Source organism: Rhodopirellula sp. J20-39 (assembly GCF_057365095.1).
This window is the reverse complement of sequence record NZ_CP195123.1, coordinates 2,583,562-2,641,232: the sequence shown is the minus strand read 5'-3', so window position 1 is coordinate 2,641,232 and position 57,671 is coordinate 2,583,562. Positions and strand designations below refer to the sequence as shown.

48 protein-coding genes and 1 pseudogene (2 of these 49 only partly in view) are annotated in these 57,671 nt (G+C 54.8%); 26 read left to right on the top strand and 23 right to left on the bottom strand.

Translation table 11 applies throughout. The annotated features are described in order from the left end of the window. Window positions 1-589, bottom strand: the 5' end (the start) of a protein-coding gene (locus tag ACR3ZL_RS09555; protein WP_486173409.1) for a sulfatase. The gene continues 926 nt to the left of window position 1, outside the view; the window shows 589 of its 1,515 coding nt (coding positions 1-589); it begins with the start codon at window positions 587-589; its stop codon lies beyond the left edge, outside the window. A gap of 635 nt (window positions 590-1,224) precedes the next feature. On the opposite strand from ACR3ZL_RS09555, the gene ACR3ZL_RS09550 reads away from it, so the two are divergent. The 9 genes from ACR3ZL_RS09550 to ACR3ZL_RS09510 all read left to right on the top strand — a co-directional run bounded on the left by ACR3ZL_RS09550 (window position 1,225) and on the right by ACR3ZL_RS09510 (window position 12,652). Continuing rightward, complete coding sequence (locus tag ACR3ZL_RS09550) at window positions 1,225-3,012, top strand: hypothetical protein (protein WP_486173408.1); 1,788 nt, start codon at window positions 1,225-1,227, stop codon at window positions 3,010-3,012. 343 nt (window positions 3,013-3,355) lie between these two features. Further along, window positions 3,356-5,509, top strand: coding sequence for a hypothetical protein (locus tag ACR3ZL_RS09545; protein WP_486173407.1), 2,154 nt, complete (start codon window positions 3,356-3,358; stop codon window positions 5,507-5,509). A 151-nt stretch (window positions 5,510-5,660) separates the two neighbouring features. Further along, window positions 5,661-5,939 (top strand): hypothetical protein, encoded by a 279-nt coding sequence (locus ACR3ZL_RS09540; RefSeq protein ID WP_473653356.1) that lies wholly within the window; start codon window positions 5,661-5,663, stop codon window positions 5,937-5,939. A 477-nt stretch (window positions 5,940-6,416) separates the two neighbouring features. Then, window positions 6,417-8,039 (top strand): aminoglycoside phosphotransferase family protein, encoded by a 1,623-nt coding sequence (locus tag ACR3ZL_RS09535; RefSeq protein WP_473653357.1) that lies wholly within the window; start codon window positions 6,417-6,419, stop codon window positions 8,037-8,039. Further along, the gene (locus tag ACR3ZL_RS09530; protein WP_473653358.1) at window positions 8,036-8,929 is read left to right on the top strand and encodes a GAK system ATP-grasp enzyme; all 894 of its coding nucleotides are present in this window, start codon (window positions 8,036-8,038) and stop codon (window positions 8,927-8,929) included. The genes ACR3ZL_RS09535 and ACR3ZL_RS09530 overlap by 4 nt, the downstream gene beginning before the upstream one ends. Next, complete coding sequence (locus tag ACR3ZL_RS09525; protein ID WP_473653359.1) at window positions 8,926-10,062, top strand: HprK-related kinase B; 1,137 nt, start codon at window positions 8,926-8,928, stop codon at window positions 10,060-10,062. The genes ACR3ZL_RS09530 and ACR3ZL_RS09525 overlap by 4 nt, the downstream gene beginning before the upstream one ends. 151 nt (window positions 10,063-10,213) lie before the next feature. Beyond that, on the top strand, window positions 10,214-10,897 hold the full coding sequence (locus ACR3ZL_RS09520) for a histidine phosphatase family protein (protein ID WP_473653360.1): 684 nt from the start codon (window positions 10,214-10,216) through the stop codon (window positions 10,895-10,897). A gap of 9 nt (window positions 10,898-10,906) precedes the next feature. Next, window positions 10,907-12,274: a metallophosphoesterase family protein gene (locus tag ACR3ZL_RS09515; protein ID WP_473653361.1), complete on the top strand. Its 1,368-nt coding sequence runs from the start codon at window positions 10,907-10,909 to the stop codon at window positions 12,272-12,274. 108 nt (window positions 12,275-12,382) lie between these two features. Beyond that, complete coding sequence (locus ACR3ZL_RS09510; RefSeq protein WP_473653362.1) at window positions 12,383-12,652, top strand: amphi-Trp domain-containing protein; 270 nt, start codon at window positions 12,383-12,385, stop codon at window positions 12,650-12,652. Window positions 12,653-12,762: 110 nt separating this feature from the next. Here the strand turns inward: ACR3ZL_RS09510 and pap are convergent. The 3 genes and pseudogenes from pap to ACR3ZL_RS09495 all read right to left on the bottom strand — a co-directional run bounded on the left by pap (window position 12,763) and on the right by ACR3ZL_RS09495 (window position 16,295). Further along, window positions 12,763-14,303 (bottom strand): annotated as a pseudogene (gene pap, locus ACR3ZL_RS09505) (polyphosphate:AMP phosphotransferase). Window positions 14,304-14,667: 364 nt separating this feature from the next. Further along, entirely contained in the window at window positions 14,668-15,480 is an 813-nt protein-coding gene (locus ACR3ZL_RS09500) for an ATP-grasp domain-containing protein (protein WP_473653363.1), read from the bottom strand. Window positions 15,481-15,539: 59 nt separating this feature from the next. Next, window positions 15,540-16,295 carry a dienelactone hydrolase family protein gene (locus ACR3ZL_RS09495; RefSeq protein ID WP_473653364.1) on the bottom strand — a complete coding sequence of 252 codons (756 nt, stop codon included), beginning with the start codon at window positions 16,293-16,295 and terminating at the stop codon, window positions 15,540-15,542. 378 nt (window positions 16,296-16,673) lie between these two features. On the opposite strand from ACR3ZL_RS09495, the gene ACR3ZL_RS09490 reads away from it, so the two are divergent. Further along, window positions 16,674-16,955, top strand: coding sequence for a peptidylprolyl isomerase (locus tag ACR3ZL_RS09490; protein ID WP_473653365.1), 282 nt, complete (start codon window positions 16,674-16,676; stop codon window positions 16,953-16,955). Window positions 16,956-17,133: 178 nt separating this feature from the next. Here ACR3ZL_RS09490 and ACR3ZL_RS09485 read toward each other — a convergent pair whose 3' ends face one another. Further along, window positions 17,134-18,885: a sulfatase family protein gene (locus ACR3ZL_RS09485; protein ID WP_473653366.1), complete on the bottom strand. Its 1,752-nt coding sequence runs from the start codon at window positions 18,883-18,885 to the stop codon at window positions 17,134-17,136. Window positions 18,886-19,091: 206 nt separating this feature from the next. Then, entirely contained in the window at window positions 19,092-20,015 is a 924-nt protein-coding gene (locus ACR3ZL_RS09480) for a helix-turn-helix transcriptional regulator (RefSeq protein ID WP_486173406.1), read from the bottom strand. 191 nt (window positions 20,016-20,206) lie between these two features. Between ACR3ZL_RS09480 and ACR3ZL_RS09475 the strand changes: the two genes are divergently transcribed. From ACR3ZL_RS09475 to ACR3ZL_RS09460, 4 genes are all read left to right on the top strand, one after another. Continuing rightward, window positions 20,207-21,487, top strand: a complete 1,281-nt coding sequence (locus tag ACR3ZL_RS09475; protein WP_486173405.1) for a tagaturonate epimerase family protein — start codon at window positions 20,207-20,209, stop codon at window positions 21,485-21,487. Further along, window positions 21,487-22,515, top strand: a complete 1,029-nt coding sequence (locus tag ACR3ZL_RS09470) for a zinc-binding alcohol dehydrogenase family protein (protein ID WP_486173404.1) — start codon at window positions 21,487-21,489, stop codon at window positions 22,513-22,515. Before ACR3ZL_RS09475 ends, ACR3ZL_RS09470 begins: the two co-directional genes overlap by 1 nt. A gap of 163 nt (window positions 22,516-22,678) precedes the next feature. Continuing rightward, window positions 22,679-23,722: an aldo/keto reductase gene (locus tag ACR3ZL_RS09465; RefSeq protein ID WP_486173403.1), complete on the top strand. Its 1,044-nt coding sequence runs from the start codon at window positions 22,679-22,681 to the stop codon at window positions 23,720-23,722. 516 nt (window positions 23,723-24,238) lie between these two features. Next, window positions 24,239-25,804, top strand: a complete 1,566-nt coding sequence (locus ACR3ZL_RS09460; RefSeq protein WP_486173402.1) for an MFS transporter — start codon at window positions 24,239-24,241, stop codon at window positions 25,802-25,804. Between the two features lie 103 nt (window positions 25,805-25,907). Here the strand turns inward: ACR3ZL_RS09460 and ACR3ZL_RS09455 are convergent, their stop codons facing one another. Both ACR3ZL_RS09455 and ACR3ZL_RS09450 read right to left on the bottom strand, forming a co-directional pair. After that, window positions 25,908-26,231 (bottom strand): zinc-ribbon domain containing protein, encoded by a 324-nt coding sequence (locus tag ACR3ZL_RS09455; RefSeq protein WP_473648105.1) that lies wholly within the window; start codon window positions 26,229-26,231, stop codon window positions 25,908-25,910. Between the two features lie 43 nt (window positions 26,232-26,274). Next, the gene (locus ACR3ZL_RS09450; protein ID WP_473648106.1) at window positions 26,275-26,448 is read right to left on the bottom strand and encodes a potassium channel family protein; all 174 of its coding nucleotides are present in this window, start codon (window positions 26,446-26,448) and stop codon (window positions 26,275-26,277) included. Between the two features lie 129 nt (window positions 26,449-26,577). On the opposite strand from ACR3ZL_RS09450, the gene ACR3ZL_RS09445 reads away from it, so the two are divergent. From ACR3ZL_RS09445 to ACR3ZL_RS09420, 6 genes are all read left to right on the top strand, one after another. Continuing rightward, complete coding sequence (locus ACR3ZL_RS09445; RefSeq protein ID WP_473648107.1) at window positions 26,578-27,018, top strand: hypothetical protein; 441 nt, start codon at window positions 26,578-26,580, stop codon at window positions 27,016-27,018. Between the two features lie 295 nt (window positions 27,019-27,313). Further along, a complete protein-coding gene (locus ACR3ZL_RS09440) occupies window positions 27,314-28,468 on the top strand; it encodes an ABC transporter permease (protein WP_473648108.1) in 1,155 nt (384 codons plus the stop codon). Window positions 28,469-28,550: 82 nt separating this feature from the next. Beyond that, entirely contained in the window at window positions 28,551-29,066 is a 516-nt protein-coding gene (locus tag ACR3ZL_RS09435; RefSeq protein ID WP_473648109.1) for a hypothetical protein, read from the top strand. 173 nt (window positions 29,067-29,239) lie between these two features. After that, window positions 29,240-30,832, top strand: a complete 1,593-nt coding sequence (locus ACR3ZL_RS09430) for a permuted SH3 domain-containing protein (protein WP_486173401.1) — start codon at window positions 29,240-29,242, stop codon at window positions 30,830-30,832. 85 nt (window positions 30,833-30,917) lie between these two features. Beyond that, window positions 30,918-31,616: an ABC transporter ATP-binding protein gene (locus ACR3ZL_RS09425; protein ID WP_473648111.1), complete on the top strand. Its 699-nt coding sequence runs from the start codon at window positions 30,918-30,920 to the stop codon at window positions 31,614-31,616. Window positions 31,617-31,618: 2 nt separating this feature from the next. Further along, window positions 31,619-32,752, top strand: coding sequence for an ABC transporter permease (locus ACR3ZL_RS09420; RefSeq protein ID WP_473648112.1), 1,134 nt, complete (start codon window positions 31,619-31,621; stop codon window positions 32,750-32,752). A gap of 218 nt (window positions 32,753-32,970) precedes the next feature. Here the strand turns inward: ACR3ZL_RS09420 and ACR3ZL_RS09415 are convergent, their stop codons facing one another. The 3 genes from ACR3ZL_RS09415 to ACR3ZL_RS09405 all read right to left on the bottom strand — a co-directional run bounded on the left by ACR3ZL_RS09415 (window position 32,971) and on the right by ACR3ZL_RS09405 (window position 35,058). Beyond that, entirely contained in the window at window positions 32,971-33,459 is a 489-nt protein-coding gene (locus ACR3ZL_RS09415) for a class I SAM-dependent methyltransferase (RefSeq protein ID WP_473648113.1), read from the bottom strand. A gap of 431 nt (window positions 33,460-33,890) precedes the next feature. Beyond that, window positions 33,891-34,406, bottom strand: coding sequence for a response regulator (locus tag ACR3ZL_RS09410; protein ID WP_473648114.1), 516 nt, complete (start codon window positions 34,404-34,406; stop codon window positions 33,891-33,893). Next, complete coding sequence (locus ACR3ZL_RS09405) at window positions 34,396-35,058, bottom strand: hypothetical protein (protein WP_473648115.1); 663 nt, start codon at window positions 35,056-35,058, stop codon at window positions 34,396-34,398. Before ACR3ZL_RS09405 ends, ACR3ZL_RS09410 begins: the two co-directional genes overlap by 11 nt. A 514-nt stretch (window positions 35,059-35,572) precedes the next feature. Between ACR3ZL_RS09405 and ACR3ZL_RS09400 the strand changes: the two genes are divergently transcribed. Then, complete coding sequence (locus tag ACR3ZL_RS09400; protein ID WP_486173400.1) at window positions 35,573-37,489, top strand: alkaline phosphatase; 1,917 nt, start codon at window positions 35,573-35,575, stop codon at window positions 37,487-37,489. On the opposite strand, the gene nagB is transcribed toward ACR3ZL_RS09400, so the two are convergent. The 3 genes from nagB to ACR3ZL_RS09385 all read right to left on the bottom strand — a co-directional run bounded on the left by nagB (window position 37,435) and on the right by ACR3ZL_RS09385 (window position 40,443). After that, window positions 37,435-38,199 carry a glucosamine-6-phosphate deaminase gene (gene nagB / locus ACR3ZL_RS09395; RefSeq protein ID WP_473648117.1) on the bottom strand — a complete coding sequence of 255 codons (765 nt, stop codon included), beginning with the start codon at window positions 38,197-38,199 and terminating at the stop codon, window positions 37,435-37,437. The two genes, ACR3ZL_RS09400 and nagB, sit on opposite strands and share 55 nt — an antisense overlap. A gap of 80 nt (window positions 38,200-38,279) precedes the next feature. Next, window positions 38,280-39,305, bottom strand: a complete 1,026-nt coding sequence (locus ACR3ZL_RS09390; RefSeq protein ID WP_473648118.1) for a DUF1559 family PulG-like putative transporter — start codon at window positions 39,303-39,305, stop codon at window positions 38,280-38,282. A gap of 430 nt (window positions 39,306-39,735) precedes the next feature. Continuing rightward, window positions 39,736-40,443 carry a hypothetical protein gene (locus tag ACR3ZL_RS09385; RefSeq protein WP_473648119.1) on the bottom strand — a complete coding sequence of 236 codons (708 nt, stop codon included), beginning with the start codon at window positions 40,441-40,443 and terminating at the stop codon, window positions 39,736-39,738. Between the two features lie 260 nt (window positions 40,444-40,703). Between ACR3ZL_RS09385 and ACR3ZL_RS09380 the strand changes: the two genes are divergently transcribed. Next, window positions 40,704-42,383: a hypothetical protein gene (locus ACR3ZL_RS09380; RefSeq protein WP_473648120.1), complete on the top strand. Its 1,680-nt coding sequence runs from the start codon at window positions 40,704-40,706 to the stop codon at window positions 42,381-42,383. Window positions 42,384-42,496: 113 nt separating this feature from the next. Here ACR3ZL_RS09380 and ACR3ZL_RS09375 read toward each other — a convergent pair whose 3' ends face one another. Continuing rightward, a complete protein-coding gene (locus ACR3ZL_RS09375; protein ID WP_473648121.1) occupies window positions 42,497-45,631 on the bottom strand; it encodes an efflux RND transporter permease subunit in 3,135 nt (1,044 codons plus the stop codon). 1 nt (window position 45,632) lies between these two features. Then, window positions 45,633-46,973 (bottom strand): efflux RND transporter periplasmic adaptor subunit, encoded by a 1,341-nt coding sequence (locus ACR3ZL_RS09370; protein ID WP_473648122.1) that lies wholly within the window; start codon window positions 46,971-46,973, stop codon window positions 45,633-45,635. Between the two features lie 262 nt (window positions 46,974-47,235). Between ACR3ZL_RS09370 and ACR3ZL_RS09365 the strand changes: the two genes are divergently transcribed. Beyond that, window positions 47,236-49,167 carry a TolC family protein gene (locus ACR3ZL_RS09365; protein WP_473648123.1) on the top strand — a complete coding sequence of 644 codons (1,932 nt, stop codon included), beginning with the start codon at window positions 47,236-47,238 and terminating at the stop codon, window positions 49,165-49,167. 201 nt (window positions 49,168-49,368) lie between these two features. Here ACR3ZL_RS09365 and ACR3ZL_RS09360 read toward each other — a convergent pair whose 3' ends face one another. The 7 genes from ACR3ZL_RS09360 to ACR3ZL_RS09330 form a co-directional block, all read right to left on the bottom strand. Then, window positions 49,369-50,094: a formylglycine-generating enzyme family protein gene (locus ACR3ZL_RS09360; protein ID WP_486173399.1), complete on the bottom strand. Its 726-nt coding sequence runs from the start codon at window positions 50,092-50,094 to the stop codon at window positions 49,369-49,371. 183 nt (window positions 50,095-50,277) lie between these two features. Then, window positions 50,278-51,183 carry an STM4011 family radical SAM protein gene (locus ACR3ZL_RS09355; protein WP_473648125.1) on the bottom strand — a complete coding sequence of 302 codons (906 nt, stop codon included), beginning with the start codon at window positions 51,181-51,183 and terminating at the stop codon, window positions 50,278-50,280. Next, window positions 51,174-52,511, bottom strand: coding sequence for an STM4012 family radical SAM protein (locus ACR3ZL_RS09350; protein ID WP_473648126.1), 1,338 nt, complete (start codon window positions 52,509-52,511; stop codon window positions 51,174-51,176). Before ACR3ZL_RS09350 ends, ACR3ZL_RS09355 begins: the two co-directional genes overlap by 10 nt. After that, on the bottom strand, window positions 52,508-53,353 hold the full coding sequence (locus ACR3ZL_RS09345) for an STM4013/SEN3800 family hydrolase (RefSeq protein ID WP_473648127.1): 846 nt from the start codon (window positions 53,351-53,353) through the stop codon (window positions 52,508-52,510). The genes ACR3ZL_RS09350 and ACR3ZL_RS09345 overlap by 4 nt, the downstream gene beginning before the upstream one ends. After that, on the bottom strand, window positions 53,350-54,069 hold the full coding sequence (locus tag ACR3ZL_RS09340) for an HAD family hydrolase (protein ID WP_473648128.1): 720 nt from the start codon (window positions 54,067-54,069) through the stop codon (window positions 53,350-53,352). Before ACR3ZL_RS09340 ends, ACR3ZL_RS09345 begins: the two co-directional genes overlap by 4 nt. Further along, complete coding sequence (locus ACR3ZL_RS09335) at window positions 54,066-54,908, bottom strand: DUF6745 domain-containing protein (protein WP_473648129.1); 843 nt, start codon at window positions 54,906-54,908, stop codon at window positions 54,066-54,068. The genes ACR3ZL_RS09340 and ACR3ZL_RS09335 overlap by 4 nt, the downstream gene beginning before the upstream one ends. Before the next feature lie 7 nt (window positions 54,909-54,915). Further along, window positions 54,916-55,212, bottom strand: coding sequence for a hypothetical protein (locus ACR3ZL_RS09330; protein WP_473648130.1), 297 nt, complete (start codon window positions 55,210-55,212; stop codon window positions 54,916-54,918). Window positions 55,213-55,317: 105 nt separating this feature from the next. Between ACR3ZL_RS09330 and ACR3ZL_RS09325 the strand changes: the two genes are divergently transcribed. From ACR3ZL_RS09325 to ACR3ZL_RS09315, 3 genes are all read left to right on the top strand, one after another. Further along, a complete protein-coding gene (locus ACR3ZL_RS09325; protein ID WP_473648131.1) occupies window positions 55,318-56,262 on the top strand; it encodes an STM4015 family protein in 945 nt (314 codons plus the stop codon). A 73-nt stretch (window positions 56,263-56,335) separates the two neighbouring features. Then, window positions 56,336-57,538 carry an STM4014 family protein gene (locus ACR3ZL_RS09320; RefSeq protein ID WP_473648132.1) on the top strand — a complete coding sequence of 401 codons (1,203 nt, stop codon included), beginning with the start codon at window positions 56,336-56,338 and terminating at the stop codon, window positions 57,536-57,538. Window positions 57,539-57,601: 63 nt separating this feature from the next. Continuing rightward, window positions 57,602-57,671, top strand: partial view of an SGNH/GDSL hydrolase family protein gene (locus ACR3ZL_RS09315; RefSeq protein WP_486173398.1) — the start only. The gene runs 656 nt beyond the window's last position; 70 of the gene's 726 nt are visible here — the first part of the coding sequence; its start codon is at window positions 57,602-57,604; its stop codon lies off the right edge, out of view.

Below are 57,671 nucleotides of genomic sequence, written 5' to 3'. Positions count from 1 at the left end.
CGAGCGTCTCGCCCAACCCCGGTGCCTTCCATTCAGGCCCCTGGCTGTTGAAACGTTCGGTCCAGGAAAGAGCGTCATCCGCACCATCGCCGCCCTTTTCGATCTCACCGGGAACTCCCATGTGAAAGATCTTGCTGACTCGCGCGGCATAGTAGCCGTTGTCTTTGAACAACTGCGACCACGTTGGACGGTCGCCTATCTGGGGCCGCGGGTTCGCATATCCTAGAACTCCCGTCGCATGAGGGTAGTAACCCGACATGAACGAAGCACGTGACGGTCCGCAATAGGTCCCCTGACAGAAAGCTCGGGTGTATCGCGTGCCTCGGGCGGCCAAGCGATCGATGTTCGGTGTTTGACAAACCTTGTTGCCGTAACACGACAAAGCGGTGTAGTTCAGGTCATCCGAAACAATCAACAGCACGTTGTAAGCACGAACTGGGTCTCGACCAGAAGCCTGCGGTTCCGATGCATTTTCAACCGCCCCCGAAACATGATCGGACGCAACGATAGTCGAGCCGAGGCAAAGGCAGGCCAATGCAGCAAGCGGTAACGAACTAAGCCGCCCCGAAGTGGATCGTTTTGTTTTCACGGTAGGTACGCGTTTCACAGTTCGAGGAGGGGACAGCGGCTCCGGACATTGTAGTGGCCACCCCCTGCCGCCAAAGCCTCATCTCAACCGCGGCAGGTACCGATCACGGCAAAACTGACGACGTCATTCGGCCGCCCCAAAGCCACCTTTGGCCGGCCTCCACCCTGGATAGAAACCAACCATTCAGGGGCCCGCTTAGCGGAAGGTACCGGCAGCGAATCAACGGGCGGTCTGCGGAGGGGGCCGCAGGGCATCGAGCAATTCTCCCCGGCTGACGCGTTTGGCCTCGGGTACGGGACAGTCCGGCAGGAATGGCTGGGGGGATTGCGTTATGTTGCGAAAATGCAACGTCTGTGGCGGCAACGAAACCGACTCGGCAATTTGGCGAATTTAACGCATCCCAGGTTGGGCAAAAGTGTCGTTTTTAGCAGGTTTTTTCCACAATTTCCTGAAGACTTGCCTAGGCTTGTACAGCGTGGACGTTTTCGTCCACGATTGCAGGCTCGCAGCCGAATTCGGACGACTCGGAGACATTCCGGCCTTTCCTGGAAACGCTTCGATGCAATCATGACCCATCGACGACATGGCGTCGTCACGGGGAAAAGATTGACCTGCCAGTTTCAACAAGGAACATCATGAATCTGACTGTCAGTAAGAACATGCGCCGAACTCATCGCCGATCATTCACTTCCCGCCGCGCCGCTCTGCTTGCTCTTATCGCGAGCATGACCGCCGCCAGTACATCCGCTCAAGCACAAGAAAGCTGCTGTTTCGAGCCTGCGTACCGCTTGGAATGCGAAACCGTCATGCAGCCCGAAACGGTTCAGCGGATGCGGTTGACCTACGAAACCCAAATGGTCGAAGAGGAAGTCACCAGCTATCGTCCGGTCCTGAAGACCCGCACGGAAGAACGTGAGTACCGCGTTGCCAAACCGGTAACCGAAACCAGTTACCGAGAAGAACGCTTCACCGTTTACAAGCCGGTCGTCGAAACGGCGTACCGAGACGAAACGGTTACTCAAACTCGCTACGTCAACGAGACCGCTGAGCGTGAAGAGCAGGTAACGACTTACCGCCCGGTCACCGAAACGCAGATGTACCAACAACAGTACACCGTGCAGCGTCCGGTTACTGAAACGCAAATGGTGCGTCAGCAATACACGGTCCAGCGTCCGGTTGCGGAAACTCAGTACCAAACCGATACGGTCACTTCGTACCGTCCGGTCACGACCATGCGAGCTCAAACCGTGGATGCGGGCGGTTACGTCCCACAAACCACGGTGACGCCAGGACAAGTGGGTGTCGGCTTGGGCTGGAATCCGCGCGCCTATGCGGTCCCTGGACCGCTGGGAATCCTTGCCTGGAATCGAGGTGCTTACACGCCCGTGCCCGTTGCAACGCCGCCCCAGGTCCAAACCCAAATGGTTTATCGACCAAACTTGGTTCAGCAACAAATCGCGCAAACCTCCTACATGCCTGAAGTGCAACAGGTCCAGCGTCCCGTGACGGTCATGCGAATGCAACAAGAAGTGGTTGCGCGAGATGTACCGGTACAGGTGCAAAAGATGCAACAGGAAGTCGTGACCCGGAACGTGCCTGTTCAGCGCACCCGAATGGTTCCTCAAACAACCGTTCGCAAAATTCCCTACACCGTCCAACGCCCCGTCACGGAAACACTGACCCGCAAGGTACCAGTGCAAAAGCGACGTTGGGTTGCGGAAGAACAAGTTCGCAAGGTCCCCGTTCAGTCCACTCGAATGGTCTACGAGACTCGCCGCGAACCGGTCACCGTGAAGTACTACGAGCAAGAAGAAGTGCGTCGTAAGGTAATGCGTCCGGTCACTGTGCCGAAGTACGAACCGTACACGGTCCAGCGAATGGTTCCTCGTCAAGTCGTGCAGCGTATGCCGCTGTCTTACGTTGACCCGTTCAGTCCAGCGATCCGCAGCGGATATTCATCGTTCTCGCCGGTCATCGAATCGTCACCAACCTACTCGTACCCTTCGACGGACTATCCAAGTTCATCTTCGATCGTGACTCAACCGGGTGACTCGATTAGCAGCAACCGCTTTTCGATTGACGACGATGGTGATTCGGTCCTCGAAGCACCCGCACAAAGCGATACGCCGCGTCCGCAGTCTCGGTTGGGCGACGTTGAATTCAGTGCTCCCGAGCGAGAAAACTCGGATTCGGACCTGAACGAACTGAACGATATGTTCGACAACAACAATTCCATCCAAGACCTGCCTGATCCACGGGACGAAAGTCCACTCAATCGCCCTGAATTGGATGAACGAGAGGCCTCTTATCGGACCGGCCGTTCACCTCGGCCGACGTTCCGCCCAATCGGCTATCGCGAAGCCAGTGAGCGTAATACTGCGAATCGAGTGATCTGGAATCCCACGTTTGCTCGCAAAATGTAGTCGAACTGGCTGGAGTAGGCTCCAACTGACAACAATCGCAGTTGGAGCCAAACCACCCTTCCTCACCCCCCGTATCCCGGCGTGGCAAGCGCCGATCATCAACCGAGGACGTCGGACGGGATCTCGCTAACGTGAAATCCGCGTGCAATCGATCGGCTTACGGCTTAGCGAAATTCAGCCGCGTAGGCCGGAAAATCGGCTCATTCGCTGCGTATCCCGGACTCGCCCCCACTTCAACGCCCCACGTCTTCTTTCGGGCGAACAAAACAGCAGACAACCAATTAGAATGGACCGTCGCTCGTCCACTTCTTTTCGCACCTGCCCTTGATGGTTGCCTGGCTCCATGTTCGCCAACGTCGCTAAGCCAAAATCCCTGCTCTTGTTCTGCGGCGTCCTACTGACGCTGTGGTTTGCCCCGCCGACCTGCCACGGCCAGCGACCACTCTTCCAAGCCGACGATCCGGCTGTCGAGCAAACCATGCAGCGAGCCGGTCGCAGCCCGACCGAGTTGGGTAAGGCCATTTCCGCTCTGGCCCGAATGGGTGAGTTCGAGAACGTCGATCAGCTACTCTCGTCGATCGACCAACGCGGCTACGACGCGAAACAGAAAACGCAAGTCGCTTTGCAGATCACCGCCTCGCAGCGATTACAAATCGTGACCCACGAAAAGAGCACGGCTGCCGCGGTGAAGATGATCGACGACCTGTTTGAACTGAAAGCCAAACAGCTTGCTTCGCCGGCCAGAATCTCGCAAGCGATCGGTGCATTGATGGGCGATAACGCGGACCAAACGCTGCCCGCGATGCGAGTGCTCTTCGCCGGTGGCGAGGCTTCCACGGCGGCGCTGGCCGGTGCGATCGCCAACACCGAAGACGCTGACGAACGTGAACGGTGGCTCAACGCACTGTTACGTATCGACCGAGAATCGGGGGTCTCCGCCTTGCAGCGTTTGGCCTTATACGGAACCGAAAAAGTCCGTGACGGTGCCATCGCTGGGCTGCTTCGCTTAGGTGGCGTTGGATTCACCACGGAACTGTTCACGGCGTTGTACCGAACCGATGCCAAGACTTCCCAAACACGTGATCGCGTTGCCGCTGCACTGCAACGACGCGGCGAGACCATTCCATCCAAAGCAGTGGTCGTTCGGAATCTGCGAGACCGTTTGATCGAAGCGGATCGTGTTGCCGCGGAAAGCGTCCGGCAATTCGGCCGGGCTGACGCATGGGTCATGAATGCCGAACTCAACGGCGTGCAATCGCAACGTGTTCCAGCCTGGATGCTTGCTTTCAGAGACGCGGCGGATGCTGCAACTCGGCTGATTGCGGTCGGTGACAACGACCCTCAAAGCGTGCTGATGCAAATCAACTCGCTGCTCGCGAACTACCTTACCAACGACCCCGACTGGGGCGACGACCAACAGATCGCGTCGTTCTATCAACAGAACATCATTCCGGTGCTGGTCAGTACGCCGAGCGAAGCGACATCGAATCCAAACAGTCCTGTCTCCGCCAACCACTCCGCGTCTCGGCAAGTCGCCGATACCGTTCAGCTGGCGTTAAGCCGCGCCGTCGCCACCAACAATGACCCTGCAGCCCTCGGCGCCGTTCGACTGATTCGTTCCGACTACGCCTCCTGGTCTGATTGGCTGGTACAGTCCAACGGTCAAGTTGCACCGATCGTGGCCGCCGTTGATCATCCCAGCAGCACCGTGCGATACGAAGCCGCCGCCGCGATCGCCGCGTTGCAACCTAGCGCGCCGTACGCAGGTTCAAGCCGTGTGGAAGATCGCTTGATCCAGATGAGCCAGCTGAGTGACCGTGGTACTGCGTTGGTCCTTGAAAATCGACCCGAAGTGGTTTTGGTGTGGGAGCGATTGATGAACCAAGCCGGGTTGTCGACGACATTCGCCACCACCGCTCGCCAACTTGAACGGATCGCTGCTACGGGCGAAGACATCCGACTGATCGTTTCCAAACGCGAACCCAAAGACGCGTCGGCGATCGAGGTGATCGACATGGTGCGCCGCATTTCGATGACGCGTGATGTCCCGATCCTGATCGCGATCGACCCGCCTAACGTTCTCGATCCGATCATCGAGGAAAAAAAAGAAATTCAAACAGTGGGCGGCGTCGCATTGTCCGAAAAAGACGCCGCACTCGCAGCCGAATACGCAGCAACTTTGCCGGACAGGTATGGCGTGATCGGCGGTATTGAAAACATCGAAGGCGTGATCGAGAAGGAATTGCTGTACGAGGATCTCGATATCGACTCGACGACTCGCCGCGAACTGGACATGGAAATCATCGGCATGTCCCGCTGGCAAGACCAATCGCTGCGGGCTGGATTGATCCGCCAAATGGTTCGCCCTCGAAGTGTCGCTGGCTTGTACGAAATACTGCTGGACAGCCGACGACGCCAACACCTGCCGCCGCTCAGCCCGGTGGATCGAGTCATGTACCGGCAAATTGCATCGAACGCATTGGCCGCAAGACAATAACCTTCAAGCGGTAAACGGTAGGCTTGATACCGACATATTCATACGTCGTTACTTCGTGCCCTCCGCCACCCAAGATGCGACAACGACCAACGTCGTGTATTCTTTCACGAAGCGACCCGAACCTCTCACCGCAAACGACCTGGGCCTATAAATGACCGACAATCCTGCTGAAGAAGAAGCGACGCCGGAGCCTCAGTTTTCCAAAGAAGAACTTCGGCTGGCAATGAAGGCATTTCGCAAACGCATCAAGCTCATGCGTTTGGACGAAGAGTCTCGCTTGGGATACGGCCCGATGTCATCTGGCGGCAAATCATCTATCGCTGCAATCCGTCCACCGGATCAATACCCAATCGAACTCTGGCGAGCCCTGGCCGACAAAGGCAAGCTGAAGCGAGAAGGCGGCGGGCTGTATTCGTTGGTTGATAACTAGCAAACCGGTCGATCTGGTCGTCGATTCCTCGACACCAAATATGAAGTTTTGATGATTCTCAGCCAGTTTGACATCCGTTCATCGTTGCCCCCTCTTCCACTGCATTCAGCTTTGGCCGACGATTGACCAACAAGCTTCAAGGTTTTTGAATGCAAGACACCTGGGCAAGAAGCCTCTTCGCTTAACGCGTTTTGCAGAAAGACTTACCGAAAAAGCATTGAACGTAAATTCCACGGAACGAAAAGTCCACTGGATGCAAGGTCAGCCGATCGCTAGCCGCTTACTCCCACAAGAGTCCGGGTGTAGCCTGCTGAAATCGGGCCTTGATGCTTGAAAAAGATGCTCTCAAAAGGCAGTAGGAAGCCGAGCGTCGTTTCATTGGCCCCTGCGCGATGACCTCGAGGCTGACTGAGCACGACCATCACTGGCATTCGCTCGGGCAAGAACCCATCAGTTGTTTCACTCTTCAATTTCCCGATGCGACTTCCTCAAACCATCCGCGACAATCTGCAGTTCATGTTGGCAGAGACCAGCACGCAGTTAGGTAACCTAACTACCTTGTTTGCGGAACCTTCCCCGGAACTCACTCAACGAATTTTGGATCGTCGCGGATACGCATACAACCTGAAGATGCGGATCCATGACGCTTGTATTCATGCAGTCCGGAACGCGGACGAAAGCGAGAGACTGGAAACGCATTCGCTAAGAGCGGCGGAGTCCATCGCAACGCAACTGGAACGCTTAACAGGACTTGTCCACGATTGTGCCCGACAGCTCGAAGGCTGCAAACGGCGAGGAATCCTGAAGTCACTCTCGGCAACTGGATTGCTCCAAGACGTGCAAAAAGGCATCGAGCTCATTCGTGTCGGCATCGAAGAGGAGGGCACCAAGACGGCAATGAAGGTCAGCGATTTAGCTGTCGCGATGTCGTCCAAACACGAGAGTTTTTTCGAAGGCCAATCTCGCGACCTGCAAAGTATCGATCACCCTGATCGTGTCCTGACGGCGTTCTTCATCGCAACGCAATTGAACGAGATGAGTGTCGTATTGCGGGACGTGAGCGAATCAATGGTGGGCGCCCGGTTGGGCCAACCGTTGCAGCGAGACCGTTTCCGATTGCTGGAAACCGCGTTCGAAGACCTCGGCATTGATCGCTCCGATGTCGCGAAGGTTGCTGAAACCAACTCAGGCACTAACATCTCGCGAATCGGATGCGAAGAGGAACATGGCTTCGCGGCGATTGTGAAAGATGGCGAAAAACGAAAGCTGAAAGAAGAACGCAAAAGCGTCAACAACTGGCACGAAATCTTTCCTGGCATCGCACCGAAAATTTTGTCGTACCGCAAGAGCGGTGAAATTGCTTCGATGACGATCGAGCATCTTCCCGGTCTGACATTCGACCGAGTGCTGATGTCATCCACTGACGATCAATTGAAGTCAGCCCAGCGTCAATTGTCTAAAACGCTAAGAGCCGTATGGCGAGAAACGAAATCAGATAAACAGCTACCACCTAACCACATTCCGCAATTGCGTAAACGATTCGGCAGCGTGTTAGAGGTCCATCCGGAATTCGGCAACGGCAAAGGCCGCATCGGTCGAGCACGGACTCACTCGTTGAACGAATTGATCGCGATCACGGAAGAACGCGAAGCAGCCGTCAAGCCTCCATTTTCCGTGTACATCCATGGTGATTTTAACTTAGACAACATCATCGTTGATCCCGCCGAAGAATACGTCAACTTCATCGACCTGCATCGGTCGTGCTACGCTGACTACACGCAAGATGTGTCGGTATTTATGGTTTCGAATTATCGGCTTCAAGTCCTCGACCAACGAACTCGCCACCGGATCACCGAGGTTGCCGAAAACATGCACGCGACGGCGAAGAAGTTCGCACGACAACAAGACGATGCGACGTTCGAATTGCGGCTAGCTTACGGATTGGCGAGATCCTTCATCACTTCAACACGATTTATACTGGATCGTGAGCTCGCCAAATCAATGTATCTACGCGGGTGCTACATCTTAGAACGCACCCTTGCCCAACCGATCTCATCCGCCCCCGATTTTCGCTTGCCCATTCGTGAGCTCTTCTCATGACCGAAATGCGAGTTGGGGTGATCGGCATTCCAGGAAAGTGGTCGACCGAAGTACTGGCCGATGCACTGGAACGGCTGACAGGTTTCCGATTGATAGTCAGCATGCAAGACGTGTGTGCAAATCTGTCGACCGGTCAATTGATGGCCGGCGGAACGGCCTTGTGCCAGTTAGACGGCTTGGTCGTCAAGAAAATCAGCCAACAATATTCGCCCGCCACATTGGACCGAATCGAACTATTGCGTCTGGCCGAGCACGCGGGTGTCCGTGTCTTTTCGCCCTCGGAAACGATCATTCGGATGATTGATCGTTTAGGCTGTACGATGACCCTGCGTAATGGCGGGATCCCGATGCCCCCAACCGTCGTTACGGAAAACCGAAACGAAGCGATCCAGGCAATTCAGCAATTCGGCACTGCGGTTTTGAAACCTCTGTATTCAACCAAAGCTCGCGGGATGGAACTGGTTAACGCCGCTTCGCTAAACAACGATGCGGTCGGAGATGTTGTCGATCGTTTCAAAGTCGAAAACCCGATGATGTACATCCAAAAAAAGGTTGAACTTCCCGGCCAAGATATGGGAATGGTTTTCTTGGGTGGGCAATACCTGGGCACCTACGCTCGGGTTAACCAAGGTGAAGCTTGGAACACCACGATTCAAAGTGGTGGTCGATACGCGGCATATACGCCACCGCAAAGCACGATCGATCTCGCGACGCGTGCCCAGTCGCTGTTTGCCATGGATTTCACAACCGTCGATGTCGCCGATACAGACGACGGCCCCATCGTATTTGAAGTGTCCGCGTTTGGCGGTTTTCAAGGTGCGAAAGACGGCATCGGCATCGACGCCGCCGGCCTGTATGCCGATTATGTATTAACGGAACTGGCAAAATGAACAAAGTACAAGACATCGCCCAACAGTTGCTCGATGGCGTCGACCTGTTGCCGAAATCGGTTGTCCTTGAACTCGATCGATTCCGAATTGAAATCCGTTCCAACTCGGCCGGTTTGCTGGACCGATTGCGAAGCTACTTTGCACATGTAGTTGTCGACGGTGCCGCCGAAGTAGTCATCCATGCGATCGAAGCACCGTCGACCGACCTCGGGTTTACCTACCAAAATTGGCGTCGCGAACCGGGCAAGACAGGCCGTAAAGATGCCTACGTGAACCTGTATGAGCAAACCACTGGCGACAACCAGAAATGTATCGGTCGGCTTGTCCGAAAAGTCCGTACGGGAATGCTGTTCCTGCAAAGCGAATCGGTGCGAGTCGCTCACGGTCCGTGCATCGCGAATGACAACCAGATCATCAACTTCGTGAATTGCCAATACATGAACTGGCTACAACATCACGACGCGGTCATATGCCATGCCTCGGGCATCGTTATCGAAGAACGAGCATTGGCCATAGCCGGATTTTCAGGCGGTGGAAAATCATCGCTGATGCTGCGTATGCTCGAATCCGGTGAAAGCCAGTTTCTTACGAACGATCGACTATTCATTGCTCCGGGTAACCACGGTGATGTGCGTGCGTTTGGAATCCCCAAGCTACCCCGCGTGAATCCAGGCACGATTCTAAGCTTGCGATCGCTGCGTTCGATGCTGGATGATCATCAACGAGAATCACTGGAAGCGTTGCCAGCAGACGAGCTCTGGAATTTGGAACAGAAGTTCGATGTCGACATAGCCGAGCGATACGGCGACAATCGAATTGCGTTGCAGTCGCAATTAACCGATCTGTTGATCCTAAACTGGAACCGTGATTCCGAACGAGCCTGCCAGATCGCTCCGATCAACATTCATGAGCGGCCTGACCTATTAAAAGCGGTCATGAAAAATCCGGGGCCTTTCTATTCGGATTCCCAAGGCGCGTTCCAGTCAGATCTGCCCGAGACCAATCCAGGCCCCTACCTGGACTACCTCAATGCCGTCAATGTTTGGGAAGCAAATGGCAAGGTCAATTTCGAAGTGGCCGCAGCACAATGCGAATCGATGCTACGGTCAGCAGCTTGCTTGAAACAATCGTAGACTAAGTACAACGAACTCTTTCCCAAAATAGTCTGTTGCGGTCCCATTTCGTTTCCGTTGTTAAAGGAACGAGGCCAGTCAGCCGCCCGGCGTGCTACGATCCAATTGAATCCGATCATCCTTGAATCCAGTCAACAAGACGAGCACGACCATGAGTGAACCGATTTGCATCCTCGTGCGACACGGCGATTACCACCAACTGGCCAACACACCGAGTGCTCATCAACCATTCGCGCTGACCGAACTTGGTCGGCAACAAGCGACCGAAGCCGCGAATCGCATTCAGGAAATTGTTGACGAACAAGGGTGGTCGTTGCACCACCAAGTTCACACATCGAGCCTATTGCGGGCATGGCAAACGGCACAACTCGCCATGGCCGAATTACCAGAGTGCGATCAACTAACCCAAACCGATCGCCTGACCGAACGTTGTGTTGGCAACGGTGCAAACCTGACTCGCGACCAAATCGAGACGGCACTCGCCCAAGATCCACGACTCGATCCGCTACCCGAAGATTGGAAATCCAATAGTCATTTTCGATTACCGTTCGTCGGTGCTGAGTCACTGCTTGAATCCGGTGAACGAGTGGCTAAATACATCCGAGAAACTATGAACGCCGTCGGGCAATCTGGCCAGGCCGTCTTATTCTTTGGGCACGGCGCATCGCTGCGGCACGGAGCCCACCACCTCGGTGCCATTCCCCTTAAGCGAGTAGGTGAACTCAGTATGTACCACGCTCATCCGGTGGCATTAGCTCAGTCGAGCGACGGGTCGTGGCGTCAGGTTGCTGGACAGTGGAAGAATCGCCTCGCTGAAACAAGCCCGCTGGATTGAGGTCGACATATGCCTACACAACAAATTGCACCCGATGTGATTCCACGGTACCAAGGTCGCAAATGGATCGAGGTAAACCTTCCCAAAACGGCATGCGATTGGTCACAAGGTGGCGATAAATCGATCGTGACCGAAGACGGCAATACAGGCACGCTGATCGAAACGCTACGCAGTATTAATGACAGCGATTCTTGGAAGTGGCCTAAACGCAAACACTACTTCATCTCCGATTTGCATGCAGACCCCGATGCGTTTGCAGCCTCACTGGTAGCGTCGGGTGGGGTCAGACAACTCGGTCCTTTGCCGCGAGAATTTGAGCTGACTAAAGCAGGCCGTAAAGCCGTTTTTGTTATCGGGGGTGACTGTTTCGACAAAGGTCCAAGCAACCTAGAACTCTTACGCGGCGTTCGACATCTGAAGGACCGCGGTGCACGACTACGGATCCTAGCGGGTAACCACGACATTCGGTTGCTGTTTGGCATGCGGGTCGTTGGCGAAAACAAGGATGTTCGAAACGAACACTTCTTCGTTCGAGCGGGACAAAAGATCATTCCGCTACTGAAAGAAATTGTTGATACGTATCTACCTGCCAAGAAGATGTCGACGATTCCAGATACCGCGACGTGCCGCGACCGGCTATTCCCACGCCAATCTTGGTTCGACGAATTTCCTAAGATTCAAGGCGGCGACATCGTGCCCGCCCAAATGGAGCGTGAACTGAACCGGATCGCAAAGAAGGTTGAAAACTTCGAGCGTCATTGCGGCGACCACAATCTAGATCTCCGCCAGGTCTACGCGGCCACCCAACAATGGAAGAAACTCTTCTTGAAACGCGGCGGCGAGTTTCGCTGGTTCTACCAGAATCTTCGGCTTTGTTATCGAAGCGGATCGTTCTTGTTTGTGCATGCGGGCGTTGACGATTGCGTGACCAAGATGCTTTTGAAGCACGGAACCAAGTACATCAACGAACAATTTCACGTTGCCATGAAAGAAGCGCCATTCGACTTTTACTATGGGTCGCTTTGCAACACGATTCGAACAAAGTATCGAGACGTCGATCGACCGTTCACTCGAAAAGGTGCACGCAACGTGCATCGTGCCGGCATCACAGCGATCCTGCACGGCCACCGCAATCTACATCACGGCCAACGATTGTCGCTTCGTCAATCTCAAATCAACTTTGAGTGTGACACCAGCCTTGATCGTCACACACGACGTGTCGAAAACGTCAACGGCCGCGGAGCATCCGTGACGATCATCGAACCCGCGGGACGCATCTTGGGGGTAAGCTCAGACTTTCCCCAAGTCAAAGTGTTCGCCCCGCAACAAACGCTCAATGCCCTGATCAGTCAATGCCCTGGTCAATCAAGAACCTGATTGCGAACAGACCTGATTGCGAACAGACTTGGTTGCTCAGGGGCCTGAGCAGTCTACATGTTCGATAGCCAATGCACTGATCACAGACCCCCAAGCTGAACCCACACGATGAAACAGAGCACACGATTCCGCCATGAATCCTTACAGGACTCCGAATCCGTCAAAACGTTGCTGAATGCGTTGGTCGACGGCATCGCCAAAGGAAAGATTGCCCTCGAAGACGAAGACGGCACGATGGTGATCAAACCAAAAGGACTTTCCAACCTGAAGATTTCGGCGTCTCAAGACGAAAAGAAAAGCAAACTCTCGATCCGGCTGACTTGGTTGGAAAGCACCGATCCGGTTCGCGAAAAAGACATCAAGATCTCGTCGAAATAAATGGCATGTGTGGCTGTACCGCCTCATGCCTTCACGCCGAAACGCCTCCTGCAATACCTTGCGGCATGCACGATGCGGTGCCGCAGCGTCTCGACGATGCCCAAGCAGCCTTAAAAGAAACGTTGGCTGGAACTGGACGAGGTCGAACTGAGCGTCTTCCGAAGATGTTCGCAAACCGTATCAAGGACCTCGATCCGAGCCGTGTATTTGTCGTTCGCCGGGACGATCGTCCAAGGAGCCAGCGAGGTATTAGTCCGCTCGATCATGTCATTGACCGCCTCTTCGTACTCGTCCCATTTTGCACGATTACGCCAATCTTCGTCGGTCAACTTCCATCGCTTGTGCGGCGTTGTCCGGCGTTCTTCAAACCGTCGCAATTGCTCTTCCGGCGTGATATGCAACCAATACTTACAAACCATGATGCCGCTTTCAACGAGCTCTTGTTCAAACTCATTGATCTCATCGTAGGCGCGCTGCCATTCATCCGGCGCACGAATCCTTCGACCCGTTCAACCAAAACGCGTCCGTACCACGAACGGTCGAAGATGGTGATGTCGCCGGCACACGGAAGATGCCGCCAAAATCGCCATAGGTAGTGTTGCGCGTGCTCTTCTTCAGTAGGAGCTGCCGTTGGGATGACGCGATAATTGCGAGGATCGAGAGCCTGCAAGATGCGGCGAATTGCACCACCTTTGCCAGCGGCGTCCCAACCTTCAAAGACCAACAAACTCGATACGTCTTGTTGCTTTGCCTTTCGACAAAGGCGGTTCAGCTCGCCTTGTGATTGAGCCAACCGGCTGCGGTATTCGCATTTCGGTAAGGTCTGATGCAGGTCAACGTCGGCCAACCAATTCACGCGACTGGACTTGAATTGGGTTGCCACGGTTTTCGTCGCTTGATCCGACTTGGGTTCCTGTACTGGCGGGGATGCATCCGGTGCGAGCCGCTCCTTGATCGCACCAAGAATGTGCTCGGCAATCGTAAGTGATCGATATCGGTGGTCGGCTCCATCAACTACACGCCAAGGTGCATGCTCAGTATCCGTCGCATCGATAATCTTATCGCCCGCTAACACGAAGCGGTTGTACATCGCCCAGTGCGCCCAATCGGTGTGCGTGACTCGCCAAGCTGTGGCTGGATTCGCCTCGAGCCGCTTGAGCTGTTTCTTTTGATGCCGCTTGTCCAAATGCATCCAAAATTTCAGGATCAGCGCGTTGTCGGTGGCCAACGTTCTCTCGAAACGACAGATTCGTTCGACGTGCCGAGGAAACTCTTCCGGCGGGACCTGTTGTGCGACCGTACCGAGCAACACTTGCGAATACCAAGCACTCAAGAACAATCCAATTTGCCCACGTGGCGGCAGATCTTGCCAGTACCGGCGAAAAGCGGGACGTTCCTGTTTCGAGTCGGAATCAGATGGCCGGACATAGGCTCGATTGATTAACCAGCGTGGATCCATCCACTCATTAAGTAGATTGACGACTTCGCTCTTCCCAGCTCCATCGACACCCGCAAACAGCACGATTACGGGGAAATCGGCCTTGCGCAATGAGTGCTGGACCTCCAGCAATTCCGCTCGCAGGACCGGCAACCGAGCATCAAACTCGCTTTTGGCCAGCTTATTGGAATGGATAAAATTAGCCAGCTTCATGAGATTTCCCTGGGGTTCCGCGTGGCAAAGTCGCCCCCACTATAAACACTCGATCGATCGGGATGCATCCCTCGAAGAAACCTTGCCGTTACCCCCAAAACCGAACGCCCCGAAACGCTAGTGCTTCATCCATATTCAACTTTGGGGTGTAGTGGGCGAGGCGACGAGCCCGTCTGGTTGGTGAGTGGATGGGATTCGTCGCCTCATCCACTACGATCAACCCTAAAATGAAATGTAGCCGAAGCACTAGCTGCTGGTACGCTTAACTTGCCCGCCAACACAATTGCTGGACTACCAAGCTTCGAACCAGCAAACGCTAGCCCAGCATGTATCGCCCAACATGTATCGCCGGCCACTGGGCTATCTATTCTGCGATAGCAGCTTCATACGCTGGCAACGCGTCGTTGATGAATATCATCATCGTCTCGCCGAATCGCGGGTTAATCTCCATCACCTTCACGCCGCCATCATCGATCTTGTAATCGATGCAGCAGATTCCTTCATAGCCGATCGCTCGCAGCATGCGCTCGAACAGTTCGAGGTGAGGTGAACTGGTTTGCACTTCACGCGTTGCCGGGCGGTAATCACGTCCCTTGACATAAGCGTCGGTCGGAAATCCGTATTTGCAGCTTCCGCTGAATACGATGCGGCCTTTCACAATGATGATATGAGTTGCGTACTCATGATGGCAACGGATCAATTCTTGTTTGAAATACGTCCCTGGATCGAGCGACTCCTGAATCTCACGCTCACGATCCGCGTTCTCGATGATGTAGACACCTTTCCCAAAAGCCGACACCCGCTTTTTCAAGACGTACGGATAACCAACTTGGTCACCGGTCACTGGCATGAAATCACCGAAACCGAGCTGCGTGAGCTGCTCAACCAATGCAAGCTTGTCTTCGCATAGTTCGATGACATCGCTGTTTGGTACGATCGCCTTTTTGCCGTGAAGTTGGCGGTGGTACTGATTGAAGTGTTTTGCGTCGGGGATTGTCAAAGGCAAGACAATATCGAACCGCCGAAGATTTACTTCCGAGAAGCCATAGCAAAACTGCGCATAGTCCGACAACGACCGCGCGATCACCTCGTTCCATTCCACTTTTCGCGAGAACAACACCGCAGGCTTCTGCTGAAGTCGGCATTTGGCTAATCGAAGGGTGTCCGTCCATTTCATTCGCGAACAATATCAACAACATTGCCTCCACGAAAGATCGGGCCCAACACATCTCTTCGCTATTTCAAGCAACTTGTGAATTGCTGGCATGCCATGGAGTTCAGCAATTGTGCGAGCGCTGGGTCATAACGATGCCCTTCATCACGCATGAACGCGTGCTCGCCATTGAATTCGTGCCACGTGAATCGAGTATCAGCCGCGGTCATCGCGTCGTAGATCACTCGCCGACCTTCATTGGGAATATGCGGATCTTGACGCCCCCAAATCATCATCATCTCACCCTGAATCTCCGGAATTCGAGCGAGTGTATCATCGGCCATGCCTTTGCCGAGACTGCCTTTATGAATGTCAGTAGCGTAAAAGCAGACCCCCGTTTCGACTTCTGGATTCATCGCAGCACGGAACGCCAGATGACCTCCCAGACAAATGCCTACCGAGCCCACTCGTCCGGTGCAGCCTGGATCCTTGCCAAAGAAATCGATCACCGCCCGTGCGTCCGTATCGTAGCTGGCTAGCTCTTTGGTTGTTTTCAACGCGTTACCTCGATCTGTCCCCGGTTTGTCGTACGCGAACGCTTCGCCAGGCTCAGTGAACTCGTGATACACATCGGGCACCGCGACCAAGAAACCATGTCCCGCAATCATCGCAGCGGTCCGGGCGATGGGGCCGGTCATCTGATAGATCTCGGCGAACAACACAACGCCAGGATACTTTTCCGGTGCACTCTTCCCCGGACTATCAGGCCGGAAGAGATAGGTGTGCATCGGGCCAGACGGCGTATCAAGATTGACTGACGATACAGGCTGGATTCGCATGCGATTTCCTGGGATTGCCGACGGGATGGGACAAGACCGCGTGAACTGGAAAGCTCGTCTAGGCAGTCGGTTGATCGCCAAGTCTACCGAAATAAAACACGACACGTAACTTAGCTCGCGCAACAACAAACTGAGTGGATGATGTTACGAATCCCAGAATCGACTGGACTCGTTTCCTCGTTTACTACCAAAGCTTTGCTTCTTAATCCGACAACGCTTAAGGGACATAGATTCCCACTGGTCGAAAATTTGGCGTTAGGCTGGTTTTCGGAAATGACTTTGCCAGCCACGATGTTGCCCTTGAAAACATCAACCTGGAACCGGGCGAACAAGCGATTGTGCCCGTTCATCACCACAGCCCCAACAACCGAGACGAACATGGCTACAGCGACCGCCCGACACATCCTTGTGGAACTCGAAGAGGTTTGCCAGGACCTGAAAGAACAAATCGAACGCGGCATGGATTTCGGTGAAGTCGCTGCGGAGTTCTCATCGTGCCCATCCGGCAAGCAAGGCGGAGACCTCGGTTCCTTCAGCCCTGGTCAAATGGTGAAGGAATTCGACGAAGTCGTTTTCAGCGGCGAAGTGAACAAGGTTCACGGTCCCGTCCAAACCGAATTCGGCTATCACCTCATTGAGGTCACCAGCCGAGAAGATTGAACGAACGGCCCCCGCTGGTGCACAGCCTTTAGGCTGCCGAATATGAACTCGACAGCCAAGACACGGCGGGGAAACAGGCTGAAGCCTGGACTCCAACGTTCACCGTTGGTGTTCAGCCTTTAGGCTGCCGAGCATGAACTCGGCAGCCGATACACGGTGAGATACTTCAGCAGGCGGATTACTTTCCGTAGAACGTTCGAACGTTTCGTTTACCGGCTTCCAGTTCGGCCGTCCGTCGCTTCAGGTACTCGTGCGAGATCTCGCGGGCTTTTGCTCGGTCGTCCTCGTCGTAGTCCCAGAATTCCTGAATGACCTCTTCGCAAGCAGGGTAGTGCGAACCATCGTCGCCGACCCGCTCGCGTGTCGCCTTCATTCGCTCTTTCAAATCGGCAACCAAACCAGCGTGTTCAGGATTGCTGTACAGGTTGATGGTTTCTTTAGGATCATTCTGAAGGTCGTATAACTCCCAACCCGGTGGCGTCTGGTAACCACCGTCGTAGTTGCACCCGTAATAGTAGATCAGCTTGTGCGTCTTGGTACGAATTCCAACGTGAGCCGGATTGTCATGGTGCGCCATGTGCATCCAATAACGGTAGTACGCTTCCTCTTTCCAATCACTGGGTGCCTCGCCGGTTTCCAACATCGACTTTATTGATCGACCTTGGACAGTGCTCGGAACCGGAGCCGAAGCGAAATCCAGCATCGTGGGTGCGAAGTCAACATTCTCGACAATCGCGTCAAGCTTTTGGCCAGCCGGGATCGCCTTGGGATAACGCACCAACAGCGGCATCCGTTGTGATTCTTCATACATCCAGCGTTTGTCTTGGTAATCGTGCTCACCAAGCATGAAACCTTGGTCGCCGGTGTAGATGATCACGGTGTTGTCCAATTGCCCCGTCTCTTCCAAATGGGCAAATAATCGACCGAGGTTGTCGTCGATGCCTTTAACACAACGCAGGTACTTTTTCAGATAAGCGTTGTAGGCCAAACGAGTGTTTTCCTCATCGCTGTAGTTAGCCGGGTCGTAGTCAGCGGGGAACTCATTGGGGTAAAGCTTCGGCAAGTCCATCAAATAAGAACGACGCGGATTGCGGTTACCAATCGAAGTACCGATGTGCGGTAGCAATTCGTCGTTATCACCTCGCGTCGCGATTGAACCGAATCGTTCATCGCGTGACCACAACGTTTCGGGCTCTGGAATTGCCACATCGGCAAGATAGGTTTCGTATCGCGGTGCGTTGTCGAAATAATCGTGCGGCGCCTTGTAGTGGTGCATCAAGAAGAACGGCTTGTCTTGGTCCCACCCCTCTTGCAACCAGTCCAATGTCAAATCAGTGATCGCGTCGGTGGAATGCTTGCCAGGGAACTTAATGAGGTTCTTGCCCCAGGGTTTATCGCCTCGAACTCGGAACTCCGGATTGTGGTACTTCCCCTGCCCGGGCAAAACACAGTAGTAATCGAAGTCGGCGGGCTCGGCCTTCAGGTGCCACTTCCCGATCATCGCAGTCTGGTAGCCAGCCTTGCCCATTTCGATCGCCAGCATCTGCTTGCCCGGATCCACACGACCATCGAGGTCAAACGCACCGTTGGTGTGGTCGTACTGCCCCGTCAGGACACAGGCTCGCGACGGTGAGCAGATTGAGTTGGTGCAGAACGCGTTGGAGAACAACGCGCCTTCCTTCGCCAAGCGATCGATATTAGGCGTTGGAGCGATCTCGGCGAACCGACTTCCGTAGGCAGAGATCCCGTGTGCAGCGTGGTCATCCGACATGATGTACAGAATGTTGGGACGTTTCGCGACCGAAGCTTGGCTTTCCGCAGCGTCCGCTTGCTGCGGTTCGGCTGCTTTCACCAATCCGTCATTCAACGCAAACAGCAGTCCGGCAACACATATCAGGGAACAGACAGGCAAACTCAATTTCAAATTCATGGCAGACCTGGAACGGTGGGGAAAGATCAACAGGGAGGGGATGGTCAGGTAGATTGATACTGAAGACGGCGTCGTACCGGGCGAGGTGCTCGCAGATGCTGGCCTACCGAAGTCAATGCGTTTGATTCAGACGCTTACTCGATGGGGCCAAACTCGACGGCGTTCAGTTCCGCGTCGGTGACTTGTCAGCTGACGCGTTGAACGACCTACGAATCGTTACTGATCTTGGTCAGCTTGCGCGACATCACTAACTGCTTTGGCGGTAAACCGTGGACTCGCTTGAAAGCTCGCGAGAACTGAAACGCATCAGAGAAGCCAAGTTGGTCCGCGACATCTTTGACCAACATGCTTTCTTCTAACAACAGCTCGGCGGCTCGGTCCATCTTCCGGCGCAACAAGAACTGGTAGGCACCCATACCAGCGAAGCGACGGAACAAACGCGACAGGTGAATCGGCGTCAAATCACACTGTTTGGCGGCTTCCTCGATCGTGTGAATTGTCAGGAAATGCTCTTCCAGATATTCACGTACCCGCTCGTAGGTCGAATAGGCTCGGGGCATCGTCGCGCACTCGGCCAGACATCCCAAACGGATCTTCGCGAAGATCAACCGCAACACATGGACGCATATCTCGCTGGCGCTTTCAGCATCACCGCGAGCTTCGCGATCAAGCAAATCAAACAGCTCAACCATTTCGTGAGTTCGGGGTGCTCGCAACGGCTTGCCGTCCAACAATCCGGCTTCCTGCATCAACGTTTTAGCTTCGTGACCGGCAATGTCGACAAAGTACTTCCGCATGCGATCCGGCGGACGACTGGCGATGCGGTGAGGCGTTTGTGGGCCGTAAGCAAACACACTGCCGGGGGACAATGGATAATCTTCGTCACCCAAGGTCAGTTCACCTTGCCCTTCGGCGACCAATTCCAATCCGTAATATGCAAACCGCTGGCGGTCGATTTCGTAGTCCAATCGCGTCCGTTCAACGCCACCACAAACGACGACCAAGGCGTCCTCGGGGGACGGGTTTAAATCCAGATAATACCGCCGCGCGTCGGTCACCTGGTCGGATACGAAGTCGGGTTCCGAGCCGGTTATCACCGGTTCGTTTTCGTCTGGATTTGAATTCTGCAACGAACCAGCTTTATGTAACTGAGGCTATCGAGAACGGCCCAATCGAGCGATCATTGTAATCGAGAGGCTATCATCGCAAGAGGCGTTAGCCTATGTTAATTATTGCCATGCAAATGTCAAGCTCGGCTATGGGGTTCCAGGTCGACCACGGGCATTATACCGTACCCAATTCAATTTACTGCGAGGAATCAATGCTCCCAATCGAAAAATTCACGTTCGGCGTCGGCGACCGTTTTGCCCATCAAGCTGGTGCACAATTGCAAGCCTTTGAGCAAATCGCAGCCGACGGTGTGGACGTGACACCGGTTTGGAACAAGTCCAATCGCGAACATACATTTGTGGGCTCACAGCCACAAAGCGTTTACGACGCCGCCGAAGCAGCCGTCAAGCAACGCGGGTGGGACAAGACTTGGCACATCGACGCCGACCACATCCAACTGGCCACTGTGGATGCGTTTTTGCCTTGTAGTGATTTTTTCACCATCGACGTGGCGGACTCCATCGGCAAGCCAGCCGCTGCTGCGGATGTTACTTCATTCGTCGACGGGCACCCCGAACTGATCGGAACTCTCAAGCTGGAAGGCCTATCGGCTCCACTTGAAGTGACCCGCGAAATGGTCCAAGCCGTTGCCGAACAATACCTGCTAGCGGTTCAAGAAGCCGGCAAGATCTATCGCCACATCGCCGACGCCAAAGGCGCGGACAACACCATCGCCGAAATCTCGATGGACGAAACCGATTCACCGCAAACGCCGCCTGAGTTGCTAGTCATCTTGGCTGCCATCGCGGACCAAAACGTGCCGATCCAAACGATCGCTCCTAAGTTCACCGGTCGTTTCAACAAGGGCGTTGACTACGTCGGCGACCTTAAGCAATTCGAACAAGAGTTCAACGACGATGTCGCCGTGATCGCCCACGCGGTCAAGACTTACGGCCTTCCCAAAACATTGAAGCTGAGCGTTCACAGCGGCAGCGACAAGTTCAGCTTGTATCCGATCATCCACGAGTGCCTCAATCGCACCGGTGCTGGCTTGCACATCAAAACCGCCGGCACGACTTGGTTGGAAGAAATCATCGGTCTGTCCGAAGCCGGCGGCGATGGCTTAGCTCTTGCAAAAGAAATCTACGCCTATGCGTTGGAACACGTCGACGAGTTCTGTGCTCCTTACGCCAGCGTTATCGACATTGACGAAGCCAAGTTGCCCAGCGCCGAAACCGTCAACGGTTGGTCCGGTGAAGAACTGGCCAGCGCCGTTCGGCACATCCAAGACAATCCAAACTTCAACGCCCACATGCGACAACTGCTACACGTTTCGTTCAAAGTCGCTGCCAAGCACGGCGATCGCTACACCGATTTGCTGAAAGCGAACGCGGAGATCGTCGGTCGCGAAGTCACCAAAAACATCTACGAGCGTCACTTGCGTCCGCTGTTCTTGGGAACGGCCAACCCAGGACAAGGAGGTACCGTTTGATGAAAGCCCTGCAACTCGAACAACCGAAGACCTGGAAACAAATCGAGATTGATGAACCCAATGCCCCCGGCCCCGGCGAAGCCCTGGTGCGCATCCACCGAGTCGGCGTTTGCGGCACCGACCTAGGCGGCTATCTCGGCAAGTTCCCGTTCTTTTCCTACCCGCGGATCCCCGGTCACGAGCTTGGCGTCGAGGTGCTGGAAATCGGCGACGATGTCAACAACGTCAAGGTCGGCGATCGATGCAGCGTTGAGCCCTACATCAATTGCCAGAAATGCTATTCGTGCGAACGCGGCCTGACCAATTGTTGCGAAGAGCACAAAACGCTGGGCGTGATGTGCGATGGCGGTCTCACCCAGCGGATGATTTTACCAGCCCGAAAACTGCACGTTGCCAACAACTTGACCTACGAGCAATCCGCCTTGGTGGAAACACTCGCGATTGGCTGCCACGCGGTCGATCGAGCTCAAGTGAAGAGCGGTGAAACGGTTCTAATCATTGGTGCTGGCCCGATCGGTTTATCGGCGTTGGAGTTCGTCAAGGTTGCCGGTGCACGTCCGATCGTTGCCGACCTGAGCCAAAAGCGTTTGGATTTTGTAACGACCAACATGGGCGTCGAAGACACGATCCTGGTGGCGGGCGATGATTCCGACATCGAGCGACTGGAAGCATTGACCGACGGGCGACGCGCTGATGTGGTGATCGACGCAACGGGTAACAACCGTTCGATGGCCAACTCGCTGAACCTAGCTGCCTTTGGCGGACGCGTCGTGTATGTGGGCATCACCCAGTCCAATCTGGAATTCCCCCACGCACCCGCGATGCACCGTCGGGAACTGACGTTACTGGCAAGTCGCAATGCGTTGTCCAGCGATTTTTCCCGCATCATTGATCTGATTGAAAAAGGGACGATCAACACGGATCCATGGATCACGCACAACGCATCTTTCGAAGAAGTTGCGGATGTCTTCCCTTCCTGGGTCGATCCTGAAAGCGGCGTGATCAAGGCGATCATTCACGTCGACTGAGACACCTCCGTTTGCGATCTCCTATTTCGATTTGACGAAGCCTGGACTCACAACGCATCCATGCGAAGTGAGCCAGACTTGCGGTGCCCATCAAGGGGTGCCCATTACGGGGTGCCATGTCACTTCGTCCCCCAATGACTGCTCGTCCTAAAGTCTACTGCCCATGATTGCTAAACCGTCGAACGCTCGCGTTAAACTGCCACCAATCCTGTTCGGCAGCAGCGCACTGGGCAACCTTTACCAAGCCCTGGACGATTCGGTCAAAATCGAGATCGTTGAAAACTGGTTCCGGCATTCACCCGGAATCGTGGCGGCGGACTCAGCCGGGAAGTACGGCGCGGGACTGGCTTTGGAAATGATGTCCAAGGCGCTCACAGAACTAAAGATCGCTCCCGAAAATGTGTTGATTAGCAACAAGCTAGGCTGGCGACGTGTCCCACTAACCACTCCCGAACCAACGTTTGAACCGGGGGCGTGGTGCGACCTAAAATACGATGCGGTTCAAGACATCAGCTACGACGGAATTCTCCGTTGCTGGGAACAAGGCTGCGAACTGCTCGCACCGTACAAACCGCAATTGGTTTCCGTCCATGACCCTGACGAATACTTGACTGCTGCGACGGATGATGCTGACCGCGAAAAACGATGGGACGACATCCTGGCTGCGTACCAAGCGTTAAGCGAATTACGTGACCGCGGCGAAGTCACCGCCATCGGGGTCGGCTCAAAAGACTGGAAAGTGTCTCAGCGACTGGCCAAGGAATGCAAGTTGGACTGGGTGATGCTCGCCACCAGCCTGACCATTTACTCGCACCCGGCGGAGTTGCTGACATTTGTCGATTCGCTGCACCAAGACAACATTGCCGTCATCAACTCGGCTGTCTTCCATGCCGGCTTCCTGACCGGTGGCGACTTCTTTGACTACCGCCGTGTGACTGGCGACACCGCTGAAGACCAAACGCTCATTCAGTGGCGGAATCGCTTTTACGAAATATGTAAGGCCCACGAGGTCGCGCCGGCTGAAGCGTGTGTAGCCTTTGGAATGTCGCCTCCCGGCGTTGTCGCGACCGCGCTGAACAGCAGTCGGCCTGCTCGGATCGAGCAAAACGTGAACCTCGTTAAATCGCAACCACCACAAGCATTCTGGTCCGCGATGAAGGACGCAGGACTGATCTGCAGCGACTATCCGTATTTAACGAATTGCTGATTTGGCAAATGACGAAATAAGGTGGCTGACCGGACGAGCTTTGACCAATGGCGGAACCGGGCGGCTGACTGGAGTGGGCGATTGGCAAATCCGACGTCTAGCCGAATTAGCCCGCAGCTAGATTAGCCCGCAGCTAGATTGGCTCGCAGCTAGGTTAGCTCGCGGCCAGATTGGCCCGCGGTGTTTCACCCATTAATGATGCGTCCCTACTCTGCCCACCGCCGAGCCCAGCAAAGCCGAAACTAGCAAAGCCGAGCCCAGCAAATTCGCTCGCACGCATCTTGCGACCGGTTCTCCCATCGCGCAAACCCTCTTCGCATCGTGCAAATACAGGATGTGAAATGCGCGAGCTCGCGCGACACGTCCCCCACCAGGCTGCCTAACTGATGCTAAGCCGCCACTATATTGCAATTTCGGTATGCATCGCAGCATAGACGCTCACAAACTGGCACTCGATTTGATAGCATATCGATCCTTTCACCCCCCAAGAAGATTCATTTGGCAGGTAACCACAAGATGTCGGAAGCATCCACGAACGACTCGTCTCACGAATACCCAGACGGCAAGTTGCCGATCGTCCCGAAGCAGTACCTGCTGGCGTTTATCCTGACCACCTGCTGCTTCGCATTGTGGGGATTCGCCAATGACTTCACGAACCCGCTGGTCAAGGTTTACGAGAACGTTTTCATCATCACGACCTCTCAAGCGTCGTGGTTGCAGTTTGCATTCTACACCGGCTATTTCTGCATGGCGTTGCCGGCTGTTTTCTTCATTCGTAAGTTTTCTTACAAGGCTGCCATCATGGTCGGCTTTGCGTTCTACGCGATTGGAGCGTTGCTAGCGGTGCCCGCCGCTTCAACGGCGACGTTCGGTTTGTTCTTGCTGGGGTCGTATATTTTGACCTACGGCTTGGCATTCCTAGAGACCGCTTGCAATCCCTACATTTTGGCGATGGGGCCCCAAGCAACCGCAACCCAACGATTGAATCTGGCCCAGGCTTTCAACCCTATCGGATCGTTGGTCGGCATGTCGGTGGCGACCTTGGTCCTGGCTCCGCAATTGATGACTGGCGACTTCCGCACCAAGCTCGGCAACGGGAACGCGGAATACACTCAGCACCTAGTGATCGATCCGAACGCCGCTGCCGACGCGACCGAAACACTTTCGGACGGCAGCGTTGTGAAGGTCTACACCGAACTGCCTGACTTCAAAACGGAAGTCGGCGCACTCGATGGAGCCGTTCCTAATGCACTGAAGGGCTACCGCGTCAACGACCCCGAAGGCTTCCAGGCGATGCAAAGCACCGACCTGAACAGCGTCAAAAAGCCGTACATCATCGTCGCCGCAGTCGTGTCGGTGTTCTTGGTCATCTTCTTTTTCGCCAAGATGCCTACCTTCAAACAGGAAGAAGAAGACGCACCGTTCATGGAAATCGTGGGCCGAATTTTCGGTCGTGCTCACTTCCGCGAAGGAGTCCTGGCACAAGCTTTCTATGTGGGAGCTCAAATCATGTGCTGGACTTTTATCGTTCACTACGGAATGGAACAGGTCGGTATTTCGCTCGGCCAAGCTCAAGCCTGGAACATCATCGCGATGATCATCTTCCTCTGCAGCCGCTGGATCTGCACCGGGCTGCTTCGATTCATCAGCCCCGGAAAGATGCTGTGCGTCTTTGCACTCGGTGCCCTTGCCTTCACCGTCGGTGCCATCACCCTGAAGGGCGAAAGCTTCACGATTGGCTTGCCCGCCTTCTTGCACTCCCTGATCGGTCCCGAACTGGTAGGCAACACTGGGCTATTGAGCCTCGTCATGATCTCAGCATGCATGTCGTTGATGTTCCCCACGATTTACGGCATCGCGTTGTCCGGCATGGAAGAGGAAGAATCCAAGCTCGGCTCGGCTTTCTTGATCATGTCGATCGTGGGTGGTGCGTTGCTCACCAAACTGCAAGGCGGCATGATCGACAACTACGGCATCCGGACTTCGTTCTGGCTGCCTGCGATCTGTTTCATCATGATCGCTTTGTTCGGATTCCGAACGTTCGTCAAATTCGAAAAAGAGAAAGCGGCTGCTGCTGTCTAGCAATCGCCTGCTAGGTCACGTCTCTAATTCAACTTCAAAGCTGCGTTTCAAACCGGAACGCAGCTTTGAAGCATTTGCGGAAGCCCGTGCGAGGCCGATCAAGTCAGCGATCACGTGCTCTCGGCTTCGCATCCAGCATCTGTTGCCGCTGAAACTCTTTTGCGTCGCTAAGTCGATTGCGGCAATCCCGGCAACGAACTGCCGTTGCATGCAGTGACCCTTTCGCGACCTCGTAAAACCACTTTTGGTCTTGAGCGGTCCACTCGTCACGGCGACCACAATCTTTGCAGCGAAACTTGACGTCGACGTAGAACGATTTCGGACTGCCGTAAGAATTGATCGGCACCTGCTCGGACTGGTTCGCGGCAACGGCCCCCGGCGGCAGCCCGCCGTTGGCGATATCCTTTTTCTGACGACGTCGAGTCATAAAACTGGCGAAATGAAAGGCGTATGCATACGAACCTTTCAACTTAATCCATTTCCAGCTCTCGCGCCTTCGAAAGCGCCGACGCCACCAAACCCGCCGGCACGGACACCACTCCCAAACCGATCAACAAAATCACAAAGGTGAATACGCGACCACCCACCGTAACCGGATAAACATCCCCATAGCCTACCGCTGTTAGGTCAAAACGACCTTGCACCACATCCTTACGGAACAGGCACGGGGTCGAAAATCAGTGCATCCACTGGTTGTCAGCAGACGCAGCCTGCCATCCAGCAATCCGGAAACAGTCTTGTGGATCCGCATTGTTGGATCTACACTCGATTGCATGAGACCTCTATTGTCACTCCTGCTGATCGTCCATTTGTTGGCGTGCCCGTTCCGTTGCATTTCATGCGACGCCGGTGCTTGCGTGACCCAGGCGGCGACTCAATCGGCGGAATCGATCACCCAGACGATGCCCGAGCCTGTCGTTTGTTGCTCGAAATGCTGTGACCATACGCTGCCCTCTTCGGATGCCCCATCCGCGCCTTGCGAAGACGAATCGTGCGGTTGCCTGAATTGCATCTGCGAAGGTGCCGTTACTGAAAATGGGCCAATCCTGCCACCGGTCTTGTGCTGTGTCATCGATTGGCTCGGTAGCGATTTGCCGTTGATCTCGCCTGCAAACCAAGGCTTGCGATCACGTTTCACCGATCCGGACGCGACGATTTCGCAACATTGGACCGGGCGAGATACGCGCATTGCCCTGCAGTCCTTGCTGATTTGATTCAGCCTTCTTTTCGGCGTTAATCACCGACGCTGGCCAGCCTGACACCTTACGAACCCTTCCGGGAACGTGCTGCGCATGCGTGGCCGAGTCGTGAAAGATCAGAACACGCCTGTCAGTCACAAGTAGCGTTGGTGCGATTCGAAATGAGATCGCTGACAACGGCAGTTCGTTCGGCGATCGAAAGTCGACATCCGGATTACCGCCCCAACTCGAAACCTGACGGCACGCGTTCGGCTGGCTTCGGCGGGTACCTCTTAAGTTCTTTAAACCTTCATCCCAATCCCCCATCTACATGCTACTTCCCTGGGAATACGGTGTTCGCAACTTGGCTCGGCGGCCGCTGCGGACTGCATTGACACTCGTTGCTTTGGCAACGGTGGTGATGTTGGTGTTTGTGGTGGTCGGCTTCATTCGTGGACTGGAACAATCACTTGCCGTTAGTGGCGATGCCGATGTCGTGCTGGTGTATTCAATCAACTCGGAAGAGAACATTGAGAACTCGTCCATTCCCGCTCGCACCCCATCCCTATTAACCGCCAGTGTGGAAGGGACCGTCAAACGGTTTGGCGTCACACATGTATCACCCGAACTCTACATGGGCACGCGGGTTACCAACGAAAACGACGTGGAAGGCCTGGGCCTAGTGCGCGGTGTTACGTCGACCGCTCCACTGGTACGTCGCTCGGTCAAGCTGATCGAAGGTCACTGGCCCGGTGACGGCGAAGTCATGGTCGGCCGTCTCGCCGCGACCAAGATGGGCAGCAATGACGTTGCGTTGACCCTTGGAAAAGAGATCGAGTTTGAGGGACGACGATGGACCATCAGCGGAAAATTCGCGGCCGGAGGCGCCGCGTATGAGTCCGAAGTTTGGTGCCGGTTGAGCGACTTCCAAACCGCCACCCAGCGTCAAGATTTGAGCTTGGCGGCACTCCTATTGAACCCCGGAAAATCGCCTGCCGAAGTGTCCCTGTTTTGCAAAGAACGCACCGACTTGGAACTGCGCGCGTTGCCAGAAACGGAGTACTACGCATCACTTCAACAACACTACAAACCCGTGCGGATCTTGGCATGGCTGGTCGTTGCACTTGTCTCCGCCGCGGGTGTCTTTGCTGGACTGAACATGATGTACGGCGCGGTCGCTGGCCGGATTCGCGAGATCGCAACCCTCCAAGCGATTGGCTATCGGCGGCGTGCCATCTTGGTCAGCCTGATCCAAGAAGGTGTGCTGTTGGCCGCGGCAGGTTCTCTGCTTTCCGGCGTGATTGCATTGACGTTGCTCAATGGCGTCGCCGTGCGATTCACGATGGGGGCATTTGCTTTACGAATTGATAGCGTCGCAATCCTAGTTGGATGCGGCGTTGGATTGTTGTTAGGAGTCTTCGGCGCGCTGCCACCGGCGTTGAAAGCTCTTCGTGCTTCGGTGGCAGTCAGTTTGAAGGCGGTTTAGCGAGGTCAACGTTTCGGTTCCTTTTGAAAACGCCACTCTTGACCTTACGAAACACCTTCCCACTCGAATAAGGAAACCAGACATGAAGATTTCACATTGGATGATCGCCCCCGTCGTTGCGATGACCTTGATCGCGGTCGGATGCAACAAGTCCGAAACCGCCCAGGACGGCGACGCGACGGCGGCTTCGTCCGCCTACGTCGTCGACAGCGAACCGGAAGGTGCGGTGGGAGTTGGCGAAGCTCGACAATCAACTGAAAGCGATCAAGCGATCACCTTGGTTGGAACCATTGGCGGTTCAAGCTCTCCGTTTGTCGATGGCATGGCCGCGTTCACGATTGTCGACCCCCAAGTGCCGTACTGCGCCGCCGATGAAGGCTGTCCGACTCCGTGGGACTATTGTTGCACCCAAGACCAAGTAAAGGACAACATCGCCACCGTCAAAGTTGTGGACGATGCTGGCAACGCGGTCAGCCAGGACGCTCGCGAGTTACTGGGCGTCAAAGAGCTATCCACAGTCGTCGTTAAAGGCACCGCAAAACGCGATGACCAAGGCAACCTGACGATCGCAGCTAGCGAAGTCTTTGTCAGAAACTAAGACGCGTTTCGGCTCGCCGATCACGAACTCGGTGAAGCAGTAATCGTTGATCGCAATCGATAGCAACGGACGGTATCGCCATCGGCCGTTGCTATCGACTTTCCGAACCAATCTTGCCTGATGTTTACCACATTTCTTCGCAAAGCAATATTTCATCGTCTGCTATTGAACCCATGAGCGAACCCCAACTCGACCTCAGCCAACTTGCTCTGGACCGCTCACCCGGGGCATCGCCGGCGCAAACCGGTTCGGCAAGCGGTGCAGCGAGCGGCTCGCGACCATCGAAACGCTGGATCGCACGTTACGCAATCCCCATCTTAATCCTGTTGGGTTTCATCGGCCTACTGGGTGCCGCAGCCGGACGACACTGGATGCCCAGACAGTCGGTAACGGTCACGCCAGTGATTGTCAAACGATCGACTGTCCAACAAGTTGGCACGACACTCTTTCAAGCGGCCGGATGGATCGAACCTCGGCCGACATCGATTACTGTCGCCGCCTTAGCCCCCGGCGTGATTGAAGAACTTTTGGTCGTCGAGGGCCAGGAGGTTTCCAAAGATGAGCCGATCGCTCGTTTGATTTCTATCGACGCGGAACTGCGGCTCGAACAAGCCGAAAACACACTCGCTTTGCGAGAAGGCGAACTGAATCGCGCGACGGCCGAAAGGGACGCCGCCCGTGTTCGCGTTGAAAACCCGGTGCATCTGGAGGTTCAGCTCGCCGATGCCCAAAGCATGCTAGCCCGAGCCAATACCGAAATTGCGAAACTGCCGTTTTTGATCCAGGCGGCACAAGCAAATGTGACCTTCGCATTGCAAAGCATGCAGCGGCGGCAGTCTGCAAAAGAGGCGATCGCTGGCCGAGTCATTCGCGAATCGGAAAACGAACACGCTGCCGCACAGGCGAATCTTCAGGAACTGCAACAACGCCTACCCAACTTGCAACGGGAAGCAGAAGCTTTGCAAGACAAAGTCAACGCAATCAAAAAGCAGCTTCGTTTATTGGTCGAAGAAAACCGGCAGCTCAAAGAGGCCGATGCGAAAGTGCAATCGGCATCCGCGTTGCGGGATGAGGCAAAATTGCGAGTACGACAAGCCGAACTCGCTTTAAGTCGAAACACGATCTACGCCCCCATGTCCGGCCGCATCCTAAGACTGGTGGCATCACCTGGAAATCGAGTGATGGGCATGGACCAATCCGCAGGGCATAGTTCCAGCACGGTTGCGGAAATGTACGACCCCGCTCGTCTGCAGGTCCGTGTCGACGTTCGACTCGAAGACGTCCCCATGGTGACTCGCGGTCAACCGGTTGAAATCGAAACTGCCTCGTCAACCAATCCGATCGGCGGACGAGTTTTGCAAACAACCAGCTCAGCGAACATTCAAAAGAATACTTTGGAAGTGAAGGTGGAAGTGATCGATCCGCCACCTACCGTCAGCCCTGACATGCTGGTCACGGCAACGTTTTTGGCTCCGGAGTTGCCGGAATCCGCTGGCGTTGAGCAGGCTGCCGAAACCGCACGCGTGTTTGCCCCAAAGTCCCTGGTTCAAGCAAACGATTCTGGAAATTTCGTGTGGATCGTTGACGCGGACGACCTTGCCCAACGACGTCGTATCGAAACAGGTGGTGACAGCAATGATGGGTTGGTGGAAGTGAAATCAGGACTGCAACCGACCGACAAGCTAATCGCAACAAACTGGCAAGACCTTACCGATGGAACTCCGGTTCACGTCACTGGTGACGACCAGTCGCTGGGCATGCCGTGATCACGCAAACACCGACGTCCAATTCAACACCAGTTTCCTCACGAAACATTCCAAAACCGACTTCATACCACCAGGAGATTCGCACATGGCATTAGTCGAACTACGCGGGGTCAGTAAACAGTTCCGCAAAGGCGATGAAACGATCACTCCGCTGGACAACGTTGACTTGGACGTGGAGGCCGGTGAATTCGTTTCGCTGATGGGTCCCAGCGGAACCGGCAAAAGCACGCTTCTAAATCTCGTCAGCGGAATTGACCAACCTGACTCCGGCACCATCACGGTCGCCGGTACTCAAATCAGTGGCCTGTCTCGCAGCAAGCTGGCTGACTGGCGAGCGGCTAATTTGGGATACATCTTTCAAACGCATAATTTGATCCCGGTCCTTACCGCCTACGAGAACATTGAGTTGCCGACATTGTTGTTGAAGATCTCGTCCAAGCAACGTCGACAACGTGTTCAACTGGCCCTCGAAGCGGTCGGTTTAAGCGACCGTGCCGACCACTACCCTCGACAACTATCCGGCGGGCAAGAACAACGTGTTGGGATAGCCCGAGCGATCGTCGCGCACCCCAAAGTTGTCGTCGCGGACGAACCAACCGGAAGCCTGGACACTGAAACGAGTGAACAGGTGCAGGTCCTATTGCAACGTCTAAACCGAGAGCTCGATATCACAATGTTAATGGTGACCCACGACAGTGACGCCGCTCAGATTGCATCGCGTCAATTGATCTTGGATCGCGGGAAATTCATTGAGAAAAACGCGTTAGCCGTTGGGAGTCAATAACGATGCTTAAATACGTTATCAAAACACTTTGGCGTCATCGCGCGCGAACGTTACTGACCGTGACCGGCGCAGCGGTCGCGATGTTCGTGTATTGCTTCGTCGGATCGGTACAGGAAGGATTGCATCGACTGACCACCGGCGCGGACGCGGATCGGAGTTTGATCGTCTTTCAAGAAAATCGATTTTGCCCCACCAGTAGCCGCTTGCCCGAAGACTACGCTCGACGCATCCGCAAAGTCGACGGAGTCCGCGATGTCATGCCGATCCAGGTTTGGACGAACAACTGCCGAGCGAGCCTAGACATCGTGGTGTTCAACGGTGCCGATCCGAAACAAATTCAACAAACGCGTCCACTCACGTTGACGAGCGGCGATTGGTCGACGTTCGCTGAACAGCGAGACGCGGCGATCGTGGGCCGAAACGTTGCCCAGCGAAGAGGGCTGAAAACAGGTGACCAGTTTTCGATTGGAGACATCTCAGTCAAGATCGCTGGCGTCTTTTCATCGACCGTCCCGTCTGAAGAAAATCTGATTTACACCAGTTTGGCGTTCTTGCAATACACCCGCGGTCTTGACGCCGCCGGTTTGGTGACTCAACACGAAGTCATCCTGACCGATGACGCGGATCCCGACCGAGTCGCCGCCGACATCGACGAAGTACTGCGGGCTGGCGCGGTCGCGACCAAGACGCGTCGCAAAGGAGCCTTTCAAGCCAGCACGCTGTCGGACCTGATTGACTTGATCGGTTTTGCCCACTGGCTTGGCTACGCCTGCGTTGGGTTGGTTTTGTCACTGGTGGCAACCACGACGGTAATGAGTGTTCAAGATCGCATCAAAGAATACGCGGTACTTCAAACGCTGGGGGTCCGTCCCTTGCGTGCGATGCGATTGGTGCTAACCGAAAGCATGGTGCTGTGCCTGGTGGGCGGACTGACCGGAACGCTGCTGGCCAACGGTGTGCTCGCCGCAGGCGGATTCGCCATTGGTGCTGAAGGTGCGACGATCGCATTCCGCCCTTCGCTTAGCCTGCTAATTTCCGGTTCGCTTATATCTCTGGTGGTAGGAATCGCAGCGGGTTTCGCACCCGCGGTCCAAGCCGCCAGTGTTCCGATCGTCAATGCGCTGCGTGAATCGTAGTTACACACGCGTGCACCGCGCTGGTGTCCAGCCTTCAGGCTGCTGAGCATAGGCTCTTGGCCGGAAGTTGTGCGGAACAGGCTGAAGCCTGGACTCCAACCTATGCCCCACCCACCGTTGGTGTCCAGCCTTCAGGCTGTCGTGCATAGGCTCGTAACCAGAAGTCGTGGGAAACAGGCTGAAGCCTGGACTCCAGCTTGAGGACTTTAGCGGGCGGCTTATTTAATGCAGCGATAAACGAATGCAGGCGGCAGATTTCGCCAGACGGTTGGGCTTCGTTCCACTGTTTGGAAACTAGAACGCAGTCGTTTCGAAAATCGCATCCCGGCGGGTAAGACCACACCCTGCCAATACGCGAACGTTGCAAATTGACCGCCCGGCTTCAGCACTCGCAACGTCGCATCCAGAATGCTGACCTGCAGTGATTCAGGAAAGGAGGCCCACGGCAAGCCGCAAATAATTGCGTCGAGCTGTTCCATTCCTGCGGATTCACAAAGCCGAACAATGTCAGCGGCGGACTCTTCGTGGACGTCGACACCAGGACAACGCTGCCGAGTGAGCGTGGCGAGTTCTCCCGACCGCTCGATCGCGAAAAACTTCGCATCGGTGTGCAGTCGCTTCACCACACCTTCGGTGAACACGCCGGTACCTGGCCCGTATTCCACGACATTGCGAGCGGTATCCCAGTCGAACCAATCGACCATCATGTTCACCAACCCAGGACTGCTCGGAGCAATCGCGCCTACGGCGGTGGGATTGCGAGCAAAATTCTTAACGAACGTCCAAGTCGATGAACGTTGATCGGGGTTCGCGTCGGAAATGGTAACGGTCTTTGGCAGGGAAAGGGCGTGGGCGAGATTGATGGTTCGGGTAGATCACGAATCGTTCGCGAGACCGCATCAAACTTGTGAACCAGCTATCTTCGAAAACGGTGGCCTACGAACAAGCCCCCAACCGCTCTGGTCCCGCCAAAGACTTTAAAAACGTTCGACGCGGGCATTCCATGGACCACAACCGATTCGCTTCATCAACGTCGACAACCGATTGCGAACGAAAAGTGGCGATCGAACGTCAGCCGATGGGTGAACCAAACCGGCACGCGATCGAAAGCCCAACCAGTCCGTGGCGCACAAAAGCGTTAGGTATTGGCCCGAGCTTCAAAGGGGTGCTCGGACTGCGACGCTGCTGCAGCCTCTTCGTTGGCACTCGCCACGGCCACTTGTTGAAGGTGGATCATCAATTTCTTGTGATCCCGGACCACTCGCAAGAACTCATCCTCACTGACCGGCTTTTGGATGTAATCGTACACGCCAAGGTCGTCACAACGCTTGCGATAGGTATCGTCTTCCGAGGCGGTAAGAACGACGGTGGTGATTCGGCCCGAATCCGGTTGGATCTCCATCATTTCTTCGAGCACGTCCAATCCAGTGCCATCGGGAAGGATCATGTCCAACAACAACAAGTCCAACCGAGGCGCCCGAGCAAAGATGCCGGTTCGTTTCATAAACAAGATTGCTTCATGAACGGTTCGCACAAGCGTCAAGCGATGATGCACCCCGCTACGTCGCAACGCGTGGATTGTGATCCGAGCGTCGACCAACCCGTCTTCGACGAGCAGGATTTCCATCGGCTTGGTTCTTGAATCACCTAACATGAACGGAATCTCCTAAAACGTTCGGCTGTGCGGTATCCGTCGTCAAATCTGAATCATATTCCTGATCACGATTACCGTATCCAACCGCGGCGGGTATCGCCGAATTAGATCCGTGCAATCGAATCAACTCGCCTTCTAGTCTTTCATGGGCGGTAAAGTCACGAGAAAAGGACTCTGCTTTTTGAGCAAAGTCTTTCAAACACGATACCTCACACCCTCGATATTGTAGCTCCTCGGCCTGTTCAACCAAATCCACAATCTGCAAATAGAGTTTGCGGTGCTGATCCATGACCTGACAAATCATCGATTGACGTTCGTCCAGTGAATTCGCCACTTGCAACGCGTCTTCTAAAGACGGGTCGATACCTAGCGATGCCCCGGTGTGCTGAGGGGCGGGCGTCGAGAGGAACCCATACGATTCTTCCAACGCAAACTGCAACGCCACTAGGTCGCGTAGTTCGTCGAAACACGCAATGAACGACTTGATGGTCGCCTGTGGAGAATCACAGTCTTCGGGTTCAAGCTGGCAAAGCGTTCGCAATGAATGAAACGCATGCCATAGGTGAGGGTTGCTGTCCTTGATCTCCTGAAGGAAAGCAGCGTTGATCAACCAAACAATTTTTGATGAAGATTTCGAGACGACGGCAGCCATACGGGTGGTCCTCCGTGCATAGAGTCCATGCTGAGATGTTTCATTGAACCTAAAGCTGTCGGGTCAAGTCGTCAAGCAAAAACCCAACTTCCCTCCGCAAAACACTGGGTTTTAGAGACGGTAAAGTAGGCACGAAATTGCGCAGAGTCGCGCAACGTCCCCATCGTCTCAGGATTTGCGTTGAGTGTTCACCATCGCACAGCGTTCGTCTGAACGCCCGAAATTGCTCGGTGGCTCATTTTTCCACCAAGACGAGCCTGCCCAGACACCATCGAGGTTGACCACAATCTGCGTTCCAGACGCCGAGCGAGTTGGATTGAGTCCGGGGCGGCTGAACCAACGAAGGTGCCTGCACGAGGCCCCCAGCGATTGCAACACACGCACTTGATACCTTCCGAAACCCCCAACAATTGGTTAACGAAGCCCGATCCGTCCTTACTGATTTCTCTAGTTCTCACATCGGCTTTCGCCGGTTTCCTTTCTGCTTTCCCACGAAACGTTTTTTCACCCAACCATGACACACGTCTCATCGACTCGATTTATTTCCGTTCGACGCAGCGAAATCACCGCGATGCTCGGCGTCCTACTGGTACAAGGCGCCGCCGCTCTGGCCGGTGCCACGGTCACACACGCCCAAGATGCGGTGGTGACACAAGACGCTCAACCGATTGTCTTGGTTGCTGAAACAGCGAAACCGCCAATCAAAAAATCGTCCGCCAGCGAGATCAAAGAATCGCGACTTGAGGAGATGGTCCAGGACATTCCCGCAGACGTCTTGGCCGAGCGTCGATCAACTGTTGATCCGATGCGTGAGATGCAAGCCGCGGCCATGCAAAACCAATCCGCCCCATGGGGACATTGGGGCGACCAAGCGAACAAGTACAGTGCGTGGAAAGAACACAGCAATCGATTAGTCCCGCTGTACAGTTTCGGCATGACGCTGAACTCGCTTCGCGAACCAGGCAGCCTGTACGCCGATGACGACCGGTTAACAGACCGTTATGGCTATTTGCCCGATTCTTCGTCGAACCCCACCGCCACCTACCACGACCAAACCGACGTCTATCACCTGCAGCAATTGGCCGTTGCCCAAGGCAAGAAGCACATCATCTTGATGATCTTCGACGGCATGGACTGGCAAACCACTCGCAGCGCCGCGATATATCGAAATCAAGCCGACTTGTACGACAGCGGACGCGGACGCGGCTTGGCTTTCCAAGACTACCGAGGCACGACCACTGATTACACGTTGATCGTTTCGAGTCCCGGCTTAGGCGACGCATCGTTCGACGTCGATTCCCAACTCGTCGTGTCTGCCGATGAAGGATTGCGTGGTGGGTTTGCTCAACACCTGGCCGGTCCTATGCCATGGCACGAACGTATGACGTCATACCCGATTGGCGGCGACCGCGAACTGCCCCATAGCGTGACCGATTCAGCGGCCTCCGCGGCGGCGATGATGTCAGGAATTAAGACCTACAACGGATCGATCAATTGCAAGGTGGATGGCACGCAAGCGATTCCAATCGGCCGCTGCTTACAGGAAAAGGGATTCGCGATCGGTGCGGTGTCCAGCGTTCCTGTCAGTCACGCCACCCCCGCATCGACGTACGCTAACAACGTTTCACGCAAGGACTATCAAGACCTTAGCCGTGACTTGATCGGGCTGCCATCGTCGGCCCACCGCCGGTCACCACTGCCGGGGGCGGATGTCGTAATCGGTAGCGGTTGGGGCGAAACCGTCGACAAGCCAAAACTGCAAGGGAACAACTTCCTCGTTGGCAATGAATACCTGCACGAGTCGGACCTTCGTAAGATCGAACAACGTGGCGATTATGTCATCGCAAAACGAACCAGCGGACAACGAGGCAGTGAACTGTTGCGAGAAGCCGCCAACGCAGCGGTTCAATCGAACAAGAAGCTGCTCGGGTTCTTCGGCTCCAAAGGCGGCCACTTGCCGTTCGCGACCGCCGACGGGAACTACGATCCCGCACTGGATGCCTACGGGACCGAGCTTTACAGCAAAGCAGACCTCGAAGAGAACCCAACTTTGGCCGACATGACAGACGCGGCATTGCGAGTTCTATCAGCACCTGCCCAGTCGGCTCTTTCAACGCCAGCTTCCGAAGCCGCAACCGGCTTAGCAAACGAAACTGTCGCGACCGCCGGGCTAAAACCGTTCTGGCTACTGATTGAGTGCGGCGATGTCGATTGGGCCAACCACGCCAACAACATCGACAGCAGCATCGGTGCGGTGTTCAGTGGCGAAGAAGCCTTCAAAACCGTTGTACGCTGGGCGGAAGCCAATGATGCTTGGGACGACACTGCGGTGTTCGTCACCAGCGATCACGGTCACTTCTTCCACCTCGACGATCCTCAGGCGATCGCGGATGCAGCGGCTCGGTCGAGCACCAACAAAGTGTCCGAGTGAGTCTGCAGGAATGACGCCGGATTGTCACTCGACACCGGCCCCTTCACCGCGGAAGCCACCGCTTCCGCTTTGGACTCCCCGGTTGCCATCAACACGATTTTCCGTGCCTTCAAGATCGTTGCGATCCCCATCGTGAACGCTTGCCGTGGAACATCGTCAATGTCATCGAAGAAACGCGAGTTGGCGGCGATCGTGCTTTCGGTCAAGTCCACCAAACGCGTCACGCTATCGATCTCGGAACCGGGTTCATTGAACGCGATGTGGCCATTGGTACCGATGCCCAACAACTGCAAATCGATGCCTCCGGTGCGGTGGATCAACGATTCGTAATCCGCCGCGATCGATTCCGCCGAACTGGAATCCACCTCGCCATCACGAATGATCAAACGTCCCGCATCGGGGAAGTGAGTTTGTTCGATAGGAATGTTTACGTGCTTGAACAATTGCTCGTTCATGAACGAGCGATATGACTGATCGTGCCCAACCGGCAAGCCCACGTACTCGTCCAAGTTGAACGTTGTGACTTGACCAAAGTCCAACTCACCGGCTTGATAACGTCGACACAGATTATTGTAGACCTTCACCGGAGTCCCCCCCGTGGCCAACCCGAGTACACACTGGGGCGTTCGATTGATCATCGTCGAAACCAAGCCCGCAACATGCTGGCTGGCTTCGATCGTGTCTTCCAATACCGTGTACTCAATCGTCATCGTCTCTAACCCTTCGATTGCAATCTCAAGCTGGGATTGTGATTTGTATCCGCGAAGAGTCTAGCCGGTAACCCGCTTCTTCAATACTCGCCGACCACCTGCCGATCCTTAATCGAGCCGACATTTCGCCACGTTTCGACATCAACGGAGTCCGTTACGAAGCGAACCGAGCCATCAGCCAGTAAGACCGTCACTCCCCCCACGTGACGACTACGCCCGCTTTTGATCGCTGCGTATCGTGAATAACAATCATTATCCCGCGAATTCGGGGACCGAAAATGGTGATAGCCCGTATCGTTGACGCTGCCATCGGCCCATTTTTCCCCACGGTTGAAAAGCACTGGACTAGCGTCATCCAAGCACCAACTGTCTTCGATCGTCGCCGCCGCGGCATCCCACACCGACGCCAAAACACCGTTGGCCCCCAGGTTCGCTTCCCCTCGCGTGGTCTCGGAAAGGCCGTTGCCGACAAGCGTTTCACAGAAAGCCGCGGTATGAGACGTGCCATCAAGAATATCGCGGAAGCGGCAACGGGAATCGCTGAAGAACAAGCCATCAGCTTTCTCGTAAACCCCACCATTCAAACCCGATCCATTGTTAGCGTGGTAGTTCGTCGCACCCCACTCTTCGCTGATGCGGGAGTTCACGCCGCTTGGACACAAGAACGTCGGGACCAAAGTGGACACCTCGTCGGCCAAGTCCGGATGCGTGTTGACGCCTGGCGGCGGCCCCATCGTGAACAGATACAGCGGCTTCTGCAAATCGATGGCGCCGTAGATCGCCGACTGTTCCAGATACGGTGTCAGCATCGCCAGAGGCCCCCAGCGATAGAACGATTGCTGAGACGCTGGCACCGGCGCCTTCGCGTTGTCACTTTGCGACGGAAAGTAGCCAACCGTGTCATGATGCATGTGCAGTCCTAGGCCAATCTGTTTCATGTTGTTGCTGCAGCTCATCCGCCGCGCTGCTTCACGGGCCGCTTGCACGGCGGGCAACAGCAAACCGACTAAGACGCCGATGATCGCGATCACGACCAACAGCTCAACGAGGGTAAAACCGGACCGCGAGCGACGTCGCTCGAACTGATTATGAGGAGTGTTCATCATTTAAAATATCTGTGTATGGAGAGGGGATAAGTTGTGAGTCTTTTCTGGATTGAGTGAGAGCCTTCAGTGCATCCAATCACTGAGATTGCATTCACCGAGGCATACATTCGCCGAGACATGCGTCGACCTAGGCATGATGCTCCGTGCATGCGCACGAGCATCGATGGACGCCCCCGCGCGAAGCTCCGCTACGATCACCACACTGGTGTGAGGAGCGGGCACCGCACATCGCCCACGCGGGAGCGGTATGTACCACCGCCAAGGCAGGTGGATTGCTTGGATGACACCAATAACGGTGTGGACGCACCGACGCAGTTCGCGCGACAACGATGCCTGGAGTGCACCCACCATCGACACATCACCGCTCGAAAAAGCGTTGACGTGTCAATCAGCTAGCAACTCGTGAACATCGAATGCCGTCAAAGCACAATCAGGCGCAGGCCCCTGACCACGGCACCGGAGGATCGACCGGCAAGAAGACCTTGGCGGGCATTTCGTTAGCAACACGCATGCGTGCCACCACACGTGGCGACACCGCCACGACGCCGCCAGATCCCGGCAGAACAATTTGAGACAACAAACTCCAGATCAACTTAATGCCACGACACTGTGCGACGCTTTCAAGCTGAATCAAACGGAAGCTCTGAACTTCCGATTCGTCTGACTTGGAATCATCCGAATTTGATGCTAACGAAGTCGGCGATTCCGGCTCGCAAACCGTTGCTTTCGCACCCGCTTGGCAACAACAACATGCCCCGGACGAAGAAGACGCTTGGGTCGCGACAGCACCAGTGGTAATCACACCGGTGGCGGACATACCGGAACCGGGCGTACCGGAAGCAGCGGCGACGCGTTCGAGCAAGAATGCTGGTGGCTGGACACCGTTGACTTCCGCCCACCGCAGCTTCTCAGCGTCGCTGTGGCAGCAACATTGGTCCCAACAATATTCGGCTGTCGCACAACCGCAGGGACAAGATTCACATGGAAATCGCTCGCCCGAACCCGCGGTCTGCTTTGACAACAAACGCGGACTAATTGGAAAACCAATCATTCCAACCGCCAACACACCCAACAACGCCCCACAGATGAGACGACGCGGCCATGGACGGCAAAAACGCTGGAAAACCAGTCGGGACATTCAGGAATTTCGATCCAAGGAAGCAAAACTGCTGCCCACTCCTCACATGCAAAAGGGTAACCACCGGCCATCGGATTTCAAAGTGCCAGGTCCGTTTTGTCGCACCAAGCCAAACCGTGTCTCTCACATTCTTCAATCTGTCAAACGATCGCAGCGGTTCAGCACGAACCACCAAGGCTCGGCCAAACGCCCAAAAAGTTTCTCGCGAGCGGCTAGAATCCATTGGGGGTTCAGGCCACAATCAAAAGAGGGCCCTGAAAGTGGGCGCCGCTGAAAATCGCCGCAATCAAGCGTCTTCGGACACCTGGCTTGCGAAATCCTTCGATTCCTTGGCCGGTGGGCACTCCGTTTCGACCTGTCACACTACAACTACCTTTGCTGCACCTTCTGCCGATCCTTCCTTTGACGATTCACTGAATTTCGAAAGCCTGTCTGCCATGTTCCAGCGATACAGCTCAATCTCTCGCCGAGTGGTGACAACCGTCCTCCTGATCGCGATGGGCGCCTGTTCGCCCTATTCGCTATGCCAGGCCGCAGACGATTTAGAAAAACAGTTGATGGCCATCGCGCCGGAAGTCCTGCAGCACGCTCAAGACAACGGCTATCGCAACATTGGCGTCCTGAAGTTCCGAGTCAAGAACGACAACGATTCTACTGGCGGCGGTGACTCCGCACTCGCCCGTCGTCTTGCCGACAAGCTGGAACTCGCCCTGATCCTTAAAAGCAAACCATCCAGCACGTTCGATAGTAACAACGCCGCGATCGGAATCGCCAAACACGCCAGTGATCACGCGGCGAAAATTCCCGACGCCAATCACGTGACGATTGATGGACGACGTCTTCTGTTTACACAGCGTTACCCGATGGCTTGGGGAAGCACGTCGCAACCACTCGATGCACTTTATACCGGGGTTGCTCTGCTTTCGTCCGATCTGTCCAAGATGACCATCGGGATCATGGTTGCCGATGCCAAAGTCAGCACGCTGACGTTGATCAAGAAGATGGTGATCAAACCGGATGTGGACGACCTCGTCGACGCCGGTGAAAGCTTCACCGTTCGCGGTCTGTTTGATCAATCTAAAATTGAAATGACCGAAGCCGAACGCAAAGACAAAGCGACCGAAGAAGCCGTACTGACGTCGCTAAAAAAGTCATCCGCCGACACGCCCACGACCATCGCAAGTTCGGAATCCGACGATAACAAAATCACCACGACGAAGTCCAATGCCAAGCATCCTTTATCCAAAGACAATCCCGACGCTGCGGTTCACTTTGAGGTCCGTTACGACGGAGTCCCGCAAACTATCGACTTCATCGGCGGACAAGCGTTCGTAAAAGAACCCCAGGAAGGACAGAAGATCCAGTTCGTCGTCTCACGCCCCTCCGCAAGAACCGACAACCCACGTCTCGCGGTCGTCGTCAAAGTCAACGGCGAGAACACCGCTTCGCGTCAAACCTTGCCTGACGCCAAGTGCGTTCCCTGGGTTTTCGAATCGCATATGAAGTTGTTTGGCATCTCTGGATTCAAAATCGACAACAACACGATCGAGCCTTTCAAAGTGCTGTCCGCTGCCGATTCGAAGGAAAAGGAAATTGAATACGGCGAGCATGCTGGAACGATCACCATCACGGTATTCCCCGAACGAAAGAACACAGCCAAGACCAAACCTAGCCGCACACATCAATCCGTTTCTGACTTAGGCGAAGACTTCGCATTGCTAGAAGAAGCCGAACACCCCACTACACCGCCGAGCACCCTGGCTGCCTTGCAGAAAAAGCTGTCTGGTGAAGACACGCTCGATCACGTAGCCACACGAGGCATTATCGCGTCTTCCTCGGCCTCAAGCCTGAAGGGATCCTCCACGAGCTTCAAGCACGACACCGTGCCGATGATGAGCGCCACGCTTCGCTACTACAGTGCCAGCGATCTGCCTGAATGATCTTCCCTCAGAAAGTCTTCCCGTGAACGGTTGTTCGCACACCGATCAGCCGCCGTCACCACGAGAAATGCCGTGGTCACGGCGGTTTTCATTAACTCACAAATAGCCCGAACTTAGACCGTCAAGTTAGATCGCCGATGCACCAGCGAATAAACGCAAGGGACTAGAACAAGCGTTAGCACGGTCGAAGCGATCATTCCCCCCAACAACGCCCTGGCGAGCGGGATCATGGCCTCGTTCCCCGGTGCGAGTTGAAACGAAAGCGGCAACATCGACGCAACCAGCGTCAGCGACGTCATCAAGATCGGCCGCAAGCGAACCTGCGCCGCTGACAACACGGCATCGTGTGGTGAAAGCCCTTCGGCACGTCGCTGGTTAGCAAACTCGACCAATAAGATGGAGTTATTGACGACGACACCGATCATCATCAACGTCCCCATCAACGATTGGATGTTGATGTACGTGTCCGTTAAATACAGGACAACCAACACGCCACCGATCCCCAATGGCACGGCCAGCATAATGATCAGCGGATCGACGAACGACCGAAATTGAGCCATCAAGACGAGGTACACCAACAAGGCCGCAACAGCCAATCCGATGCCCAGCAGACTCATCCCCGAGCGCATCTTTTCGACAGGTCCTCGCAGAGCAACCGAAACACCGTTTTCAAATTCCATGTCTGCCAGTGTTGCTTCAATGTCAGCGGCAACACTCCCTAAGTCACGCCCCGAAACATTCACATGCACATCGTTGACTCGCGAAATGTTGTAGTGAGCGATCTCGCCGGGGATCGTCACGCGTTTCACCGTAGCAATGTTCGACAGCGGAATGGTAATCGGGCCGTCTGCCGTGTTTAGCGACAGCGGTATGTTACGAACCTCGTCGAGCGATTGAAACTGATTCGATTCGTACTGAACACCCATGAAGAAGTCGACACCTGACTTCGGGTCGATCCAGATCGTTGGCGAGTATCCGACACTGGACCCCAACGCCGTCAAAAGAGTTTGAGCAACTTCCTCTTGATCCACGCCAAGGTACTTCGCTCGCGTGCGGTCGACCTGCACATCGAACTGAGGATAATCCAACGATTGGGCAATCTGCACGTCACGGGTGCCCGCAATCGGGTAGATCGCCTCAACGATTCGTTCAGCCGCATCGCGACATTGCTGTAGCGTTCCCGCAGAAACTTGAACGCTGATGGGCGTTGGCACTCCTTCGTTCAACGCCATGTTCACGATGCCGCCGGAGACGAACAAGAATTCTTCCAGCGGATACTCTGTCGCCAGCTTCTCTCGAAGTTGTTCCACATAAACTTGCGTGCTGCTAGAACGGCCTTGCTGCCGAAGGTTCACAATCAAGTACGCGGTATCCGGCCCCGAATTGGAACTCAGCACAGTCGAAAAACCAGCACCCTTTCCGACGGGAAGACCGATATTGGCAATCAGTGTCTTAATTTCCTCTTCGGGAATCACCTCTTTGATCGTGTCTTCAATTCGGGCGACCAGCTTTTCCGTTTCGCCCAAAGAGGTGCCCGGCAGCGTCTTCAAACGCAATTCAAAAGTTCCCGCATCGACCGAGGGAAACAATTCGGTTCCGATTCGCGGATAGAGAAGGAATGACGCACCGACGCCGATGACAATCACAATCGCCGCGATCGCGGGAGCTTTCATCGCGGTGCTCAACAGCCGACCGTAAAGGCCCCGCGGTTGCACGTGACCATCCGGATCAGCAGTGTTCTTGGATTCACTAAATTTCTCACGCACAAACGTCGCGCAAAACGCGGGCACTACGGTCAGGGCCAAGACATACGACGCACCAATTGTCAGGGTCGCCGCCAACGACAAAGGCGTGAACAAGTACTTGATCATTCCGGTCAAAAACACAGCGGGCAAGAACACGGCAAGCGTCGTGATCGTTCCAGCCAAGATTGCTCCCGAAACTTCTTGGGTACCGTCCCGAGCAGCCTTCAATGCCGTCTTGCCCATACGAGCATGGCGAATCACGTTCTCAACCACCACGATGCCCGCGTCGACGACCGTTCCGATCGCCAGTGCGATTCCGCCCAATGTCATCACGTTGATCGTTTGTCCGGTAAACGCGAAACCGAGTGCTCCCATCAAAATAGCCAGCACGATCGTCGAAACAATGATCACGGTCGGCAACACGCTGCGTAAAAACACAAACACGACGATGGCAACCAACAACGCCCCCAACCCGACTTGGGTAATCAGGTTGGACATCGCGTTGCGGATGTAGTCGGACTGGTCCGACACCAACGTAACTTCCGTCGCTTCAGGAATATCGCCACGTTCTTTCATCTTGGGAATTTCCGACGCTATTCCTTCATAGATGCGATCGACGACGGCGATGGTGTTCTCGCCCGGTTCACGCAGCAAAGGACAATAAACGCTTCGCTTTCCATTCACTCGAACGATGTTGTATTGCAACGCCGCGTCATCAACTACGCGACCGACATCGCGGATGAAGATTGGCCGATCATCTCGGACCGCGATAGCAATCGCCTCGATGTCTTCCACGCTTGGTAATGTGTTCAACGGATGAATTTGATAATCCGTCCCACCCATCGTTGCCGTACCCGCGGCGAGCACAAGGTTTGCTTTCTGCATCGCGTCAACCACATCAGTCGCGCTGATGTGGTATGCCTGAAGTTTGGCTGGGTCAACGTACACCATCATTTGGCGAAACTTGCCGCCAAAAGGGTGCGGGATCTGAACGCCTTTCAGACCACCCATTTTGTTTCGCACAGCGTAATAGCCGATTGAATAAAGCTCCGATTCCGAAAGGCCTTCACCGGAGATCGCGGCCAACACGACCGGCAAGTTCGACGGCTCACTTCGCAACGTAAACGGCCACTCGATCCCTGGCGGCAAGTGGAACATGTCGCTCGCTTCCAGGTTCACGATATCGTTCATCGCGGAACTAGCATCCGCCCCAGGCTGAAAGAACACCTTGATGACGGCGGCCCCCGGAACGGTTCGTGATTCTTGATGCTCGATTTTGCCAGCCAACGTCAGTGCGCGTTCGACCCGCGAGGTGACCGACTTTTCCATATCGAGAGTGGGTAACCCTGGATAGGAAAAGAAGCTAACAACCACCGGTTTTTTGAAGTCCGGCAAAATATCAATGGTGATGCCAGGAATGACGGCAGCACCCAAGACACACAGTGCAATCGTTCCAGCAAGAACCGCAAATCGATTGTTCAGTGAGAAGTTGATCAGCGACATACTAGCGGGCCTCCAGCACAGCGACCTTTTGGCCGTCGACGAATCGCTTCAAGTGGGATCCCACGACGCGTTGACCAGGCTTAACCCCCGACAACACTTCGATCGAATTGCCGTCGTCCATGCCTGTGGTCACGTCAACACGCAAGATAGTTTCGTCATCTCCGACGACGTACACATAACCTTTTCCACCGGCATCAAAACGAATCGCCTGGGATGGCAACATGTTCGCATTCATCTTGGTCGACAAATGAATCAATGCTTGGCCAAACATGCCGGGTAGCAACTTGCCATCGGCATTGTCCAAATCAGCTTCGACCATCATCGTTCGCGTGCTCGGGTCCAAGCTAGAACTGCGCCGTGTTACAGTCGCCACAATGGGAAGTTCAGAAGCAAACGAGGGGAACGTCAACGTCACCGCATCGCCGGGACTAACCAAGGGAGCGTCCGACTCCGGAACCGGAATACGAACACGGACCTTGTCGACCTGGCTAACGACGAACAACGCATCGCCATTTCCGACTTCGCTTTGCTCTCGAACCAATTCCCCCGGTTCAATATTTCGAGCGGTAACGATTCCGGTGAAAGGTGCTTTGATGGTGGCGTAAGAAATCTGCACGTCCAACTCTTCTAGCTCCGAACGAGTGATCGCCGTTTCCGCCTTGGCCGCATCGAGGTCGGCCTTTGCTGAAGCAACTTGCGCCTCGGCGACCGCAACTTCCGCATTCGCCGACTCGACCGAAGCCGCCATCGCTTCCTTACGTGCTGATTGCGAATCTCGTTTCATCCGCACCTCGTCCAGCATGCGGTTTTGCAGCGAACCTCGCTGAACAAGATCCTCCGTACGACTAAATTCCGCTTGTGATGCCGCCAGAGTCGCCTCAACACCTGCCATTTGGGATTTCGATTCCGACAACATGGCCTGCGACGATCGAACACGAGCCTCAGCTAAACGCACACCTGCTTGGGAACGCCGCTCTTCAGCTTCCAGCCGAAGGATCCGCTTTTGAATCACATCGCGTTGCTTCGACAACTCCGGTACAGCAATGGTTGCTAGTTCCGCACCGGCCTGAACGAAATCGCCAATGTCAGCCTGGATCGTTTCGACGAATCCAGACGCTTTCGCTCGGATTTCTGCTCGATAGTAAGCGTGGACCGTCGCTGGTTGCTGCGTCGTTCGCAGAACTTCGGTTTCAGTAACCGCAACGGTTTTCACGGCCACTGTCCGGATAGGCTTGGACTTCTGATCCGCCGATCGTTCGGACGTGCAACCCAAGGTCAGTGCCAGCGTTGTTCCAAAGACGCACATCATGGAATGATGAATGGTGTCAAATCGTCGTTTCATCGGTTGGTTGACCTTAGCGTTTCTCGAAACAGTCGCCGGGAATGCCCGCATAATCGTCACAGACGGCATGGGCGAAAGAGTTTCGCCACGCGGATCACGCAGTCTAGTTCGCACAACAGGCGAATTCGACAGCCCGTAGCTGAGAATCGACTAGTCCATCAAGTTCAACCGTCATCATCGCGTCCTTCGTTTGCCGAAGCACCATCGGTGGAACCGTCGCGTTCGGAACAACGCATGGAAACGTTCGAAAAAGGATCGCAGGATGCCTCGTCGATTAATCACCTTGAGCCTATTAGGCCTTGCCGGATGTGCGAGCTCCCCGTATTTGGCAGAGCACTCCGACCCGGCAACGGAATCGGTCGCATTCGATATTGAGAAAAGCCGTGTCTTTTCCACGTCCCCACTCGCGAGCCCACCACCATCAAGTTCTTCAGTCGCAAAATCTTCGGCGACCGTGTCCACCCACGTCGCAGCCACACCCAAAGTTCACGACTCGTCGAAGCGTAGCAATACGCTGGCGAATGAGGTTCAGCCCGTCGCCCACCACGATTCCATTCCTCAAGTGCCCGCCAGTGATCGGGCGTCCGCTGGCACACTAACGATCGATGGCCGCCAATACCGGTTGCAACTGGTCGAGCCGAAATCTCAAACGGTTGCTCGGTCGACGGAAGCGACTCTCGCCGGCACGGTATCCACCAACACCACGCCGACGAACAGGGCATCCTCAAGCGTCGTCAACGCGAAGCATTCTTTGGCAGCGTTTCGTAATGACGACCACTTCGGCATACCAGTCCAAGAGACCGTCACGTTACCGGCTCCCTATCAACAAGACTCGATCGTCAGCAACCTTCCGTATGAGCTAGCCGATTCAGCCACCCCTTCAGTCGATACGATCGATCTCAACTTGCCATCCACCTTGGCAATGATCGGCGGCCAGCATCCAGCGGTTGGATTCGCCCAGTGGCGAGTTCGCGAGGCGTATGCACAACTCGATCGAGCGAAAGTCTTGTGGCTGCCTTCGATTCAAGCCGGGCTTAGCTTCCATCGCCACGACGGCAACTATCAGGCGAGCGACGGAAGTATTGTCGACGTCAATCGCAATTCCCTTCAGTACGGTCTTGGCACCGGTGCCGTCGGGGCCGGGACCACACCGCGGCCAGGCTTGGTTGCGCAGTTCCATCTCGCCGACGCCATCTTCCAACCTGAGATCGCGGAAAAGAACGCCTGGGCTCGCGGCCATGCTGCCGAAGCGGTCTTGAATCAGCAGATGTTGCAAGCCGCACTTGCCTACACCGAACTGCTCGATGCTCACCAAGACGCTCGAATCATCGAAGAATCACGCGGACGGACAGCCGACCTGTCGAAGTTAACCACCGACTTTGCGGGAGCCGGTGAGGGACTCCAGGCGGATGCGGATCGAATGCGAACCGAATTGGCGTTGATCGACAATCGACTGATCGCCGCTCGCGAACGGATCATGCTGGCCAGCGCGAGGTTAGCTCAAGCCATCAGCATCGATGCCAGCAGTCAAATCATGCCGATGGATGTCACCGCCATTCCGCTCGACTTGGTCGACATGCAGTCCGGCAAGCCATCACTCATCGGCACGGGGCTGGCCATGCGACCGGAACTCAAACAATCCCAAACCTTAGTCGCTGCCGCTTGCGAAGCGTACAAGCGAGAGAAGTACGCTCCGTTTGTGCCCAGCGTTCTGTTGGGTTTCAGCACCGGTGGGTTTGGCGGCGGACTGGGCGGCGACGTCGATAACGTCGACAGTCGCTACGACTTTGACGCGTTGATGTCATGGGAAGTACGAAACCTCGGCTTCGGAGAAAAAGCAGCCCGGCGTGAATCGTCCGCCCGAGTCCAGCAAGCCAAGTTCGAAAAGCTGAGAGTGATGGATCAAGTCGCACTGGAGATTTCGGAAGCCTATAGCCAAGTCGAATTCCGTCGCCAACAAATCGCTATGACTCAACAAGCGATCCAGACCGCGGAGCAATCCTACCAAGCGAACTCCGATCGAATCCGTGACGGAGAAGGACTGCCGATCGAAGTGCTGCAAGCCGTGCAAGCGTTGGAGTCCGCACGCCGGGCCTACCTACGAGCGGTGATCGAGCACAACCAAGCTCAATTCCAATTGCAATGGGCACTTGGTTGGCCAGTCTCCGCACCGGACGGTTATACGGGCACTTAAAGCGACACCGACTTGCTGGACGCAAGCGTCAGAGACAAGGGCTCCGCCACAACGCTTCCGCTTCGACGCAAACCGTTTTGTTTGGCATGCACTAACGAAATCAGACGCCGTTTTCTTCTTTGACGTCCAAGCGACCTGAAAGCGATTAGCGAGCAGGGCTAGGCGGCTCCAGGATTCCCCCCTGAGATGCTGCGATTAAAATCAGCGAATATCTCGCGCCACTCGGAAACCCATCATTCCATTGCCACCGGACATCCCCTCAGCGTAGGCAGACCGACAATACTCCGGGCTGGTCATGCTCCACGAACCACCCTTCACCGTGTGGTATTCACCCGACTGGGTCTCCGCTTTACTTTCGTCGATGAAGACATCCGAGCACCATTCAAAAGCGTTTCCGTGCATGTCATACAATCCGAAAGCGTTGGGCCTAAATGAGCCCACGACCATGGTGCCCAGCGGTATCGCGGAAATGGCTGCCATCCCCTTCGTCGATCCGATGTAGTTGGAAACGTTCGCGTCCTTCTTCGTGAGTTTGTCGCCGGTGTGGAAAGCGGTGGTGGTACCCGCGCGACACGCGTACTCCCATTCTTGTTCGGTAGGCAACCGATAACGATCGCCGGTTGATTCCGACAGCCAACGGCAATAGGCATTGGCATCATCCCAACTGATAGCCAACACCGCTTGGTCTTCGACAAGCTTGGATTTCTTGTGAGGACGTCGCCAATCGTAGTCCTTGCCCTCCTTTTCATTGTCCGTCTTGAATCGGGTCTGTTTACAGAAATATCGAAATTGGCCAACCGTTATCTCGTACTTGCCAAGATAGAAGTCCGAACCAATCGAAACCCGCTTTCGAACTTCGCGCGGACGATGACCTGGCTCGGTTTCAGGAGATCCCATCGTGAAGGTCCCCGCTTTGATCAAAACCATATCGGGACAGGACGTCGGTATCGAACTGGCGCCGGGCCTCGACTGATTTGATCCAGTTCCGCTTAGCGAAAGACGTTGAAGGTACGCTATGATCCTGGCTATCAGATTCATGATTTAATCGAAAATCCTGTGGTGCAAATCGAACAGATGACGCTGCCCCTGAGCGTTCCATCACTGATCATTCTAACGGTCTCCGCTCGGCAGCACCTGAATTGAATGCGTTTGAGTGGGCGAAAGTCGTTGACCGGGTAGCGTCCGCTCTAGTAAGCCGGCACCATAAACGTTTTCTAGTTTCAGTTCCTTCAAATACACATAACCGATGTGACACCCACAAGTTTGATTGGGACAAGCCCTTTGACGTAGCGCAGTTTGGAAGTCGCGATCATAGAGATTACCAATCGGATCGCTAACGAAATGGCAACGTCTAATCGTTCCGTCGCCGTCCACCGAAATCACGCGTTCGCCAGTCGAGCACTCCCTGCCCAAACTGGGGTGACGGATGTTGTTGGTCGGGAAATTTGGATCGACGCGGGTCAGACGCTCCACGTCCACTGGGTCGTAGTAATCATCTTCTCGTTTGTAAGCGTTGATCCAGAAATAGGTATCTTCCGGCAATTCCTGCCGCAGCGTCTCGATCGTGTTGATGTCTTCCTTTAGACCCACCATCCCGACGCTATGTGAAATCCCACGAGCTTTCAATTCGTGAATTTTCGCCGCAAACCGCGAACGACTGACTTGGGATGGGTGATAGGTGCACCACAATCCGACTTTTTCACCGTCGCAGCGATCCAGCCAATCCAACCGACACGACAAATTTGTTTGGACAGCAACTTTGCTGACATGCGGCATGGCTGTTAGTTCAGCGAACGCATCCCAATACCAACGCCGCACCATGGCTTCGCCCCATGGCGTAAAAAAGACTCGCAGTGAGTCCACAAAGCCTAGCTTCGCCCATTCAACAAATCGCCTCAACGCGGATTCATCAACGGCAAGTTCAGCGGCTGAGTCGACCTGTTTGGCAAACGGACAATAGTGGCACTCATAGTTGCAACTACACAACGGCCCCCGATACAAAATCGTTAGCGACACTCGTGATGCTCCATCAAAGATTTCACGCGATCGGAAAACAACGCCGGTCCAATCGCATCGCTGCGTTCCATCCCAGCGTCGGTCAAAAACATCCGTTCGCCGACTGCGAGAATCAAGCCTTGATGTTGCATCCAATCCAGTTCGGCAATTACATCAGTCTCGGATTTTCCGAAACGATTTTCGAACGCGGCCGTATCCAATCCGTCCGCTTGCAATAGGGACATCATCAAGAAACGTCTCTGCTGGTCTTCTTCGTCCAACCAGTACCCATGCCTTGCCGCCGCAAAGTCACCGGGTGGCCGACTGATATAGTCATCCAAAATGGCGTGCACCGCTTGTCGCCCGACGGCAAAGTCGGTGGAGTAATGCAGCGAACGCGTGTAACTGCGGGCACCGCAGCCCAGCCCGACCATTCCATCAACCTGACACGCATAGGCAGAATCTTCTTGCCGAGGAGCATCGGTGCGACGAAACATTCGCATCGAAACTTGTTCATAGCCCAAACCTCGCAAACAATCCCGGCCAGCTCGATAGCACTCCAATCGATGATCGTCCCAATCTCGCTTCCGCCGTCCCAGTCCCGTCAGCGGGCGGACATACAACGGGTACAGAAATATTTCTTGGGGGCTCCACTTCATCGCTTGTTCAATCGATGCGACGAAGGTCGCTGGCGTTTGACTCTCGCCACCATAGATCAGATCAATATTCAGCGTCGGAAAGTCTTCTTGCAAGATAGCATCCAACGCGTCCGTCACCTGCTGGGGATCTTGCGGACGTCCCATCTGAGCCGCTTCTTTCGGATCGAAACTTTGCACGCCAATGCTAATCCGGCCCACGCCAGCGGAACGCAACGAACGGAGCTTGTCCTTTGTCACCGTTCCCGGTGAGCATTCCATACCAACATGCAAATCGTTTGGCGCAACACCGATCTCGCCTACGATTTCCCATAACTGATCCAATTCTTGTTCGTCCAGATAGGTCGGTGTCCCACCGCCAATCGCCAGTTCCGTAAAGGTAACATCACCCAAAGCCGCTTTCACCACACGGGCTTCTTGACGCAGTTGCTTCAAATAGAGCCCCGGCAGTTCAGCAGGTGGTACCGCTCGGGTGAACAAGTTGCAAAACCCACAGCGGAACTCACAAAACGGAATATGGACATACAGGAAGCAACTGTCAGTGGGCTCTTCCCGCCATAACTCTTCGAGATCCTTCACCGGTTCGAGAGCTCGATAAGCCGTCTTATGCGGATACGAATAGACGTAGCCTTCGTACGGTGTGCCCGTGATAACGGAATCGATCGGATCCACTTTCTTCGTCACCGTATTCATCGATCCGCCCCCAAAAAGAAATGACCGTACGGAACAGTCCACACAACAGGATGACCTACCCGATGGCCTTGATACCCTTGTTCGCCGTACGCAGTCCCATGATCCGAACAGACAATACAAAACGCTGGTCGCTCTTGCCCCAATGCAGCGAACAGTCGCGATAAAGCTCCGTCAACATATGCCAACGCCGCCGCCTGAGTTTGAACGTCGTCCCGGTCGGCACCGTCAACATAGTGGCAGTTCGGCTGGTGCATCGCGGAGACGTTTATGAACAGCAACCTAAGCCGATCGCGATTTTGTTCCAATCGCTCGATCGCGTAGTCCACTTGATGATCTGTAGAATCAGCGGTCGTTACCCCAAAAGACGGACTCCAATGGCTCTCGTCAAAATATCCCGGCAACACCTGACCAAGCGGATTGAGCTTGTTAAAAAATCCAACGCCACCAATACCAATACTGTGGTAACCGGTCGATCGAAGGGCTGTAATCCAATCCGGTGCATCAAAGACATAGGTTTGCGAGTTAGTGGTCTCGCTGCCTATGAATGTGGAAGCAAACAAACGTGGATGCGGTCCGGGCGATATTGGCGTAGGCAGGAATCCAGCAAAGAACGCTTGATGCGCCGCAAAGGTAAAACTGGCCGGCGAATGGCGTTCTTCCCAACGACCACTTGGCAGATGCTTCGCCAAATTAGGCGTCCGTCCAGCATAGAGAGCATCGACGGCGACGTCGTAACGAAGCGTATCTAAGGTAATCAGCACGACGTCGTGAGAACCAACGATTTGATTGACATCAATCGGGTCGGCATCCCGGGCAACGCTCGAGGACGAACCGCGGGTCACGATACGGTCTCCCGATCGTACCGATGTAGCCAGTTCCGTTGCTCTCTGGACCACAATTCAGCGACATGGCGGACAACAACGTCCGGTTGCACTCCCGTCGATGGCGAAGGCCGGTCATGAGAAACCCAACACGTTTGCCAGCCTAAGTGAGCCGCAGCTTGCACATCACGGTTCCAGTCGTCACCGACCATCAGTACGCGGTGTGTGTCACCGTTTATCAAAGAACGAAGATGTTCGAAAAACCGTGGGTCGGGCTTGGCGAATCCAACTTCAGCACTGATCACCACCGATTGCCATTCGGCTGCTGAATCGGCGCCACAAGCGGCAAACTTAGCTCGCTGGTTGGATGACGATCCGTTGCTGGCCAAAAACAACAGCACCGGTTGATCGCGTAGCCACTCAAGTAGTCTGTTCGCTCGTTGATCCGGTTTCACATGTCCGGCAATTTCCTGCTGGAACCGCTTCATCAAGGTTGGTGTATCCGCATTGCAGTGATTCAGTTGGGCCGCCAATCGCTGAATCACCTTTTGGCGATCGGTATCGCCCCAGTGATCCAATTGCAACAAGTCGGCAATGACGCGGCGCTGGCGGCTCGGGTCCCATTCAGACCTATAGCATTCTACAATCGAAACAAACCACCGCGTCAGCGCGGCTTGTCGGTTCATCAGCGTGTTGTCGAGATCAAACACAATGACGTCTACATCCGACAGCCTCATGTTTCAATCAGCGGTCGATAGAGACTTGGATCGTCGAAGCCAGCCGTCCAGGCGATTGCGGCATGACAGGTGTTAATCGTCGGAGGGACACGGATGATGTATTGGCGTTGAGTCGAAGGGCAAAACACGCAAACACAAACCAGCGGTTCGTCATCATCGCCCATCGGAACTCGCACTAATTTCCGCGGTCCGCCGGGGTCGGTATCTTCGTCAAGAACTTCGGCGTCAACCTCGTTCAAAAACCTCTCGAAGCCAACCCGCTCAAGCAACACGCGGCGCAATTCTGCATTCGGTTCCGGCAACACTTCGTCCGCGGAAATTTCATCGGGACGAAATGCAATTCGCTCATCAATGGGGATGCCTTTCCATCGCAAAGCGACGTCGGACATCGAAGCGGGCAGACGTTCAATTCCAGTACCGGCAAGGTCCAACCATGATGCGACAGTCAGGGTGCTCGGCAATTCCTCGATATTTTCGCAACCACGAAGATCCAATTGAGCGATGGAGGTCAGCCAACTCGGCAACGACGTAAGCCCTGTGCAGTCTCGTGCCCGCAATCGACCGGCTTCCAACTTACCGGTTGCAGGCCAGTCGGTGAGTTGTCGGCAACCACTGATATCTAGAAACGAGACCTCCATGCCTTCGGGCAATCGTTCCAGAGACGTGCATCCCGCCAAAACCAACGACCCCGCCTTCAACCCATCGGGCAATCGGTGCAGATTCCGGCAGTCCGTCAAATTCAATTCAAACTGGATATCAACCTGATCCGGTAACGTTTCGATATCGCTGCCGGCAAGATCCAGTGTGTTCCCTGTCGCTTCAATCACTCGCGGTTGCATGTTGGACTCAGTCAATCACTCGGCGGATTTCTTCAGGGCTGTATTCGCGTTGAATCCATGCCCGATAGTTGCCTTGTTCCAATTCGATAGGACCGTGTTCTTCGTGAGTCAACGTGGCTCGGTCCGTGATGATACGAAAGAAACGCTCCTCCCCCGAATCGAACACTTCCGCGGCACCGCGTTCAGCAAACCGATGCGCGTGCCCCGTGATTTCGCCTTCCGCTAAAACCGGTTCACGCATTCGTCTCAAACCATCTGGGATGGAGTTAACACGAGCAATAAAAACATCACCATGACGCCACATCAGTATCTCTCCCGAGGGTACAAATTGGGTTAGATTGAACGGAGCAGTTGCCCCGTTGATGATAACCATTTTCTTTCGTCCTCACACGAACCAGGATTGAATTCGATGAGTTTTGGTGAACCTGTTGAACAATTTGGTGGTGCTTCCATCAAGCCGTTTACAAACACTTCGGAACCTGCTTCGCTAGCGGGCAGTGGTTGGCGAATCTCGATCGACTGGGACGATTACGAAAAAGGCGTGAAGTTCCCCGACCTGCTATCCAAGTTCTTAAATACTGCAGGAAGTGAGACGGTCACATCCTTGGTGATCGGTTGCTGGGAAGGTGCTGCCGAGGGTACGGACAGCTCAACTGTGGTGGAAGGTTTGGTTTCAGCACGCAGTCGGCTTCCCAATCTACGTCACTTGTTCATCGGTGACATTTCGCAAGAGGAATGCGAGGTCTCGTGGATCACGCAGTCCGATCTATCGCCGCTGTTCTTGGCCTTTCCTGAATTGGCAACGTTACAAGTTCGCGGAACCGAGGGGCTTAGCCTAGGACGACCGGTCCACAACCATCTACAAAGTCTGATCCTCGAAGGCGGCGGTATGCCATCATCGGTGGTCCGTGAAGTTGCCTCGGGAAAGTTGCCGCAACTGAATCACTTGGAACTTTGGCTGGGGGACGATGGCTACGGTCGCACCGTCAGCGAGGAAGACCTGAAGCCGATCTTAGATGGAACCGCGTTTCCAAACCTAAACTATCTGGGATTACGAAACGATCGCGAAATTGACGAGATGGTAACGTGGCTCAACGAAGCGATGATCATCCAAAATTTGGACACGCTCGACTTGTCTCTCGGTTCGCTGAGTGATGCTGGCGTGGTCATCTTGGCCAGTAACACGCAACTGAAATCACTCAGGCGTTTGACTCTTTTCCACCACTTCGCCTCCGCCGTGGCCATTGAGCAACTTAAAACGGCATTGCCCGGTGTCGAAATCGATGCCAGCGATGTGCAAGAGGCCGACGTGTATAACGACGAGGTCTATCGCTATAACTTTGTTGCCGAATAGGTGACCTGTCATTTGCAATCTTGCTAGCCGCCGCACCGCCATCACTGCAGACCGCATCCCTAAACGACTGTTAGTGATTGGAAATCCAGAGAATCGCCGCATCAGCTTGCTGGGCCAAGCGGCTGAAACGGCAGGTTGGTCGATGCAGTGTGTTGCGTTCCTAGATTTGCTCGACGGTCGTGTCGACTTAGCTGGCCTATCTCACCTAGCATCGAAATTTGACATCGTTCGGATTGAATCGCCGGGCGAGAACTTTGCTGTTGAGAAAGCATTGCTTCATCGTGGCGCAGCCGTCTGCGCCGCTGAACAAAGCGATTTCCTACCAGCCAATCAAGTTGCGAATCTCGTCGAAGAGCTAGGCCGAGTGCACTTCCCACGCCAGTACTACCTGGGGTTCGCGGACTTGCTGCGTTCAATCGAAAGCCTCGTCGAACCAACCAAATGGTACAGCCAACCTCGCGAAATCTTGGCCATGTTCGACAAGCCCACAACTGCACAGCGGATGACAAAAGCTGGCGTCTCGATGCCGGAATCCATTGGCCGTGTCATGGACAGCGAAAGCCTGTTTCATCAAATGAAGCTGCGTGATTGGCAACGGGTGTTCGTGAAGATTGCCAACGGATCCTCCGCGTCATGCGTTGCGGCGGTCTATCGCAAAGGGGATGTGAGTTGGGCGATTAGCAGCCTTGAAATCGTGGGCAAGTCAATAACGCAACGCCTCTACAATTCACTCAAGCTGAATCGATATGAGGGCGAAGTCGAGGTTGCGAAGTTGATCGATGCATTGGTGCCTCATCATTTGTATGCCGAACGTTGGCTACCCAAGGCCAGCACTCCCAAAGTCAAACATCCCGATCCCAACAATCCGGATCTTAATAGGCCCAAAGCCAACGTTTCCGGTGGTGCCGCTTTTGATCTGCGAGTTGTGGCGATTGCGGGCGAGCCTTCGCACATCGTTCCACGGGTCAGTCGTTCGCCGATGACCAACTTACACCTAGGCAATCGACGTGGTGACTGGACTTCGATCGCCCAACAAATGGGAAGCGTCAAAAAGACAAAGCTACTAGACCTTTGCCGTAAAGCCGCACATGTCTTCCCATTCGCTCATTCCGTTGGACTGGATGTCATGCTATCACCGGGATTTCGCCAAATCCATCTTCTTGAAGCCAACGCGTTTGGTGATCTCTTGCCACGTATTGTGGACACCAACGGAGACGACGCCTATTTGCGAGAGATGAAGACGCTTGCCGATAGGCAGCCCAACTCGCGGAACTAAACTAGACTCACTCGACCTCACTCGAACCACCACCACATGCCCATCAACATGAATACAAACACCATGTCTCGAATGCTAGCGTTAACAACCGTGACCCTTCTGTGCACGGCTCCAATCGGCCAGCCCGCTTTCG

What these genes read in the sequence shown, in the direction of transcription:
- ACR3ZL_RS09385 (WP_473648119.1), bottom strand. Translation starts at nt 40,443, where the DNA reads ATGTCCCGACTGGTTTTCCAGCGTTTTTGCCGTCCATGGCCGCGTCGT.
- ACR3ZL_RS09455 (WP_473648105.1), bottom strand. Translation starts at nt 26,231, where the DNA reads ATGACTCGACGTCGTCAGAAAAAGGATATCGCCAACGGCGGGCTGCCG.
- ACR3ZL_RS09460 (WP_486173402.1), top strand. Translation starts at nt 24,239, where the DNA reads ATGTCGGAAGCATCCACGAACGACTCGTCTCACGAATACCCAGACGGC.
- ACR3ZL_RS09550 (WP_486173408.1), top strand. Translation starts at nt 1,225, where the DNA reads ATGAATCTGACTGTCAGTAAGAACATGCGCCGAACTCATCGCCGATCA.
- nagB (WP_473648117.1), bottom strand. Translation starts at nt 38,199, where the DNA reads ATGACGATTGAGTACACGGTATTGGAAGACACGATCGAAGCCAGCCAG.
- ACR3ZL_RS09445 (WP_473648107.1), top strand. Translation starts at nt 26,578, where the DNA reads ATGAGACCTCTATTGTCACTCCTGCTGATCGTCCATTTGTTGGCGTGC.
- ACR3ZL_RS09390 (WP_473648118.1), bottom strand. Translation starts at nt 39,305, where the DNA reads ATGATGAACACTCCTCATAATCAGTTCGAGCGACGTCGCTCGCGGTCC.
- ACR3ZL_RS09495 (WP_473653364.1), bottom strand. Translation starts at nt 16,295, where the DNA reads ATGCGAATCCAGCCTGTATCGTCAGTCAATCTTGATACGCCGTCTGGC.
- ACR3ZL_RS09520 (WP_473653360.1), top strand. Translation starts at nt 10,214, where the DNA reads ATGAGTGAACCGATTTGCATCCTCGTGCGACACGGCGATTACCACCAA.
- ACR3ZL_RS09375 (WP_473648121.1), bottom strand. Translation starts at nt 45,631, where the DNA reads ATGTCGCTGATCAACTTCTCACTGAACAATCGATTTGCGGTTCTTGCT.
- ACR3ZL_RS09415 (WP_473648113.1), bottom strand. Translation starts at nt 33,459, where the DNA reads ATGATGGTCGATTGGTTCGACTGGGATACCGCTCGCAATGTCGTGGAA.
- ACR3ZL_RS09545 (WP_486173407.1), top strand. Translation starts at nt 3,356, where the DNA reads ATGTTCGCCAACGTCGCTAAGCCAAAATCCCTGCTCTTGTTCTGCGGC.
- ACR3ZL_RS09340 (WP_473648128.1), bottom strand. Translation starts at nt 54,069, where the DNA reads ATGAGGCTGTCGGATGTAGACGTCATTGTGTTTGATCTCGACAACACG.
- ACR3ZL_RS09350 (WP_473648126.1), bottom strand. Translation starts at nt 52,511, where the DNA reads ATGAATACGGTGACGAAGAAAGTGGATCCGATCGATTCCGTTATCACG.
- ACR3ZL_RS09335 (WP_473648129.1), bottom strand. Translation starts at nt 54,908, where the DNA reads ATGCAACCGCGAGTGATTGAAGCGACAGGGAACACACTGGATCTTGCC.
- ACR3ZL_RS09510 (WP_473653362.1), top strand. Translation starts at nt 12,383, where the DNA reads ATGAAACAGAGCACACGATTCCGCCATGAATCCTTACAGGACTCCGAA.
- ACR3ZL_RS09425 (WP_473648111.1), top strand. Translation starts at nt 30,918, where the DNA reads ATGGCATTAGTCGAACTACGCGGGGTCAGTAAACAGTTCCGCAAAGGC.
- ACR3ZL_RS09525 (WP_473653359.1), top strand. Translation starts at nt 8,926, where the DNA reads ATGAACAAAGTACAAGACATCGCCCAACAGTTGCTCGATGGCGTCGAC.
- ACR3ZL_RS09485 (WP_473653366.1), bottom strand. Translation starts at nt 18,885, where the DNA reads ATGAATTTGAAATTGAGTTTGCCTGTCTGTTCCCTGATATGTGTTGCC.
- ACR3ZL_RS09465 (WP_486173403.1), top strand. Translation starts at nt 22,679, where the DNA reads ATGATTGCTAAACCGTCGAACGCTCGCGTTAAACTGCCACCAATCCTG.
- ACR3ZL_RS09360 (WP_486173399.1), bottom strand. Translation starts at nt 50,094, where the DNA reads ATGGTTTTGATCAAAGCGGGGACCTTCACGATGGGATCTCCTGAAACC.
- ACR3ZL_RS09325 (WP_473648131.1), top strand. Translation starts at nt 55,318, where the DNA reads ATGAGTTTTGGTGAACCTGTTGAACAATTTGGTGGTGCTTCCATCAAG.
- ACR3ZL_RS09540 (WP_473653356.1), top strand. Translation starts at nt 5,661, where the DNA reads ATGACCGACAATCCTGCTGAAGAAGAAGCGACGCCGGAGCCTCAGTTT.
- ACR3ZL_RS09535 (WP_473653357.1), top strand. Translation starts at nt 6,417, where the DNA reads ATGCGACTTCCTCAAACCATCCGCGACAATCTGCAGTTCATGTTGGCA.
- ACR3ZL_RS09500 (WP_473653363.1), bottom strand. Translation starts at nt 15,480, where the DNA reads ATGAAATGGACGGACACCCTTCGATTAGCCAAATGCCGACTTCAGCAG.
- ACR3ZL_RS09405 (WP_473648115.1), bottom strand. Translation starts at nt 35,058, where the DNA reads ATGGCTGCCGTCGTCTCGAAATCTTCATCAAAAATTGTTTGGTTGATC.
- ACR3ZL_RS09430 (WP_486173401.1), top strand. Translation starts at nt 29,240, where the DNA reads ATGAGCGAACCCCAACTCGACCTCAGCCAACTTGCTCTGGACCGCTCA.
- ACR3ZL_RS09435 (WP_473648109.1), top strand. Translation starts at nt 28,551, where the DNA reads ATGAAGATTTCACATTGGATGATCGCCCCCGTCGTTGCGATGACCTTG.
- ACR3ZL_RS09420 (WP_473648112.1), top strand. Translation starts at nt 31,619, where the DNA reads ATGCTTAAATACGTTATCAAAACACTTTGGCGTCATCGCGCGCGAACG.
- ACR3ZL_RS09400 (WP_486173400.1), top strand. Translation starts at nt 35,573, where the DNA reads ATGACACACGTCTCATCGACTCGATTTATTTCCGTTCGACGCAGCGAA.
- ACR3ZL_RS09330 (WP_473648130.1), bottom strand. Translation starts at nt 55,212, where the DNA reads ATGTGGCGTCATGGTGATGTTTTTATTGCTCGTGTTAACTCCATCCCA.
- ACR3ZL_RS09530 (WP_473653358.1), top strand. Translation starts at nt 8,036, where the DNA reads ATGACCGAAATGCGAGTTGGGGTGATCGGCATTCCAGGAAAGTGGTCG.
- ACR3ZL_RS09370 (WP_473648122.1), bottom strand. Translation starts at nt 46,973, where the DNA reads ATGAAACGACGATTTGACACCATTCATCATTCCATGATGTGCGTCTTT.
- ACR3ZL_RS09515 (WP_473653361.1), top strand. Translation starts at nt 10,907, where the DNA reads ATGCCTACACAACAAATTGCACCCGATGTGATTCCACGGTACCAAGGT.
- ACR3ZL_RS09470 (WP_486173404.1), top strand. Translation starts at nt 21,487, where the DNA reads ATGAAAGCCCTGCAACTCGAACAACCGAAGACCTGGAAACAAATCGAG.
- ACR3ZL_RS09365 (WP_473648123.1), top strand. Translation starts at nt 47,236, where the DNA reads ATGCCTCGTCGATTAATCACCTTGAGCCTATTAGGCCTTGCCGGATGT.
- ACR3ZL_RS09475 (WP_486173405.1), top strand. Translation starts at nt 20,207, where the DNA reads ATGCTCCCAATCGAAAAATTCACGTTCGGCGTCGGCGACCGTTTTGCC.
- ACR3ZL_RS09410 (WP_473648114.1), bottom strand. Translation starts at nt 34,406, where the DNA reads ATGTTAGGTGATTCAAGAACCAAGCCGATGGAAATCCTGCTCGTCGAA.
- ACR3ZL_RS09490 (WP_473653365.1), top strand. Translation starts at nt 16,674, where the DNA reads ATGGCTACAGCGACCGCCCGACACATCCTTGTGGAACTCGAAGAGGTT.
- ACR3ZL_RS09440 (WP_473648108.1), top strand. Translation starts at nt 27,314, where the DNA reads ATGCTACTTCCCTGGGAATACGGTGTTCGCAACTTGGCTCGGCGGCCG.